47 protein-coding genes (2 of these 47 running past the window's edge) are annotated in these 57,529 nt (G+C 73.7%); 15 read left to right on the top strand and 32 right to left on the bottom strand.

Translation table 11 applies throughout. The features are described 5' to 3' along the window. The 16 genes from dxs to AB4K12_RS12245 all read right to left on the bottom strand — a co-directional run. On the bottom strand, positions 1–1,198 hold the 5' portion of the coding sequence (gene dxs / locus AB4K12_RS12320; protein WP_368434233.1) for a 1-deoxy-D-xylulose-5-phosphate synthase. The gene continues 731 nt to the left of window position 1, outside the view; only the first 1,198 of its 1,929 coding nucleotides appear in the window; it begins with the start codon at positions 1,196–1,198; its stop codon lies beyond the left edge, outside the window. A gap of 57 nt (positions 1,199–1,255) precedes the next feature. Beyond that, a complete protein-coding gene (gene ispG / locus AB4K12_RS12315) occupies positions 1,256–2,422 on the bottom strand; it encodes a flavodoxin-dependent (E)-4-hydroxy-3-methylbut-2-enyl-diphosphate synthase (RefSeq protein WP_368434232.1) in 1,167 nt (388 codons plus the stop codon). A gap of 5 nt (positions 2,423–2,427) precedes the next feature. After that, entirely contained in the window at positions 2,428–3,450 is a 1,023-nt protein-coding gene (hpnH, locus tag AB4K12_RS12310; protein ID WP_179198842.1) for an adenosyl-hopene transferase HpnH, read from the bottom strand. A gap of 5 nt (positions 3,451–3,455) precedes the next feature. Beyond that, a complete protein-coding gene (locus AB4K12_RS12305) occupies positions 3,456–4,106 on the bottom strand; it encodes a 1-hydroxy-2-methyl-2-butenyl 4-diphosphate reductase (RefSeq protein WP_368434231.1) in 651 nt (216 codons plus the stop codon). Continuing rightward, positions 4,106–6,124 (bottom strand): squalene--hopene cyclase, encoded by a 2,019-nt coding sequence (gene shc, locus AB4K12_RS12300; RefSeq protein WP_368434230.1) that lies wholly within the window; start codon positions 6,122–6,124, stop codon positions 4,106–4,108. The genes AB4K12_RS12305 and shc overlap by 1 nt, the downstream gene beginning before the upstream one ends. Positions 6,125–6,272: 148 nt before the next feature. Next, positions 6,273–7,337 carry a polyprenyl synthetase family protein gene (locus AB4K12_RS12295; protein WP_242705312.1) on the bottom strand — a complete coding sequence of 355 codons (1,065 nt, stop codon included), beginning with the start codon at positions 7,335–7,337 and terminating at the stop codon, positions 6,273–6,275. 71 nt (positions 7,338–7,408) lie between these two features. Further along, a complete protein-coding gene (hpnE, locus tag AB4K12_RS12290; protein ID WP_368434229.1) occupies positions 7,409–8,869 on the bottom strand; it encodes a hydroxysqualene dehydroxylase HpnE in 1,461 nt (486 codons plus the stop codon). A gap of 82 nt (positions 8,870–8,951) precedes the next feature. Then, a complete protein-coding gene (gene hpnD / locus AB4K12_RS12285; RefSeq protein WP_086568480.1) occupies positions 8,952–9,902 on the bottom strand; it encodes a presqualene diphosphate synthase HpnD in 951 nt (316 codons plus the stop codon). Beyond that, a complete protein-coding gene (gene hpnC, locus AB4K12_RS12280) occupies positions 9,899–10,798 on the bottom strand; it encodes a squalene synthase HpnC (protein ID WP_179198840.1) in 900 nt (299 codons plus the stop codon). The genes hpnD and hpnC overlap by 4 nt, the downstream gene beginning before the upstream one ends. 417 nt (positions 10,799–11,215) lie before the next feature. Beyond that, positions 11,216–12,007 (bottom strand): ABC transporter ATP-binding protein, encoded by a 792-nt coding sequence (locus tag AB4K12_RS12275; RefSeq protein WP_086568478.1) that lies wholly within the window; start codon positions 12,005–12,007, stop codon positions 11,216–11,218. Next, positions 12,000–12,935: an ABC transporter permease gene (locus AB4K12_RS12270; RefSeq protein WP_368434228.1), complete on the bottom strand. Its 936-nt coding sequence runs from the start codon at positions 12,933–12,935 to the stop codon at positions 12,000–12,002. The genes AB4K12_RS12275 and AB4K12_RS12270 overlap by 8 nt, the downstream gene beginning before the upstream one ends. 79 nt (positions 12,936–13,014) lie before the next feature. Continuing rightward, positions 13,015–13,908, bottom strand: coding sequence for a glycosyltransferase family 2 protein (locus AB4K12_RS12265; RefSeq protein ID WP_368434227.1), 894 nt, complete (start codon positions 13,906–13,908; stop codon positions 13,015–13,017). Then, positions 13,905–14,684 (bottom strand): CDP-alcohol phosphatidyltransferase family protein, encoded by a 780-nt coding sequence (locus AB4K12_RS12260; RefSeq protein WP_368434226.1) that lies wholly within the window; start codon positions 14,682–14,684, stop codon positions 13,905–13,907. The genes AB4K12_RS12265 and AB4K12_RS12260 overlap by 4 nt, the downstream gene beginning before the upstream one ends. Next, positions 14,662–15,723 (bottom strand): iron-containing alcohol dehydrogenase family protein, encoded by a 1,062-nt coding sequence (locus tag AB4K12_RS12255; protein WP_362252412.1) that lies wholly within the window; start codon positions 15,721–15,723, stop codon positions 14,662–14,664. The genes AB4K12_RS12260 and AB4K12_RS12255 overlap by 23 nt, the downstream gene beginning before the upstream one ends. Next, on the bottom strand, positions 15,711–16,463 hold the full coding sequence (locus AB4K12_RS12250; protein ID WP_086568470.1) for a sugar phosphate nucleotidyltransferase: 753 nt from the start codon (positions 16,461–16,463) through the stop codon (positions 15,711–15,713). Before AB4K12_RS12250 ends, AB4K12_RS12255 begins: the two co-directional genes overlap by 13 nt. Then, positions 16,460–18,235: a DUF5941 domain-containing protein gene (locus tag AB4K12_RS12245; protein ID WP_368434454.1), complete on the bottom strand. Its 1,776-nt coding sequence runs from the start codon at positions 18,233–18,235 to the stop codon at positions 16,460–16,462. The genes AB4K12_RS12250 and AB4K12_RS12245 overlap by 4 nt, the downstream gene beginning before the upstream one ends. A gap of 278 nt (positions 18,236–18,513) precedes the next feature. Here AB4K12_RS12245 and galE point away from each other — a divergent pair, with 278 nt between their 5' ends. The 3 genes from galE (at position 18,514) to idi (ending at position 21,322) form a co-directional block, all read left to right on the top strand. Next, positions 18,514–19,500 (top strand): UDP-glucose 4-epimerase GalE, encoded by a 987-nt coding sequence (gene galE / locus AB4K12_RS12240; RefSeq protein ID WP_368434225.1) that lies wholly within the window; start codon positions 18,514–18,516, stop codon positions 19,498–19,500. Between the two features lie 154 nt (positions 19,501–19,654). Further along, on the top strand, positions 19,655–20,602 hold the full coding sequence (locus AB4K12_RS12235) for a cation diffusion facilitator family transporter (protein ID WP_368434224.1): 948 nt from the start codon (positions 19,655–19,657) through the stop codon (positions 20,600–20,602). A 111-nt stretch (positions 20,603–20,713) separates the two neighbouring features. Continuing rightward, complete coding sequence (gene idi, locus AB4K12_RS12230; RefSeq protein ID WP_368434223.1) at positions 20,714–21,322, top strand: isopentenyl-diphosphate Delta-isomerase; 609 nt, start codon at positions 20,714–20,716, stop codon at positions 21,320–21,322. Here idi and AB4K12_RS12225 read toward each other — a convergent pair. Then, positions 21,297–21,809 carry an ATP-binding protein gene (locus tag AB4K12_RS12225; RefSeq protein ID WP_368434222.1) on the bottom strand — a complete coding sequence of 171 codons (513 nt, stop codon included), beginning with the start codon at positions 21,807–21,809 and terminating at the stop codon, positions 21,297–21,299. The genes idi and AB4K12_RS12225 overlap by 26 nt on opposite strands. A 235-nt stretch (positions 21,810–22,044) precedes the next feature. Between AB4K12_RS12225 and AB4K12_RS12220 the strand changes: the two genes are divergently transcribed. The 3 genes from AB4K12_RS12220 (at position 22,045) to AB4K12_RS12210 (ending at position 26,161) form a co-directional block, all read left to right on the top strand. Beyond that, on the top strand, positions 22,045–22,797 hold the full coding sequence (locus tag AB4K12_RS12220; RefSeq protein WP_368434221.1) for an enoyl-CoA hydratase/isomerase family protein: 753 nt from the start codon (positions 22,045–22,047) through the stop codon (positions 22,795–22,797). Between the two features lie 61 nt (positions 22,798–22,858). After that, positions 22,859–23,716 carry a hypothetical protein gene (locus tag AB4K12_RS12215; RefSeq protein ID WP_368434220.1) on the top strand — a complete coding sequence of 286 codons (858 nt, stop codon included), beginning with the start codon at positions 22,859–22,861 and terminating at the stop codon, positions 23,714–23,716. Between the two features lie 93 nt (positions 23,717–23,809). Next, positions 23,810–26,161, top strand: a complete 2,352-nt coding sequence (locus AB4K12_RS12210) for a Tex family protein (RefSeq protein WP_368434219.1) — start codon at positions 23,810–23,812, stop codon at positions 26,159–26,161. Between the two features lie 58 nt (positions 26,162–26,219). Here AB4K12_RS12210 and AB4K12_RS12205 read toward each other — a convergent pair whose 3' ends face one another. Together AB4K12_RS12205 and AB4K12_RS12200 are read right to left on the bottom strand one after the other, a co-directional pair. Continuing rightward, positions 26,220–27,857 carry an ABC-F family ATP-binding cassette domain-containing protein gene (locus tag AB4K12_RS12205; RefSeq protein WP_368434218.1) on the bottom strand — a complete coding sequence of 546 codons (1,638 nt, stop codon included), beginning with the start codon at positions 27,855–27,857 and terminating at the stop codon, positions 26,220–26,222. A 13-nt stretch (positions 27,858–27,870) separates the two neighbouring features. Beyond that, positions 27,871–28,950, bottom strand: coding sequence for an oxidoreductase (locus tag AB4K12_RS12200; protein WP_368434217.1), 1,080 nt, complete (start codon positions 28,948–28,950; stop codon positions 27,871–27,873). A 70-nt stretch (positions 28,951–29,020) separates the two neighbouring features. Between AB4K12_RS12200 and AB4K12_RS12195 the strand changes: the two genes are divergently transcribed. Beyond that, positions 29,021–29,971 carry an FAD-dependent oxidoreductase gene (locus AB4K12_RS12195; RefSeq protein ID WP_368434216.1) on the top strand — a complete coding sequence of 317 codons (951 nt, stop codon included), beginning with the start codon at positions 29,021–29,023 and terminating at the stop codon, positions 29,969–29,971. A 66-nt stretch (positions 29,972–30,037) separates the two neighbouring features. Here AB4K12_RS12195 and AB4K12_RS12190 read toward each other — a convergent pair whose 3' ends face one another. Next, positions 30,038–31,966 (bottom strand): Xaa-Pro dipeptidyl-peptidase, encoded by a 1,929-nt coding sequence (locus AB4K12_RS12190; RefSeq protein WP_368434215.1) that lies wholly within the window; start codon positions 31,964–31,966, stop codon positions 30,038–30,040. Between the two features lie 233 nt (positions 31,967–32,199). Here AB4K12_RS12190 and AB4K12_RS12185 point away from each other — a divergent pair, with 233 nt between their 5' ends. Both AB4K12_RS12185 and AB4K12_RS12180 read left to right on the top strand, forming a co-directional pair. Then, entirely contained in the window at positions 32,200–33,711 is a 1,512-nt protein-coding gene (locus AB4K12_RS12185; RefSeq protein WP_368434214.1) for a M1 family metallopeptidase, read from the top strand. A 153-nt stretch (positions 33,712–33,864) separates the two neighbouring features. Next, positions 33,865–34,602, top strand: a complete 738-nt coding sequence (locus tag AB4K12_RS12180) for a MerR family transcriptional regulator (RefSeq protein WP_368434213.1) — start codon at positions 33,865–33,867, stop codon at positions 34,600–34,602. A 40-nt stretch (positions 34,603–34,642) separates the two neighbouring features. Here AB4K12_RS12180 and AB4K12_RS12175 read toward each other — a convergent pair whose 3' ends face one another. From AB4K12_RS12175 to AB4K12_RS12145, 7 genes are all read right to left on the bottom strand, one after another. Continuing rightward, the gene (locus AB4K12_RS12175) at positions 34,643–36,823 is read right to left on the bottom strand and encodes a 3-hydroxyacyl-CoA dehydrogenase NAD-binding domain-containing protein (protein WP_368434212.1); all 2,181 of its coding nucleotides are present in this window, start codon (positions 36,821–36,823) and stop codon (positions 34,643–34,645) included. A gap of 39 nt (positions 36,824–36,862) precedes the next feature. Next, positions 36,863–38,077: an acetyl-CoA C-acetyltransferase gene (locus AB4K12_RS12170; RefSeq protein ID WP_368434211.1), complete on the bottom strand. Its 1,215-nt coding sequence runs from the start codon at positions 38,075–38,077 to the stop codon at positions 36,863–36,865. A gap of 62 nt (positions 38,078–38,139) precedes the next feature. Beyond that, positions 38,140–39,282: an acyl-CoA dehydrogenase family protein gene (locus AB4K12_RS12165; RefSeq protein WP_368434210.1), complete on the bottom strand. Its 1,143-nt coding sequence runs from the start codon at positions 39,280–39,282 to the stop codon at positions 38,140–38,142. Then, complete coding sequence (locus tag AB4K12_RS12160; protein ID WP_368434209.1) at positions 39,279–40,448, bottom strand: CaiB/BaiF CoA transferase family protein; 1,170 nt, start codon at positions 40,446–40,448, stop codon at positions 39,279–39,281. The genes AB4K12_RS12165 and AB4K12_RS12160 overlap by 4 nt, the downstream gene beginning before the upstream one ends. A gap of 104 nt (positions 40,449–40,552) precedes the next feature. Then, positions 40,553–40,969, bottom strand: coding sequence for an MmcQ/YjbR family DNA-binding protein (locus AB4K12_RS12155; protein WP_368434208.1), 417 nt, complete (start codon positions 40,967–40,969; stop codon positions 40,553–40,555). A gap of 74 nt (positions 40,970–41,043) precedes the next feature. Beyond that, on the bottom strand, positions 41,044–41,967 hold the full coding sequence (locus tag AB4K12_RS12150) for a dihydrodipicolinate synthase family protein (RefSeq protein ID WP_368434207.1): 924 nt from the start codon (positions 41,965–41,967) through the stop codon (positions 41,044–41,046). 31 nt (positions 41,968–41,998) lie between these two features. Continuing rightward, entirely contained in the window at positions 41,999–42,700 is a 702-nt protein-coding gene (locus AB4K12_RS12145; protein WP_368434206.1) for an endonuclease V, read from the bottom strand. Positions 42,701–42,783: 83 nt separating this feature from the next. Between AB4K12_RS12145 and AB4K12_RS12140 the strand changes: the two genes are divergently transcribed. Next, a complete protein-coding gene (locus tag AB4K12_RS12140) occupies positions 42,784–43,083 on the top strand; it encodes a YciI family protein (RefSeq protein ID WP_368434205.1) in 300 nt (99 codons plus the stop codon). A gap of 28 nt (positions 43,084–43,111) precedes the next feature. Here the strand turns inward: AB4K12_RS12140 and AB4K12_RS12135 are convergent, their stop codons facing one another. Then, entirely contained in the window at positions 43,112–44,188 is a 1,077-nt protein-coding gene (locus tag AB4K12_RS12135) for a WD40/YVTN/BNR-like repeat-containing protein (RefSeq protein WP_368434453.1), read from the bottom strand. A 301-nt stretch (positions 44,189–44,489) separates the two neighbouring features. Between AB4K12_RS12135 and AB4K12_RS12130 the strand changes: the two genes are divergently transcribed. Next, complete coding sequence (locus tag AB4K12_RS12130; RefSeq protein WP_368434204.1) at positions 44,490–44,903, top strand: SsgA family sporulation/cell division regulator; 414 nt, start codon at positions 44,490–44,492, stop codon at positions 44,901–44,903. Positions 44,904–44,965: 62 nt separating this feature from the next. Here the strand turns inward: AB4K12_RS12130 and AB4K12_RS12125 are convergent, their stop codons facing one another. Both AB4K12_RS12125 and AB4K12_RS12120 read right to left on the bottom strand, forming a co-directional pair. After that, positions 44,966–45,466 carry an inorganic diphosphatase gene (locus tag AB4K12_RS12125; RefSeq protein WP_086572065.1) on the bottom strand — a complete coding sequence of 167 codons (501 nt, stop codon included), beginning with the start codon at positions 45,464–45,466 and terminating at the stop codon, positions 44,966–44,968. Positions 45,467–45,782: 316 nt separating this feature from the next. Next, positions 45,783–46,850, bottom strand: a complete 1,068-nt coding sequence (locus AB4K12_RS12120) for a DMT family transporter (RefSeq protein WP_368434203.1) — start codon at positions 46,848–46,850, stop codon at positions 45,783–45,785. 484 nt (positions 46,851–47,334) lie between these two features. Between AB4K12_RS12120 and AB4K12_RS12115 the strand changes: the two genes are divergently transcribed. Genes AB4K12_RS12115 through AB4K12_RS12100 form a run of 4 tightly spaced genes read left to right on the top strand, consistent with a single transcriptional unit; the run spans position 47,335 to position 54,888 of the window. Further along, on the top strand, positions 47,335–48,798 hold the full coding sequence (locus AB4K12_RS12115; RefSeq protein ID WP_368434452.1) for a flavin monoamine oxidase family protein: 1,464 nt from the start codon (positions 47,335–47,337) through the stop codon (positions 48,796–48,798). After that, positions 48,798–52,091 carry a ferritin-like domain-containing protein gene (locus AB4K12_RS12110; protein WP_368434202.1) on the top strand — a complete coding sequence of 1,098 codons (3,294 nt, stop codon included), beginning with the start codon at positions 48,798–48,800 and terminating at the stop codon, positions 52,089–52,091. The genes AB4K12_RS12115 and AB4K12_RS12110 overlap by 1 nt, the downstream gene beginning before the upstream one ends. After that, positions 52,088–53,692: an FAD-dependent monooxygenase gene (locus AB4K12_RS12105; RefSeq protein ID WP_368434201.1), complete on the top strand. Its 1,605-nt coding sequence runs from the start codon at positions 52,088–52,090 to the stop codon at positions 53,690–53,692. Before AB4K12_RS12110 ends, AB4K12_RS12105 begins: the two co-directional genes overlap by 4 nt. Further along, positions 53,689–54,888 (top strand): cytochrome P450, encoded by a 1,200-nt coding sequence (locus tag AB4K12_RS12100; RefSeq protein WP_368434200.1) that lies wholly within the window; start codon positions 53,689–53,691, stop codon positions 54,886–54,888. The genes AB4K12_RS12105 and AB4K12_RS12100 overlap by 4 nt, the downstream gene beginning before the upstream one ends. Before the next feature lie 6 nt (positions 54,889–54,894). Here AB4K12_RS12100 and AB4K12_RS12095 read toward each other — a convergent pair whose 3' ends face one another. After that, a complete protein-coding gene (locus tag AB4K12_RS12095; RefSeq protein WP_368434199.1) occupies positions 54,895–56,469 on the bottom strand; it encodes an FAD-dependent oxidoreductase in 1,575 nt (524 codons plus the stop codon). Positions 56,470–56,551: 82 nt separating this feature from the next. Beyond that, a protein-coding gene (locus AB4K12_RS12090) for an FAD-dependent oxidoreductase (protein ID WP_368434198.1) crosses the window boundary here: on the bottom strand, positions 56,552–57,529 show its 3' portion. The gene runs 549 nt beyond the window's last position; only the last 978 of its 1,527 coding nucleotides appear in the window; its start codon lies beyond the right edge, outside the window — the gene reads right to left on this strand; the stop codon is at positions 56,552–56,554.

The raw sequence follows: 57,529 nt of genomic DNA, 5'->3' as shown, positions 1-57,529 counted from the left end.
GGTCGAAGGCGCGGTTGAGGAAGGTGGCGTAGACGGCGAAGACGGGGTGCAGGCCGCCGGTGGCCAGCCCGGCGGCCGACACCGCGCCGTGCTGCTCGGCGATGCCGACGTCCCACACCCGGTCGGGGTAGGCCTCGGCGAACTTCGTCAGCCCCACCGGGTGCAGCATCGCCGCCGTGATGGCGACGACGTCGGGCCGCTCGGCACCGATCCTGAGCATCTCGTCGCCGAAGACGGACGTCCACGACGTGCCCGGGGAGGGGGACAGCGGTTCGCAGGTCAGCGGGTTCATCACGCCGACCGTGTGGAAACGGTCCGCTTCGTCCTCCAGCGCCGGCTGGTAGCCGCGCCCCTTCTGGGTGCGGCAATGCACGAGGACCGGGCCGTGGAAGCGCTTGGCCCGGCGCAGCGCCGACTCGACGGCGGCGATGTCGTGCCCGTCTATCGGGCCGAGGTACTTCAGGCCCAGGTCCTCGAACATGCCCTGGGGGGCGAAGGTGTCCTTGAAGCCCTTCTTCGCGCCGTGCAGCGACTCGTAGAGCGGCCTGCCGAGGACCGGGACGCTCAGGACCGCGTCCTTGCCCCACGACAGGGCGCGTTCGTAGCCGTCGGTGGTGCGCAGCGTGGCCAGGTGGTCGGCGAGGCCGCCGATGGTGGGCGCGTAGCTGCGCGCGTTGTCGTTGACGACGATGATCAGCTGCCGGTCCTTGGCGGCGGCGATGTTGTTGAGGGCCTCCCAGGCCATGCCGCCGGTGAGCGCGCCGTCGCCGATGACGGCGACGACATGGCGGTTCCAGCGGCCGAGGACCTGGTTGGCCTTGGCGAGGCCGTCGGCCCAGCCCAGGACGGTGGAGGCGTGGCTGTTCTCGATGACGTCGTGCTCGGACTCCTCGCGGGAGGGGTAGCCCGACAGGCCGCCCTTGCCGCGCAGCTTGGAGAAGTCCTGGCGCCCGGTCAGCAGCTTGTGGACGTAGCTCTGGTGGCCGGTGTCCCACAGGACGCGGTCGGCGGGTGAGTCGAAGGCGCGGTGCAGGGCGATGGTCAGCTCCACCACGCCGAGGTTCGGCCCGAGGTGGCCGCCGGTCCTGGCCACGGCGTGGACCAGGAAGTGGCGGATCTCCTCGGCGAGGTCGGTCAGGTCCTCCCCGTCCAGTGCCTTCACGTCGTGCGGACCGCGGATGTTCTCCAGCAACGACACGCCGGCCCCCTCCTCTTCTGTCGGCCTGGTGCGCCAGGCTCGTTCGGACCCCGCCGGTCAGACGACGGTGACGGCGGGGCTCCCCGACAGGGCGCCGTCCTTCTCCATCTGCTCGGCGAGCTTCAACGCTTCGTCGATGAGGGTCTCGACGATCTTCGACTCGGGGACGGTCTTGATGACCTCGCCCTTGACGAAGATCTGGCCCTTGCCGTTGCCGGAGGCGACGCCCAGGTCGGCCTCGCGCGCCTCACCGGGGCCGTTGACGACACAGCCCATGACGGCCACGCGCAGCGGCACCTCCATCCCCTCCAGGCCGGCGGTCACCTGGTCCGCGAGTTTGTAGACGTCCACCTGCGCCCGGCCGCAGGAGGGACACGAGACGATCTCCAGGCGGCGCCGGCGGAGGTTGAGGGACTCCAGGATCTGGATGCCGACCTTGATCTCCTCGGCCGGCGGGGCCGACAGGGAGACGCGGATGGTGTCGCCGATGCCCTCGGAGAGCAGCGCGCCGAAGGCGACGGCGGACTTGATGGTGCCCTGGAAGGCCGGGCCCGCCTCGGTGACGCCCAGGTGCAGCGGGTAGTCGCACTGGGCGGCCAGCTGGCGGTAGGCGTTGACCATCACGACCGGGTCGTTGTGCTTGACCGAGATCTTGATGTCGCGGAAGCCGTGCTCCTCGAAGAGCGAGGCCTCCCACAGCGCCGACTCCACCAGCGCCTCGGGCGTCGCCTTGCCGTACTTCTCCAGCAGGCGGCGGTCCAGCGAGCCGGCGTTCACACCGATACGGATCGGGGTGCCGGCCGCCGAGGCGGCGCGCGCGATCTCCCTGACCTTGTCGTCGAACTGCCGGATGTTGCCCGGGTTCACACGCACCGCCGCGCAGCCGGCGTCGATGGCCGCGAAGACGTACTTCGGCTGGAAGTGGATGTCCGCGATCACCGGGATCCGGGACTTCTTCGCGATGACCGGCAGCGCGTCGGCGTCGTCCTGCGACGGACAGGCGACGCGCACGATCTGACAGCCGGCGGCCGTGAGCTCGGCGATCTGCTGCAGCGTCGCGCCGACGTCCGCCGTGACCGTCGTGGTCATCGACTGCACGGACACCGGGGCGTCGCCGCCGACGGGGACCGGCCCGACCTGGATGCGCCGCGAGGGGCGGCGCACCGCGAGCGGCCGGGCCGGGGTCGTGGGCAGCCCGAGGGAGACGGGCTCCGTCGTGGCCACGACGGTCAGCCCCGGTTCCCGGAGACGGTCTCCCGGGCCGCTCGCAGCGATTCCTTGAGCGAGCCCATCGTGGCCAGCACCGCCGTGGGTTCGTAGCCGCAGTGCGCCATGCAGTTGGCGCACCGGGGGTCCTTGCCCCGCCCGTACTTCTCCCACTCGGTCTCCTCGATGAGCTGCCGGTACGTGGGGACGTAGCCGTCGCTCATCAGGTAGCAGGGGCGCTGCCAGCCGAAGAGGGAGTAGTTGGGGATGGCCCACGCGGTGCACGGGAAGTCGGCCTTGCCCTCGAGGAAGTCGAGGAAGAGCGGGCTGTGGTTGAGCCGCCAGCGCCGCCGGTTGCCGCCGGCGAAGGCCTTCTTGAACAGCTCGCGGGTCTGCTCGACGCCCAGGAAGTGCTCCTGGTCCGGTGCCTTCTCGTAGGCGTAGGCGGGCGAGATCATCATCTCGTCCACCTGCAGGTCGTCGTTGAGGTAGTTCAGCACCTCGATGACGGTCTGCGCGGTGTCGGTGTTGAAGAACGTCGAGTTGGTGGTGACCCGGAAGCCGCGGCGCTTGGCCTCCTTGATCGCCTCCACCGCCTCGTCGAAGACGCCCTCCTTGGCGACCGACTCGTCGTGCCGCTCGCGCAGCCCGTCGATGTGCACCGCGAACGCGAAATAGGGAGAAGGAGTGAACTTCTCCATCTTCTTCCGCATCAGCAGGGCGTTGGTGCAAAGGAAGACGTATTTCTTCCGGGCCACCAGCTGCCGCACGATTTCATCGATCTGCGGGTGCATCAAAGGCTCGCCGCCGGCGATGGAAACCATGGGCGCACCGGATTCCAGCACCGCGCCGACCGCCTGGGCGACGGGCATGCGCTGTTTCAGCACGCCGGCCGGATGCTGGATCTTCCCGCAGCCCTCGCATTTGAGGTTGCAGGCGAAGAGCGGCTCGAGCTCCACGATCAGCGGGAACTTCTCCCGCTTGCGCAGCTTCTGTTCAAAGAGATAGGTCCCGACCCGGATGGTCTGGCGGAGCGGCATGGCCATCTGGCTCACCTCCTGGGGAGCAGCAAAGAACGGTGCCATTCGAAAAAGGCCGGCAGGACGGTGCGGAGTACGCGGAAGGCCGATATTCCACCCCGCAGGGTCCCGATTCGTACCAGTTCATGTTCTGGAGCGTCCACGACCACTCTTACGGCCGCAACCGGGCGTGAACCCGCCCGAACGGCGCTTCGGAGCGTGGCGGCGGACTCCATGTCCGTGGCGAGCGCGCCCGCGGCGTGCAGCGCCTGCCGTTCCGCGCCGCGCACGACGTGGTCCGAGCCCACCAGCGGCCCGGTGTGGATGACGCGCCGGGGCGCGAGGCGGGCGAGCTCCTTGGCGAGCAGCTCGGCGCCGGCGCACTCCGTGCGGCCCTCGCCGTCGCGCGTCTCGTCGGCGACGACCAGGTCGCCGGGGTGCATCCCGGGGGCCAGGCCGGCGCAGAAGCCCGTGGCGATCACGGCTGCGTCGCGCAGGGCCTCGTCCTCGCCCAGGGCCCGGGTGACGGCGCGCTCGGCGGCCTGCGGTCCCATGCCGGTGCGCAGGACGGTCACGGGTCCGGCCGCGCCGCCCTGGCCGCCGCGCAGGGCGAGGCGCTCGATGCCGAGCGCACAGGCGATCAGCAGCGGGGCGGGGGCCGGCGTGACCGTACCGGGCTTCATCAGCCCTCCAGCCGTTCGGCGGCGAAGGGCTCGCCGTGCAGGTACCGGCCGAGCGCGGTGAGCGGGAAGACCTGGCGGTAGAGGTGGTAGTTGATGGAGAAGTCCCACGGGAAGCCGGTGCCGGTGAAGTACGGCTCGTCCCAGGAGCCGTCCTCGGCCTGCGTGTCGGTCAGATGGGCCACGCCCCGGACCGCGGCCTCGCTGTCGCGCTCCCCGGCGGCGAGCAGGGCCAGCAGGGCCCACGCCGTCTGCGAGGGGGTGGACGCGCCGCGCCCGATCCACTCGGGGTCGCGGTACGAGCGCAGGTCCTCGCCCCAGCCGCCGTCCGGGTTCTGCACCTCGCGCAGCCACGCGACGGCCCGGCGCACGGCCGGGTGCGAGGCGGGGATCCCGGCGGCCACCAGGGCGGGGAGCACGGATCCGGTGCCGTAGACGTAGTTGACGCCCCAGCGGCCGAACCAGGCGCCGGACTCCTCCTGCTCGCCCAGCAGCCACTCGATGCCGCGCCGGGTGCGCGGGTCGTGCCGCTTGCCGAGGACGGCCAGCATCTCGACGACGTGCGCGGTGACGTCGGCGGACGGCGGGTCGACGACCTCGCCGAAGTCGCAGAACGGCAGCCGGTTGGGGAAGGGGCTGGTGTTGTCGGCGTCGAAGGCACCCCAGGCGCCGTTCCTCGACTGCATGCCCACCGTCCAGCGGGCGGCGCGGGCGAGGGCCGTCTCCACCCGGGCGGGGTCGGGGTGCGCGACGCGCTTGAGGGCGAGGGCGACCTCGGCGGTGTCGTCGATGTCGGGGTAGTTGTCGTTGTCGAACTCGAAGGCCCAGCCGCCCGGGGGCAGTTCCGGCCGGCGCACGGCCCAGTCGCCGGAGCGCAGGATCTGCTCGTCGAGCATCCAGTCGGCGGCCCTGACCAGCGCCGGGTGGTCGGCGGGCACGCCCGCGTCGGCGAGCGCGATGGTGGCCAGGCAGGTGTCCCAGACCGGGGACTGGCAGGCCTCGATCATCCGGACGGGGGCGCCGTCCGCGTCCTCGTGCCAGACGGCGAAACGGTCCAGCGACTCGAGCCCGGCGCGCAGCACCGGGTGGTGGAGGTCGTAGCCGAGGAGGTTCAGGGCGATGACGGAGTAGACGGCGGGGGGCTGGATGCCGCCCCAGCAGCCGTCGTTCTCCTGGCGCTCGATGATCCAGCGGGCCGCGGAGTTCAGCGCCGCGCGGCGCAGCGGGCCCACCGGGAAGCGGTGGTAGAGGTGCAGCGCCTTGTCCATGCGCTGGAAGAGGCCGTCCCAGGTGGTGGCCGGGGCGAGCGGGCGCGGCGGGTTCGGCCGACGGGGGTCGGTGTGGAGCTCGTCGAGGCCGAAGGGGGCGGGCCGTACGGGCCGCAGGGCCGAGACGATCGTCAATGGCACGATGGTCTGCCGGGCCCACTGGCCGAAGTCGTAGATGTTGAGGGGGAATCGCTTCGGCAGGTACATGATCTCCGGCGGCAGCTCGGGGAGATCCTCCCACCGCCACCAGCCGAAGAGGGCCAGCCAGATGCGGGTGAAGACGCGGGTGGCGGCGATGCCGCCCTGTTCGCGGACCCAGGCGGAGGCGGCGGCCATGTGCGGCGCGTCGGGGGCGTCCCCGGCGAGCCGCAGCGCGACGTAGGCCTCGACGGTGGCGGAGAGTTCGGGGGGCCCGTTGTGGAAGGTGGCCCAGGTGCCGTCGGGGAGCTGCCGCGAGCGGATGAAGCGGGCGGCCGCCGCGGTGGTCTTCTCGTCGCGGACGCCGAGGAACTGACGGAGCAGCAGGTCTTCGGCGTCCATGGTGACGTTGGTCTCCAGGTCGCCCTTCCACCAGCCCCGCGGGTCCTGGCGGGTGAGGAGGTGCTCGACGGCGCGGGCGGTGGCCCGCTCCACGGCTTCGCGCCCCTTGGGCGGCTCGGCGTCCGTCGCCGCGCCGGGAGGCGCGGTGGTGCTCTGGCCGGCCTCGGCCACCCGGGGCGGTAGCGCCCCGGTGCCGTCGGTCGTCGCTGTCATGGCTTCCCCTAATGCAGTGAGTTTCTTCTCTGCCGTACTGCTTGTTACTGCCGTACTTGGGGGGTTCCGTCGGCCGGCGCCGAGCAGGGCACCGGCCGGCGACCGCGAGGGTGGCTAGTTCGGGTGAATGGCGATCCTCTTTCGTTCCTCAGCTCTTGCGCACGACGACGAAGTCGGCGAGCGCGGTCAGCTGCGCCCGGACCTCGGCCGGCATGTCGATCGCGCTCAGGGCCTGGATGGCCGTGGCGTGCTGGCGACGGGCCTCCTCGGAGGTCCACTCGCGGCCGCCCGCCTCCTCGATCAGCGCCGCGCGGCTGGCGAACTCTTCCTCGGTGAAGTGGGCGAGCTGGGCGTCGCTCAGCTTGGCGTCGTCGGCGAGGATCCGGGCCAGCCGCTCGGAGGCCGGGCCGCCCGCCGCGAGGGCGGCGACGACCGGGAGGGACTTCTTGCGCTGGCGCAGGTCGCTCCAGGTCTGCTTGCCGGTGGTCTCCGGGTCGCCCCAGATGCCCAGCAGGTCGTCGACGGCCTGGAAGGCGAGGCCGAGGTGGTAGCCGTAGGCCTCCAGGGTGTCGGCCGTACGGTCGTCGGCGCCGCCGAGGACCGCGCCGATGGAGACCGCGCAGGCCAGCAGGGCGCCGGTCTTGTTGCCCTCCATCTCCAGGCATTCCTCGACGGTGACCCGCTCGCGGTGCTCGTAGGAGATGTCCTGGGCCTGGCCGTCGATGAGCTTGCGGGTGGCGGTGGTCAGCCGCCGGGTGGCCCGGCCCGCCTCGACGGTGCCGAGCTCGAGGAGCACCTCGTTGGCGAGCGCGAAGAGCGCGTCGCCCACGAGGATGGCCTGGGCCGGGCTGTAGGCCTTCCAGACGGTGTCGCGGTGGCGGCGCTGCTCGTCGCCGTCCATCAGGTCGTCGTGCAGCAGCGAGAAGTTGTGCACGAGCTCGACGGCGACGGCGCCGGGGACGCCCACCTCGGGAGCGGCGCCCGCCGCCTCGGCGGACAGCAGGGCGAGGGCGGGCCGGATGGCCTTGCCGCTGTCGCCGTGCGCCGGCCGGCCTTCGACGTCGATCCAGCCGAAGTGGTAGGCGGCGACGGTGTCCATGGGTGCCGCGAGCCGGTTGACGGCGGCACGCAGCACCGGCGTGGCAAGCGTCCGTCCGCGCTCCAGCAGGGCGCGAACGCCCGCGGTGTCGACAGCTGGGATCGCCGATGTCACGGTCTCTCCTCTGGTGATCGTGCTCACGCGCGTCCCGCCTGCGGGAACGCGCGCCTTGATGGCTCGCTGGTTCATACCGCCGCCTCTCTGAGGGGGCTTCGGTGAGGTCGGCCGAGCTCGGAGAGTGCCGCGCCGGCGGCGTTCAGACCGCTTCGCACCGCGCTCTCCATGGTCGCGGGCCAGCCGGTGGCGGTCCACGCGCCGGCCAGGTAGAGGCCGGGCGCGTTCGTGGGGGCGTCCGGCCGCAGCCGGCCGACGCCCGGGGCGGGGGCGAACGTCGCCGTGCGCTCCCGGGTGACGAAGAAGTCGCGTACGACCGCGCCCCGGGCCGCCGGCAGCAGCCGCTCGAGCTCGGGGAGATAGCGCTCGCGCAGCTCGGCGACGGGCCGGTCGATGTCGTCCTGCGCGGCCGACTGGGAGACGGCCAGGTACTGGGCGCCGGGCTCCCGCTCGGCGAGGCCGGAGGAGTCGGTGCGGTCGAAGACCCACTGCACGGGGCTGCCGAGCGCCGTGAAGAAGGGCTGCCGCAGCACCGCGCGGTCGTAGACGACGTGCAGGTTGAGGATGGGGGCGGTGTCGATGCCGAGCAGGCGGTCGGCGTCGTCGAGGGCGCCGTCGGGCAGCAGGGCGTGGGTCTCGCGCTGGGGTACGGCCAGCACGACGACGTCGGCGTCGAGCCGCTCGGCGGCGCCGGGGCCGGCCTCGGTGCGCACCTGCCAGCCGCCGGCGCCGACGCGCTCGACGTGGGTGGCGCGGGTGCGCAGGGCGTAGCGGACGCCCGCCCGGTCCAGGGCGGCGCGGGCCCGGGTGTCGTGCAGCTCGCCGAGCGGCACGCGCGCCCAGCCGATGTCGGCGGCGCCGGGCTCGGAGAGCAGCCCGGTCTTGAAGACCATGGCGGCCAGGCCCAGCGAGGACCGGTCGGCGGTGGCGTTGAGGGTGGCCACGCCCACCAGGTCCCACAGTGCCTCGACGGCACGGTCCGACTGGCCGTGGCGGTGCAGCCAGGACGCGAAGTCCTCGCCGTCCAGCGCGGGGTCCATCGGGTCGAGCTTGCCGAGGGCCAGCGCGGCCCGGCCGACCTTGGCCCGCTCGGCGAGCGAGAGGTGGGGGTAGGTGGCCAGGCTCGCCGCCAGGTGCAGGGGCACGGGCAGGGCGGCGCGGCGCAGCCGGCCCAGGCGGGGCCGTCCCGAGGGGTGGCCGACGTCCAGGACGGGCACGTCGAGCCGGTCCTGCAGGGGCGCGAGGTGCAGCGCGTCGACCCGGTCGAGGAACCACTGGTAGGCGGTGCAGCAGCGCAGGTAGACGTGCTGGCCATTGTCGACGGTGAGGTCGCCGCGGCGGAAGGAGAAGGCCAGGCCGCCCAGGCGCGGCCGGCCTTCGACGAGCGTGACGGACAGGCCGGCGTCGGCGAGCTCGAGGGCGGCGGTGACGCCGGCGAGCCCACCCCCGATCACTACCGCGGCCGCCCCGTCGGGGCGGCCTGCCTCGTCTGTGCGGAGCCGGTCGGGCCGGGTCGTCGTCTCCGGTGTCATGCGCCCACCCCCTCGGCTGATGTCAGGGACGCGACGGCCGGCTGGAGGGTTGCGCACCGCTTTCCGGTGCCGGGACGGAGCATCAGGCGCGCCCCCTGGCGGCCTGCCGGTGGACGCTGCGCGCGTCGTAGCCGGACAGCCCGCGCACGGCCACGAAGGCCTTCTCCCGGCCTGGCAGGGAGACCCTGCCGCGCAGCACGGCGGCGGGCTCCTCGGCGATACGATCCAGCAGCCTGCGGTAGATGCCGGACATGGCGGCGACGCAGGCGCCGCTGCGCCGGTCGAGCATGGGCAGCAGCTTCATTCCCTCGGCGAACAGCGCGCGGGCGCGCCGGACCTCGAAGTGCACCAGCCCGGCGAAGTCCGCGCCGGCCGGGGGCCGGACGGAGTGGAAGCCCGCCGAGCAGCCGAACTTGGCGAGGTCGTCGGAGGGCAGGTAGCTGCGGCCGTTGGCGGCGTCCTCGCGGAGGTCGCGCAGGATGTTGGTGAGCTGCAGCGCGAGGCCCAGGGTGTCGGCGTACTCGGGAGCGCGCGCCGCGTCCCGGGCGCCGGGCACGGTGCCGAACACGCCGAGCGAGAGCCGGCCGATGGCGCCCGCCACGCAGCGGCAGTACCGGGCGAGGTCGTCCCACGTCTCGTAGGTCTCGCCGCGCACGTCCATCTGGACCCCGTCGATGAGCTCGTCGAGCCCGCCGATGGGGATGGGGAAGCGGCGTACGGCGTGCGCGAGCGCGACGGCCACCGGGTCGGTGTCGTCCTCGTCGACGTCGCCCGCCCGGATCCGCTCGAGCGTGGTCCGGGCGTCCTCCAGGCGCAGCCGCTTGGCCTCGGGGTCCAGCGGCCCGTCGCCGATGTCGTCGACGCGCCGCGAGAAGGCGTACAGCGCCGACATGGCCCGCCGCTTGGCGGTCGGCAGCAGTCTGATGCCGTAGCTGAAGTTGCCGGCCTGCTGTCCGGTGACGGCCTCGCAGTAGCTGTACGCGGCGAGTACCGGTGCGGACGCGTGTGGCGTTCCGTTCACGGTCCCGCTCACCCCTCTCTTCGCAATGTCGCCCCGGCCTCGCGCAGCACACTGAGCCTGGTGGCCTTGGGCGGTCCGGGGAGAACGTCGTATCCGGCGGCGGCGACCGCCCGGAGCGCCGCCCTCCCCCCGCCCACGAATCCCGCGAGCAACAGCTTCAGCCTGCCGTGGACGCTACCCACCAGGGGGGTGCCTTCATTCAGCAGGTGCCCGGCGCGTTCCGCCTCGTACGCGACCAGCGCGCGCACCGATGCGCCGCTGGTGGGAAGCGCCAGGTCGGCCTCGGTGACGCGGAAGCGCTCCATGTCCTCGGCGGGCAGGTAGACGCGGTCGCGGCCGAGGTCCTCGGCGACGTCCTGCAGGTGCTCGATGATCTGCAGGGCCGTGCAGACCGCGTCCGAGCGGCGGATCCGTTCGGGGCTCGCCGTGCCGGTGACGCCCAGGACGAGCCGGCCGACGGGGTTGGCGGACAGCTCGCAGTAGGCGAGCAGGTCGTCGTACGTGGCGTAGCGGCGCACCCGCTGGTCCTGGCGGTTGGCCTCGATCAGCCCGAGGAAGGGCTCGGGGGTCAGGCCGTGGCGGCGCACGGTGGGCCGCAGGCGGAGCAGCAGCGGGTGGCGGGGTCCGGTGCCGGCGGTGTCGAAGACGCGGCGCAGGTCGGCCTCGAAGGCGTCGAGCATGGCGAGGCGGTCGTCGGTCTGCTCGCGGTCCAGGCCCAGCAGCTCCGCGTCCCGGCCGCCGGGGGCCAGGTCGCCGTCGCCGATGTCGTCGACGAGGCGGGCGTAGCCGTAGACGGCCATGAGGTCCTCACGCCAGGCGCGCGGCACGAAGAAGGGCGCCACGGGGAAGTTCTCGTGCGCGGCCTTGTCGAGCACGGCGCGCGCGTGCGCGTCCGTCCCCGCGGTCATCGCGGGCTGCCCGGACCGGGGACGGCGTACGCGTCTCGCTTCTGGAGAGGCCCCGCAGCCAATACAGCCATTGCCGTCATATCTCCCGTTCTACACTGCCGACCCAGAACATCCTATTTCGGACACGCCGCAGGCCTGTCCCGCCATGGGCTCCCCCTCGAGCCTCCCTCCGCGGCGCCCCCGCCGGCGGTCCGGCGCGGTTTTCGCCACGCCCCGCCCCAAACGGCCGCAAATGCACGCTACAGCGTACGCCGTACAGGTGCCCGACGTCCGCCCGGGTACGCGCCTTGATCCATACCATGCCACGCGGGAGGCGAATCAACCCTGCGGACAAGGCAGTTGGCCGTTACGGATAGGTCAAGGCCCCCGAGGGCGCGAGCCGACGGGGGCCGGACCACGACGTGTCCGCGCTCTTCGCTAGCGCGCCGTCTCCTTCTCGTACGCCCGGACCACCTCGTCGGTCGGTCCGTCCATCAGCAGCTCCCCGCGTTCCAGCCACAGCACCCGGTCGCAGGTGTCCCGGATGGACCGGTTGTTGTGGCTGACCAGGAAGACCGTGCCGGCCTCCTTGCGCAGCTCGCGGATGCGGGCCTCGGAGCGCTTCTGGAACGAGCGGTCGCCGGTGGCCAGCGCCTCGTCGATCATCAGCACGTCGTGGTCCTTGGCCGCGGCGATGGAGAACCGCAGCCGGGCCGCCATGCCGGAGGAGTACGTGCGCATGGGCAGCGTGATGAAGTCGCCCTTCTCGTTGATGCCCGAGAAGTCGACGATCCCCTGGTAGCGCTCGCGGATCTGCTCGCGCGACATGCCCATGGCCAGACCGCCGAGCATCACGTTCTTCTCGCCCGTGAGGTCGTTCATCATGGCCGCGTTCACGCCCAGCAGCGAGGGCTGGCCGTCGGTGTAGATCTTTCCGCGCTCGGTGGGCAGCAGCCCGGCGACCGCCTTGAGCAGGGTCGACTTGCCGGAGCCGTTGGAGCCGATCAGACCGATGGCCTGGCCGCGGTACGCGGTGAAGCTCACACCCCTGACGGCGTGCACCTCGCGCACCCCCGCGCCGGGCGTCCGCTTGATGATGCGGTTCAGGGCGGCCGTGGCGCTGCCGCGGCCGGTGTTGCCGCCGTAGACGCGGTAGACGATGTGGACGTCGTCCGCGATCACGGTGGGCACGGGTGCCGACGCCTGGGCGCCGGTTTTCGGATCAGCCACGGCCGTACTGCTCCTCAGCCTTCCAGAAGTACACGAAGCCGCCGAGCCCGACCAGCACGGCCCAGCCCACCGCCAGCGCCCACACGTGCGGCGGCAGGTGGATCCGGCTGTGGTCGTCGATCAGCGACCAGCGCATGAGGTCGATGTAGACGGCGGCCGGGTTGGCGCTCAGCACGTCGACCACCCACGCCGGGGCGTGGTTGTTCTTCAGCGCGTCGGTCAGGCTGTACATCACACCGGACGCGTACATCCAGGTGCGGGTGATGAACGGCAGCAGCTGCGCCAGGTCGGGGGTCTTGCTGCCCGCGCGGGCGAGGGCCATCGCCAGTCCGGTGTTGAAGAGGAACTGCAGCGTCAGCACCGGGACGACCAGCACCCAGGACAGCGCCGGCATGTGCCCGAACCCGATGAGGAAGACGAACAGCACGCCCATCGACAGCAGCAGCTGCTGGAGCTGCTGCAGCGCGAACGAGATCGGCAGGGCCGCCCGGGGGAAGTGCAGGGCCCGCACCAGCCCCAGGTTGCCCGCGATGGAGCGCACGCCCGCCATGGCCGAGCTCTGGGTGAAGGTGAAGACGAAGACGCCCGTGATCAGGAAGGGGACGTAGGTACGGATCCCCATGCCCTTGCTCTGCTGCATCAGCAGACCGAAGATCAGGAAGTACACCGAGGCGTTCAGCAGGGGCGTGGCCACCTGCCAGACCTGACCCAGCTTGGCCTGGCTGTACTGGGCGGTCATCTTCGCCCGGGAGAAGGCGATGATGAAGTGCCGCCGGTCCCACAGCTGCCGGGCGTACTCCGGCAGGCTGGGGCGGGCCCCGCTGACCGCGAGGCCGTACTTCCTGGCCAGATCGGCGGCGGGAAGACCGTCGTCGGGTGACGGCGGGGCACTCAGGGCGACCGCACCGTCGTGCGTTGTCTCGCTCACAGTTGACACTTTCGTCCTCAAGGTGCGCTGCCGGGGCCGGGCCCCGGACCGCGCCCGATGCTCTTAAGACACGAGCTTGTCAGATCACGGGCGGGCGACCCAGTCGGGTCAGGCGCCACACGGTACGCCACTTCATCGGCCGGCGCGGACCGCAGGAAGCCGTCCAGCCCTCCTTGAAGCCGCCCAGCCAGGCGCGCAGCGCGGCCGGGGACGGCCGGCGGGCCAGGGTCAGCAGCAGCCACACCCCGAGGTAGACGGGGACCAGCGGGGCGGGCAGGTTGCGGCGGGCCAGCCACACCCGGTTGCGGGCCACCATCCGGTGGTAGACGGCGTGCCGGCTGGGGGCGGTGGTCGGGTGGTGCAGGACCATGTCCGCCCGGTAGTCGATCATCCAGCCCGCGTCGAGGGCCCGCCACGCCAGGTCGGTCTCCTCGTGCGCGTAGAAGAACTCGTCCGGCAGACCGCCGACCTCGGCGAGGACCCGGGTGCGCACCGCGTTGGCACCGCCCAGGAAGGTGGTCACCCGCGAGGAGCGCATCGGGTCCGAGGCGCGCAGCCGGGGCACGTGGCGACGCTGGGTGACGCCGGTGTCGGGGTCGGCGATGCGGAAGCTGATGATGCCGAGCCGGCGGTCGGCGGCGAAGGCCTCCCGGCACAGCTGGGCCGTGTCCTGGCGCGGCAGCAGACCGTCGTCGTCGAGGAAGAGCAGGATGTCGACGTCGCGGCCGGCCGGGCCGAACGCCTCGATGCCGACGTTGCGGCCGGCCGGGATGCCCACGTTCTCGGGCAGCTCGACGGTCCGTACGGCCAGGCCCGGGACGTTCAGCTCGGGCAGCGGGGAGCCGTTGCCGACGACGACGACCTCGATGGGGTCGCCGTTCTGCTTGGCGACCGACTCCAGCAGGGCGCGCAGCTCGTCGGGGCGGTTGCCCATGGTCAGGACGACCGCGCCGACCTTCGTGGGGGCGCTCATCGCAGCCTGCTCGAGACGAGGATGGACACCAGGTGCAGCAGCGTCTGGACGAGCGCGATGCCGGCCAGGACCGCCACGCCGAGGCGGCTGAAGAACAGGTCGCCCCGCACCGCGTCCAGGATCGCGAAGCCCAGGATCAGCAGGGACGCCTCGATGCCGAGGATGAGGCGGTGGAACTTCAGGGCGGCGGCGGCCTTGCGGGCCAGCGCCATGCCGGACGAGCGCGGCTCGGACGCCGACTCCTTGACGGGCGGCAGCCCGCCCTGGTGCCGGGCGACCCCGACGAGGTCGGTCTCGGCCTTGATCAGGATGGCGCCGAGGGCGGCGAGGGTGCCCAGGAACGCCCACAGCCAGTCGATCCGGCCGGATCCCCACAGGTCGGCGGCGCGCAGGCCGAAGCCGACCAGGACCGCGGCGTCGCACAGGTAGGCGCCGACCCGGTCCAGGTAGACGCCGCCGAGCGAGAACTGCTTCTTCCAGCGGGCGACCTCGCCGTCGACGCAGTCGAGCAGCAGGTAGAGCTGGACCATCAGCACGCCGAGCACGGCGCCCGGGATCCCGGGCACCAGCAGGGCCGGGGCCGAGAGGACGCCGAAGACGGTCATCAGATAGGTGAGCTGGTTGGGCGTGATCCGGGTGTTGACCAGGTACCGGTCGCAGCGCAGCGAGATCTCTCGCATGTACAGGCGGCCGGCCCAGTGCTCACCGCTGCGCCGGTCCTTCACCCCCGCGGGGTGGACGACCGGGCGGAGTTCAGCGACTGACGGTTTGTGCATAGTCGGCGTATGCGTCCCTGATCTGGTCGGTGGAGAGGTCGAGGTGCTCCAGGACGGTGTAGCGCCCGGGGCGGGTCTGCGGAGCGAACTCGACGACCTTGACGAACTCGTCGTCACTGAAGCCGATCTCGCCCGGCAGCACGGGCAGGCCGTGCCGGCGCAGGACCTCGACCATCAGCGCGGACTCCTCGTGGGCCCCGCGCAGGTGCATCGCGAAGGCGGCGCCGAGGCCGCACTGCTCGCCATGGCTGGCGGCTCGCTTGGGGTAGAGCAGGTCGAAGGCGTGGTTGATCTCGTGGCAGGCGCCGGACGCCGGGCGGCTGTCGCCGGCCACCGACATCGAGATGCCGGTGAGGACCAGGCCCTCGGCGAGCACCTGCAGGAAGCCGTCGTCGCCGACCCCGCCGGGGTGGCGCAGCACGGCCTCGCCGGCCTGCCGGGCGATGGCGGCGGCCAGGCCGTCGATGTCCTCGCCGCGCTCACGGTGGGCGAGCTCCCAGTCCGCGACCGCGGAGATGTTGGAGATCGCGTCACCGATGCCGGAGCGGACGAAGCGGACCGGGGCCTCACGGATGACGTCGAGGTCGATCACGACGGCGATGGGGTTGGGCACGCCGTACGAGCCGCGGCCCGCGTCGTTGTCGAGGGTGGCGACCGGCGAGCACAGACCGTCGTGCGAGAGGTTCGTGGCCACGGCCACCAGCGGCAGGCCGATGCGCGCCGCCGCGAACTTCGCACAGTCGATGATCTTGCCGCCGCCGAGGCCCACGACCGCGTCGTAGTGCCCGGACTTCATGGCGTCGGCGAGCTTGATCGCGTCGTCCAGCGTGCCGCCGCCGACCTCGTACCACGAGGCGCCGGGCAGCGCCGGGGCGAGCCGCTCGCGCAGCTTCGCCCCGGAGCCGCCGCTGATGGCGACGGCCAGCTTGCCGGAGCTGGAGATCCGCTGGTCGGCGAGGACACTCGCCAGATCGTCCAGGGCTCCGGCACGGATGTCGACGACGACCGGCGAGGGGATGAGCCTCGTCAGTACTGGCACGCGATCTCCCGGCCCTTGGCGAGGTCGTCGTGGTTGTCGATCTCGACCCACTTGACGTCGCCGATCGGCGCGATGTCGATCTTGAAGCCGCCGTTGACGAGCTCCTGGTAGCCGTCCTCGTAGTAGAGGTCGGGGTCGCGCTCGAAGGTGGTCTTCAGCGCGTCGGCGAGCTCCGCGCCGGCCTCGGCCTCGATGAGGGTGACGCCGATGTACTCGCCGGTGGCCTCGCTGGGCTCCATCAGCTTGGTGATCTTCTGAACGCCCTTCTCGGCGTCCACGACGACCTTCATCTCCTCGTCGGCGAGGCTCTTCACCGTGTCGAGGGCGAGGATGATCTTCTGACCGTCGCCGCGGGCGGCGAGCAGGGTCTTCTCGACCGAGACCGGGTGGACGGTGTCGCCGTTGGCGAGGATCACACCGCGGCCCAGGACCTCACGGGCGCACCACAGGGAGTAGGCGTTGTTCCACTCCTCGGCCTTGTCGTTGTCGATCAGGGTGAGCTTGAGGCCGTACTTGGCCTCCAGCGCCTCCTTGCGCGCGTACACGGCCTCCTTGCGGTAGCCGACGACGATCGCGACCTCGGTCAGGCCGACCTCGGCGAAGTTGCCGAGGGTCAGGTCGAGGACGGTGAGCGACTCCTCGGCCCCTTCGGGACCGACCGGCACCAGCGCCTTGGGCAGGGTGTCGGTGTAGGGGCGCAGACGCCGTCCGGCGCCGGCTGCCAGCACGAGGCCGATCATGCGGGTTCTCCTGTTTCGTCGTGTACTGCGGGCGCCCCGGAGGACACCCAGAACCGGATGCTCTCCGAGAGCACCGCGAGCGCGATGGCGACCGCGAGGGCCGTCAGCGCGATGGTGAAGCCTTGACCGTGCCACAGGGCGGCGGCGATCGTGACCGCCAGGACCCGTCCCTCGTGTCCGCCGATCGCCCGCACCAGCCAGTGCGGGGGCGCACCGGTGCCACCGCGGATGCGGTACACCGTGTCGTAGTGATGGTAGGCGACCGCGGCCACCAGGCCGAAAGCCGCGGGAAGCGCCCCGTCGACCCCGGATTTCGCCGCGAGCACGAGGATCATGCCGTACTCGGCGGCCCGCAGGACGGGCGGTACGAGCCAGTCGAGGGGGCCCTTGAGGGGCTGCGCCACGGCGACGCCCGCGAAGACGGCGTAGACCACGGCCTGCAGGACGGCCCGCCAGGTGCCGGCGTTGCCGGCGAAGAGCGGACCGACGAGCAGGGAGGCCGTGGCCAGCAGCGCCCAGAAGGGCGCGCTGTAGGCCGTGGCGGGCACCGTGCGGCCGACGCTGCCGGCCACGAGCTCGGCGAGCGGGCCGGAGTCGGCGAGGTCCGCCAGCGCCTGGGCGGCGCGGTCGGTGCGCCTGGCCTTGCGGGTCAGCGAGCGCAGCACGCGGCCCGCGGTGGTGTAGCAGGCGGCGAACGCGCAGCCGATCAGCAGCACCGTGAAGACGACGCGGGGCGTGGTGAGGGCGGTGAGGACCGCGATCAGCGCCCAGCGCTCGCCGATGGGCAGCACGATCATGCGGCGCGCCCAGACCGTCCAGCCGACGCTGTCGAGCTTGTCGGAGAGGGCGGCGGTGGGGCTGGTGTTGGCGGTGGCGTCGTGGTTCGCCTCGTTGAAGGAGAAGTCGACGACGTGCCGGCAGGTCTGCAGGATCATCGCGCCCAGCGCCAGCGCCCAGACGTCGTCGCCGCCGCGGGCGGCGCCGAGCGCCAGGCCCGCGTAGTAGGCGTACTCCTTGGCGCGGTCGAACGTGGCGTCGAGCCAGGCGCCGAGCGTGGAGTACTGCAGGGAGTAGCGGGCGAGCTGGCCGTCGGTGCAGTCCAGCACGAAGGAGGCGATCAGCAGCACGCCGGCCGCGACGTATCCGCCCCGGCTGCCGGTGGCCGCGCAGCCGGCCGCGATCAGCGCGGTGAGCAGCGAGGCCGTGGTGACCTGGTTGGGGGTGAGGCCCCGGCGGGCGCACCACCGCGCGATGTAGCGGGAGTACGGGCTGATGAAGAAGGTGGTGAAGAACCCGTCGCGGGACTTCACGGCGGCGCGCAGCCGGACGGCCTCGTCGTCGACGGCCTCGACCTCGCCCAGCGTCTTGGCCCGGGCCTCCTCGCCCTCGGGCACGGCGGCGACGAGGACGCCAAGCTCGGGACGGTGGACGGCGACGCCGCCGGCCTCCATCCGGGCGGCGAGGTCACCGGGGCCGGTGGCACCGGAGGCGGCGGAGGCGAGCTCGGCGCGCGCCTCGGGCAGGGCGCCGAGCGCCCCCTCGACGGCGCAGGCCGGGAAGCGGGGGTCGGTCAGGGCCAGCCGCAGGGCGTGCACGTGGCCCACGAAGCGGGGGTCGACCACGGCGACCCGCTCTCCGGCCGGGACGGCGGCCAGCTCACCGGCGATGCCGGCACCGGACGCGGCCGTACGGACGTCGAAGCCCAGCGACCGCAGGTCGTCCTCGAGGGAGGAGCCGGCGGGCGGCGGACCGGTGAGGATGGCGGTCGACAGACGAACTCACTCCTTGCGGCTGGCGTGGCCGCCTCGGGGCCGCGGTTCACGGCGGGCAGCGGGCGTGGCGCGCCAGGGCCCCGGCGAGGGGGCGGCGTGCGGCACGTCGGCAGAGGCTATCGGATCAACGGAAGCCGCCGTTCACCGCACGTGCACCCGGGTGTCCCGCCACTGACAGGACGCGCGGGAGGCGCGCCCGGTTCCCGGACCGCGTCCGTCCGGGCGGGCCCGGACGGAGGAAACGTTTCCGGTCGCCGGGCTGGAATAGGGTGCCGTGCATGACGTGGCTGATCACAGGCGGAGCGGGCTACATCGGGGCGCACGTGGCGCGGGCGATGACGGAGGCCGGGGAGCGGGTGGCCGTCCTGGACGACCTGTCCTCGGGCGTCTCCGCCAGGCTGCCGCGGGAGGTCCCGCTGGTGCGGGGCTCGGTGCTGGACCGCGCGGTGCTCGACCGCGCGTTCGCCGAGCTGGGCGTGACGGGTGTGGTGCACCTGGCGGCGAAGAAGCAGGTCGGGGAGTCGGTGGAGAAGCCGCTGCTCTACTACCGGGAGAACCTCCACGGGCTGACCGTGCTGCTGGAGGCGGTGGTCGACGCGGGCGTCGGCAGCTTCGTCTTCTCCTCCTCGGCGGCCGTCTACGGCATGCCCGACGTCGATCTCGTCACCGAGGAGACGCCCTGCCTGCCGATCAACCCGTACGGCGAGACCAAGCTGGCCGGCGAGTGGCTCGTACGGGCGACCGGGGCCGCGCACGGCATCTCCACGGCGTGCCTGCGCTACTTCAACGTCGCGGGCGCAGCCCGGCCGGAGCTCGCCGACACCGGCGTCTTCAACATCATCCCGATGATGTTCGACCGGATCACCCGCGGCGAGCGGCCGCGGATCTTCGGCACCGACTACGACACCCCCGACGGCACCTGCGTCCGTGACTACATCCACATCGAGGACCTGGCCACCGCGCACCTGGCCGCCGCCCGCCGGCTGGCCGAGCGGCCCGGCGCGGGCGACCTGACGCTGAACGTCGGCACCGGGCTCGGGGTCTCCGTCCGTGAGATGGCGGACCTGATCGGCGCGGTCACCGGCCGTACAGACCTGACGGCCGAGACCGGGCCACGCCGTCCGGGTGATCCGGCGCGTGTCGTCGCCTCCGGCGAGCGCATCGCCAAGGAGCTCGGCTGGCGGGCCCGGCACGACGTGCGGAGCATGGTCACTTCGGCGTGGGAGGGATGGTGCCTGCACCACCCCGAGGCGCACCGCGGCTGACCTCCCGGAACCCGCGGTCACGACATCGCCCCAGGTCAGGGCAATGACAACGGTGTTCAGTGCCGCGTTGCCCCATACCCCCCACCCGTTGTTCACTGGGCCTCGGCCGGCACCCGCCGGCCGTTTCTGGGCACATGTTCGGGAGGCGGCATTCATGGGAGCGGGGCACGACCACGGCCACTCGCACGGGGGACCCCCCGCCGGCATGAGCGGCACCGCGGCCGCCGCCTACAAGGGGCGGCTGCGGATCGCGCTGGGCATCACGCTGACGATCCTCGTCGCGGAGATCGTCGGCAGCGCGCTGACCGGTTCGCTGGCGCTGCTCGCGGACGCCGGGCACATGGCGACGGACGCGGTCGGCGTCTCGATGGCGCTGGTGGCGATCCACTTCGCCAACCGGCCCCCCAGCGAGCGGCGCACCTACGGCTACGCCCGCGCCGAGATCCTGGCGGCGCTGCTGAACTGCCTGCTCCTGCTGGGCGTCGGCGGCTTCATCCTGGTCGAGGCGATCGACCGGCTGATCACCCCGGCCCCGGTGCCGGGCGGCACCACCGTGATCTTCGGCCTCGTCGGCCTGGTCGCCAACCTGGTCTCGCTGGCCGTGCTGATGCGCGGCCAGAAGGAGAGCCTCAATGTGCGAGGGGCGTTCCTCGAGGTCCTCTCGGACGCGCTGGGCTCCCTCGCGGTGGTCGTCTCCGCCCTTGTGATCATGGTCACAGGGTGGACCCAGGCGGACCCGGTGGCCTCGCTGCTGATCGCCGTGATGATCGTGCCGCGCACGGTGAAGCTGCTGCGCGAGGCGCTGGACGTCCTGCTGGAGGCCGCGCCGAAGGACGTGGACATGGCCGAGGTGCGGGCGCACATCATGGCGCTGCCGGGCGTGGAGGACCTGCACGACCTGCATGTGTGGACCATCACATCGGGCATGCCGGTGCTCTCGGCGCATGTGGTGGTCGACCCGGCGCGGCTGGACTCCGCCGGGCAGGAGAAGATGCTGCACGAGCTGCAGGGCTGTCTGGGCGAGCACTTCGCCGTGGAGCACTGCACCTTCCAGCTCGAGCCGAGCGGGCATGCCGCGCACGAGGCGAGGCTCTGCCACTGAGCTCCGGCCGCCCGGTGCGGGCCGGGCGGCCCGGCCAGGAGTCATCTGTCGCTGTTGTGGGCATTCCGTACGGCAGACTTGAGGGTCGAAGACCGACAACGAGGATGGTCAATGCCGATCACATCAGCCACGGGCCGCTCCGCCGGCTCCGCCCCGGTCCCCGCCGACGCCACCGCTGAGCCGATCATGCTGGAGCTGGTCGACGAGAACGGCAGAACCATCGGGACCGCCGAGAAGGTCTCCGCCCATCTCGCACCCGGCCGGCTGCACCGCGCCTTCTCGGTCTTCCTCTTCGACGACGCCGGCCGGCTGCTGCTGCAGCAGCGGGCCCTGGGGAAGTACCACTCCCCCGGCGTCTGGTCGAACACCTGCTGCGGCCACCCCTACCCCGGCGAGCCGCCGTTCGTGGCGGCCGCCCGGCGCACGGGAGAGGAGCTGGGCCTGGCCCCCTCGCTGATGCGCGAGGCGGGCACCGTGCGCTACAACCACCCCGACCCGGCCTCGGGCCTGGTCGAGCAGGAGTACAACCACCTCTTCGTGGGGACGGTGCGGGCCGAGCCCAGCCCGGACCCGGAGGAGATCGCGGAGACGGCGTTCGTGACCCCCGAGGAGCTGGCCGGGCTGCTGGAGAAGCACCCGTTCTCGGCGTGGTTCACCACGGTGCTGGACGCCGCGCGGCCGGCGATCCGGGAGCTCACCGGGGACGCGGCGGGCTGGTAGCCGAGGGGCGCAGCGGCAGGGCGGCCCAGACCACCTTGCCGCCGCTCGCCGTGTGCTCGACGTCGCAGCGGCCGCCGGCCTCGTCGACGGTGGCCTGGACGAGCAGCAGGCCGCGGCCGCCCGTACGCGGCTCGTCGTCGGGGAACGCCTCGAGCGGGCCGGGCCGGTACGGATGGCTGTCCTCGACGGCCACGCGCACCCACTCGGGGCCGACGGAGACCTCCAGCCCCACCTCCGGGGAGAGCAGCGCCGCGTGCCGGACGGCGTTGGTGACCAGTTCGGAGACGATGAGCAGCAGCCCCTGCAGCAGGTCCTCGCGCAGGGGGACGTGCCGGCGGCGCATCAGGTCGCGGACGGCGTGCCGGGCACGCGGGACGGTGGAATCGAGCGCGGGGGCGGTGTACCGCCAGGTCCCGTCGTACTCGGCGGGCTTGCGGGGCGGGGGCGCGTGCCCCGGCTCGGGCGGGACGCTCCCGAGTGTCTCCATGTCCGATACCAACCCCTCGCCGTGGCTCGACCGCACGGACCGAGTGTTGGGAACCGCGGGCTCCGCACCGGCGAGCTGACAGGAAGTCGATGCCTATCGACGGCTTTTGATCGCGTGCGTATGCCGCGGTCACTCTCACGACTGTTCCTGGTGTCCCCTTTCGCCCTTCACTGAGCGATCCTGGCGCGGGTACGGCCCGGAGAGACACGGGTGCGGCCCGGATAGCATCCGGCGCATGGAGCCCGCACTGCGTCTGGACGTCGACGGCGCCACCGCCACCGTCCGCATCGCCCACCCCGCCAAGCGCAACGCCATGACCACGGACATGTGGCGGCGGCTGCCCGAGCTGCTGCGGCACTGCGCGGCGGACCCGGCCGTACGGGTGCTGGTGCTGACCGGCGAGGGCGACACCTTCTGCGCGGGGGCCGACATCTCCGCGCTGACCGCCGACGGCGGCCGGGAGTCGAGGGACCTGGCGGTCGCGGCCGAGGAGGCCCTGGCCGCCTTCCCCAAGCCCACCATCGCGGCGGTGCGCGGCCACTGCGTGGGCGGCGGCTGCCAGCTCGCGGCCGCCTGCGACCTGCGGTTCGCGGCGGAGGGGGCGTCGTTCGGCATCACCCCGGCGCGGCTGGGCATCGTCTACGCCGCCTCCTCCACCCGCCGCCTGGTGGACCTCGTCGGCCCGGCGACGGCCAAGTATCTGCTGTTCTCCGCCGAACTGATCGACGCCGAACGGGCGCTGCGCACCGGCCTGGTGGACGAGGTGTGGCCGGCGCGGGAGCTGGACGGGCGGGTGGCGGCGTTCGCCCGGACCTTGGCCTCGCGCTCGCAGCTCACCCAGGCGGCGGCCAAGGAGTTCGCGGCCGGCCCGGTGGACGCGGACCGCCTCGCGTACTGGGCCGGGCAGGCGCACGGCAGCGGCGACGGCCCCGAGGGGGTCGCCGCGTTCCTGGAGCGCAGGACGCCGCGCTTCGAGTGGACGGTGTGACCTCCCACGACGTCCGCCCGGGGACTTCCCGCACGTACTGACCGGTCGGTAGCCTTCGGGCATGGAGACTCTGCCCGAAGGCGCCGTCCGGCGCTGTGCCCACCGCGTCAACTCCGTTCATTCCACGGTCTACTTCTCCCCCGACGTCCGCCGGGAGCTGGGCGCCCTCGGCGTGGAACACCACCGGGCGGTCTACTTCGCCTCGCGCTCGGCCGCGTTCGGCAAGGTCGGCCCGGGCGTCGTCACCGCCACGTTCCACAGCTTCAAGCACGACCTGGTGGCCGAGCACCTGCCGCGCGTGTGGGACGTCGTGACGCCCGACCAGGTCCTCGCCGCCCGCCTGCGGGCCGCCGACACCACGCTGCGCCGCGTGCTCGGCGACGAGCTCGTCGTCTCCCCGGAGATGGCCGAGGCCGCCGCCCTGGCGCTGCGCGCCGCCGAGGCCTGCGAACGCGCCGCCCGCCCGCTGTACTCCGCCCACGCCGACCTGCCCGTGCCCGACGCCCCGCACCTCGCCCTGTGGCACGCCACCACCCTGCTGCGCGAGCACCGGGGCGACGGGCACCTGATGGCCCTCACCCGCGCCGGGCTCGACCCGGTCGAGGCGCTCGTCAGCCACACCGCCGCCGGGCGGGGCATGTCCCTGGAGTGGCTGGTGCGCACCCGCGGCTGGAGCATGGCCGAGCTGACGGCGGGCCAGGACAGGCTGCGGGCCCGCGGACTGCTCGACGCGGACGCACGGCTGACGGAGGCCGGCGCCACCCTGCGCGAGGAGCTGGAGACGGAGACGGACCGGCTCGACACGGCCCCCTACGCGCACCTGGGCGCCGCGGCCACGACCCGGCTGACGGAGCTGGTGAGGGCCTTCACCGCCACCGCCGTGGCCGCCGGCGCCTTCCCCGCCGACCTGCACGGCTGACCGGCGGCACGGCCGGTCGCGATCCCGCGCCGCCCTGGGCACCTGCCACAATGCAGGTTCGCGGCCCATCGCGGCCCGGGAGACAAGCGGAGCGTGATCGTGACGACGTCGACGTCGATCGAAGGCAGGATCGCCGAGGAACTCGGCGTACGGGAACGGCAGGTACGGGCGGCCGTCGAACTGCTCGACGGCGGGTCGACCGTGCCCTTCGTCGCCCGCTACCGCAAGGAGGCCACCGGCGCCCTCGACGACGCGCAGCTGCGCACCCTCGAGGAGCGGCTGCGGTACCTGCGGGAGCTCGAGGACCGGCGGACGGCGGTCCTGGAATCCGTACGCTCGCAGGGCAAGCTGGACCAGGCGCTGGAGGCGCGGATCCGCGAGGCCGACTCCAAGGCCCGGCTCGAGGACATCTACCTGCCCTTCAAGCCCAAGCGGCGCACCAAGGCGCAGATCGCCCGGGAGGCCGGGCTCGAGCCGCTGGCCGACGGGCTGCTCGCCGACCCCGGCGTCGAGCCGCTCGCGGCGGCGGCCGCCTTCGTCGACGCGGACAAGGGCGTCTCCGACGCCGCCGCGGCGCTGGAGGGCGCCCGGGCCGTGCTGACCGAGCGGTTCGGCGAGGACGCCGACCTCATCGGCGAGCTGCGCGAGCGCATGTGGACGCGCGGCCGGCTGGCGGCCAGGGTCCGTTCCGGCAAGGAGGAGGCCGGCGCGAAGTTCGCCGACTACTTCGACTTCGCCGAGCCCTTCACCGCGCTGCCCTCGCACCGTGTCCTGGCCATGCTGCGCGGCGAGAAGGAGGAGGTCCTCGACCTCGTCCTGGAGCCGGAGCCCGCCGACGAAACCGTGGCGGGGCCGAGCTCGTACGAGCAGATGATCGCCCGCCGCTTCGGGATCGCGGACCGGAACCGGCCGGCCGACAAGTGGCTGGGCGACACGGTCCGCTGGGCCTGGCGCACCCGCGTCCTGGTCCACCTCGGCATCGACCTGCGGCTGCGGCTGCGCCAGGCCGCCGAGGACGAGGCGGTCCGCGTCTTCGCCGCCAACCTGCGCGACCTGCTGCTGGCCGCCCCGGCCGGCACCCGCGCCACCATGGGCCTCGACCCCGGTTTCCGTACGGGCGTGAAGGTGGCCGTCGTGGACGCCACCGGCAAGGTGTGCGCCACCGAGACGATCTACCCCCACGTCCCGCAGAACAAGTGGGACGCCTCCCTGGCCACGCTGGCGCGGCTGGCCCGCGAGCACGGCGTGGAGCTGGTGGCCATCGGCAACGGCACGGCCTCCCGCGAGACGGACCGGCTGGCGACCGACCTGATCTCCCGTCACCCCGAGCTGAAGCTCACCAAGGTGATGGTCTCCGAGGCGGGCGCCTCGGTGTACTCCGCCTCCGCCTTCGCCTCCCAGGAGCTCCCGGAGCTCGACGTCTCGCTGCGCGGCGCGGTGTCCATCGCCCGTCGCCTGCAGGACCCGCTCGCCGAGCTGGTCAAGATCGACCCCAAGTCGATCGGCGTCGGCCAGTACCAGCACGACCTGTCCGAGGTGAAGCTCTCCCGCTCGCTCGACGCCGTCGTGGAGGACTGTGTCAACGGCGTCGGCGTCGACGTCAACACCGCCTCCGCCCCGCTGCTCTCCCGCGTCTCCGGCATCGGCTCGGGCCTCGCCGAGAACATCGTCGCCCACCGCGACGCCAACGGCCCCTTCCGCTCCCGCAGGGGCCTGAAGGACGTGGCCCGGCTCGGCCCCAAGGCCTACGAGCAGTGCGCCGGCTTCCTGCGCATCCGCGGCGACGACCCGCTGGACGCCTCCAGCGTGCACCCCGAGGCGTACCCCGTGGTGCGGAAGATGGTGAAGGCCACGGGCGGCGACGTCGCCTCCCTCATCGGCAACACCGCCACCCTGCGCTCGCTGCGGCCCGACGACTTCGTCGACGACACCTTCGGCCTGCCCACCGTCACCGACATCCTGCGCGAGCTGGAGAAGCCGGGCCGCGACCCGCGTCCGGCGTTCAAGACGGCGACCTTCAAGGACGGCGTCGAGAAGATCGGCGACCTGCGCCCGGGCATGCTCCTGGAGGGCGTCGTCACCAACGTCGCCGCCTTCGGGGCGTTCGTGGACGTCGGCGTCCACCAGGACGGCCTGGTACACGTCTCGGCGATGTCGAAGACGTTCGTCAAGGACCCGCGTGACGTGGTCAAGCCGGGCGACATCGTGCGGGTGAAGGTGCTCGACGTGGACATCCCGCGCAAGCGGATCTCGCTGACGCTGCGGCTCGAGGACGAGGCGGCGCCGGCCGCCGAGGACGGCCGGGGTGCGGCTCCGGCCGCGCCGCGCGAGCGCGCCCCGCGCCGGGGCGGTGCCCCGCGCCCCCGCCGCGAGGCGGGCGGCCGGCCGGCCCCCGCCGCCGACGGGGCGATGGCGGACGCGCTGCGGCGGGCCGGTCTGCTCTGACCCGGTCCCACTGAGGAACGCCAGCCGGCCCGCGTGCGCGGGCCGGCCGGCGTTCTTCTCAGCGCTCGGTCAGGCGGCCGTCGGCCACCTCGAGGCGGCGCGTGGTGTGGACCGCTTCCAACATGCGGCGGTCGTGGGTCACCAGCAGCAGCGTCCCGTCGTACGACGCCAGCGCCGACTCCAGCTGCTCGATGGCCGGCAGGTCCAGGTGGTTGGTGGGCTCGTCCAGGACGAGCAGGTTCACGCCCCGGGCCTGCAGCAGGGCCAGCGCCGCCCGGGTCCGCTCGCCCGGCGAGAGCGTGACGGCGGGGCGCAGCACGTGCGCCGCCTTGAGCCCGAACTTGGCCAGCAGGGTGCGCACGTCCGCCGGGGCCAGCTCCGGGACGGCCGCGCCGAAGGCGTCGAGCAGGGCCTCGCCGCCGAAGAACAGCGCCCGGGCCTGGTCCACCTCGCCCACGACGACGCCCGGCCCCAGCACCGCGCTGCCCTCGTCCAGCGGCAGCCGGCCGAGCAGGGCGGCGAGGAGGGTGGACTTGCCGGAGCCGTTGGCGCCGGTGACGGCGACCCGGTCCGCCCAGTCGATCTGCAGGTCGGCGGGGCCGAAGACGAACGGACCGCGCCGGACCACCGCCCCGCGCAGGGTCGCCACGACGGCGCCGGAGCGCGGCGCCGCGGCGATCTCCATCCGCAGCTCCCACTCCTTGCGCGGCTCCTCAACGACGTCGAGCCGCTCGATGAGGCGCTCGGTCTGGCGGGCCTTGGCGGCCTGCTTCTCCGTCGACTCGGCGCGGAGCTTCCGGCCGATCTTGTCGTTGTCGGTGGACTTGCGGCGGGCGTTGCGGACGCCCTTCTCCATCCAGTTGCGCTGGGTGCGGGCGCGGGCCTCGAGGGAGGCGCGGGTGTCGGCGTACTCGTCGTAGGCCTCGCGGGCGTGCCGGCGGGCGGTCTCGCGTTCTTCCAGGTAGGAGGCGTAGCCGCCGCCGTAGAGGGTGACCTGCTGCTGGGCGAGGTCGAGCTCGAGGACCTTGTCGACGGTGCGGGCGAGGAACTCGCGGTCGTGGCTGACGAGGACCGTCCCGGCGCGCAGGCCGGTGACGAAGTCCTCCAGCCGGGCCAGGCCGTCCAGGTCGAGGTCGTTGGTGGGCTCGTCCAGCAGGAAGACGTCGTAGCGGCTGAGCAGCAGCGAGGCCAGCCCGGCGCGGGCGGCCTGGCCGCCGGAAAGGGCGGTCATGGGCCGGTCCAGGCCGACGGTCAGGCCGAGCGAGCCGACCACCTCGTCGGCGCGCTCGTCCAGGTCGGCGCCGCCGAGGTCCAGCCAGCGCTCGAGGGCGGTGGAGTAGGCGTCGTCGGCACCCGGGGCGCCGTCGACGAGGGCCTGGGTGGCGACGTCGAGGGCGGTCTGGGCGGCGGCGACGCCGGTGCGGCGGGCGAGGAAGGCGCGGACCGTCTCGCCCTCGCGTCGCTCGGGCTCCTGCGGCAGGTGGCCGACGGTCGCGGTCGGCGGGCTGAGCCGCAGCGCGCCCTCCTCGGGCCGGTCCAGGCCGGCGAGGAGGCGGAGCAGGGTGGACTTGCCCGCGCCGTTGGCTCCGACGAGACCGATCACCTCACCGGGCGCGACGACGAGGTCGAGTCCGGAGAAGAGGGTGCGGTCGCCGTGCCCGGCGGCGAGATCCTTGGCGACGAGGGTGGCACTCATGAGGCCACCGACTCTATCGGGTGGCCTCCCGGGCACCGAACCGGTTTTCGTCGAGCGCCCGGCCGTCCGCCCCGGCGCCCACGCGCGTGACCAGAACGTCGCCGTACGTACGCGCCACGACGTACGCCACTCTGGGCCCCAGCGGCACCCGGTGGCATCCGGGCTCGAGCGGTCCGTCGAAGACCTCGAGCATCCGGGCGCCCCGCAGCCGCCCCGGCCGGTAGGCCGTCACCCGCACCCGGCAGGCGGTGGCCGTCTCCAGGCGGGCCTCCCCCGCCGCCGCGCTCAGCCCGGTCAGCCGACGCTCGCCGCCGGGCGTCCGCCGCAGCGCCTGCTCCAGCTGCGCGACCAGCAGCTCCGCGACGGGCGCCGGCGCCTCGACGAACGTCACGTCGCCGCCGGCGGCCGCGAACGCGGCGCGCACCGCGGCCCGGCCCGCCTCGTCGACCGTACGGTCGAAGGCCACCGCCCCGTACGTCCGTAGCTCGTCCGCGTGAGCTCCCGCCGCGTCGCGGGAGATCTCCGCGCCGATGCCGCCGGCCCGCAGTCCGGCCGCGGCACGGGCGAGGAGGGCGACGCGGGGGCCGACCAGCAGGACGCGCCGGGAGGGCGGCGCGGCCCCGTCGGCCGTCAGCGCGGCGAGCGCGGCGCGGTACTCGCCGGCGCGGAAGCGGAAGGGGCCGACCCCGGGGTAGCCGTCGCGCCGGGGGTCCGCGCCCTCGCCGGTCTGCCACGCGAAGTCCCGCCAGACGACGTCCGCGCCGTCGCGCTCGACGACGGCGGTGACGACCCCGCATTCCAGCAGTGCGCACTCGGAACAGGCGTAGAGGACGTAACGGCCGCTCTCCAGCGGGGGATCGTCGCACGGGGTGTCCTGGGGCAGCAGGGCGCGCGCGTGCGGGGTGAGCGGGGAGGGGTCCACGTCGGAGGCGAGCGGCGAGACCGCTCCGGCCGCGGCGAGGAGGGTGAGCAAGGGTTTGCCGTCCACCACGAAGTCCGGGGACTCCCGGCGCACTTGACCGGCGCCGGCGACCTGTTCCGCGCCGGCGCGGGGCGCCGCTTCCAGCGCGAGGGACACGTACTCCACTGCCATGCACGGTCTATTCCCCCGCGTGCGCCGCTTCGAGCCCGGTGGCCGTGTTTTCGCCTGTACCGTCACCCCCATGGCAAGCGATGTGATCGTGGTCGGCGCCGGCGTCATCGGCCTGACCAGCGCGGTCGTGCTGGCGGAACGCGGGCGCGGCGTCAAGGTGTTGACGCGCTCGCCGTCCTCGGAGACCACGTCGGCGGTGGCCGGCGGGCTGTGGTGGCCCTACCGGATACAGCCCCAGGAGGCGGCCGGGCGCTGGGCGCTGCGTTCGCTGCCGGTCATGGCGGGGCTCGCCGGGCAGCCGGAGACGGGGGTGCGGATGGTCTCCGGTACGCACGCGGACCTGACACCGGCCGAGTTGGGCCCGTGGTCGGCGCGGGTGCCGGGGCTGCGGGCGGCCCGGGAGGAGGAGTTGCCGCGCGGGTACGACCGGGGGGTGCGCACCCGGCTGCCGTTGCTCGACATGGCGGCCCATCTGACCTATCTGCAGCGGCGGCTGGCCGCGGCGGGTGGCACGGTCACGGTGCGGGCGGTGCGTTCGCTCGCCCAGGCGGGCGAGGGGGCCGCGGCGGTGGTGAACTGCACGGGCCTGGGCGCCCGCGATCTGGTGCCCGATCCGTCGGTCCATCCGGTGCGAGGCCAGCTGGTCGTGGTGGAGAACCCGGGCGTCGAGGAATGGTTCACCGCCGTCGACGACCACAAGGGCGACTCCCTGTACGTCTTCCCCCAGCCGTACGGCGTGGTGCTGGGCGGCACGGCCCGGGCGCACGTGTGGGACCGCACGCCCTCGCCGTGCACCGCGCAGGCGATCATCAGTCGCTGCTCGAGGGTGTTCCCCCGGCTGGCCCAGGCCCGGATCCTCGGCCACCGCGTGGGGTTGCGGCCGGGGCGCCCGAGGGTGCGGCTGGAGGCCGAGCGGCTGCCGTCGGGTGCCCGCCTGGTGCACAACTACGGCCATGGCGGGGCGGGCATCACGGTGTCCTGGGGGTGCGCTCTGGAGGCGGCGGACCTGGTGGAGGGCTGACGCGGGGCGGCCGGGGGCCAGGAGGCCGTGGGGGCCGGTGGGGCCGTCCCGCGTCGGACGGGCGGGTCAGCGCAGGAGTGCGGGCGCGGGCGGGCGCAGACCGTTCAGGGGCGCGCCGGGACGCTCGTACGCCGGGTCGCTGTGGCGCGTGGCGCGGGCGAAGGCCCGGGAGCCGCCGACGAACGGCAGGCTCGCCTCGCCGCCGGCGAGGTCCACGGTCACCCGGGGCGTGGTGGAGGCCGGTTCGACCAGGCGGGCGTCCGTGCCGGCGACGATCAGGGCGAGGCGGTGGCCGGCGGGGACGACGTGGTCGGTGGCGGCGAGGTCGAGGGTGATGGTGTAGGGCCGTCCGGGGGTCAGCGGGCCGCCGTGGGAGAGGCCGGCGTGGTGGCCGAGGTCGGCCCAGCCGCGGCTGAAGACGGTGTGGGCGACGCTCGCGGTGTCCGCCTCGGTGCGCCGGAAGCAGCCGCTGTCGCCGGTGGTGCCGCTGCCCCAGCAGGTGCGGTCGGCGAGGGTGCGGATGCCCTCGCCGCTCGCGGCGTAGTCGCGGATCACGGCGGGCCCGAGGTCGACGAGGACGGCCGACAGGTGGGCGGAGGCGGTGGAGGGGGTGACCGTCAGCCGGACCGTCGAGGAGCCGGACAGCCGCAGGTCGGCGGTGAGCGGCGGGGTGGTGAAGCCGGCCTTGGCCGGCGTCGTCTCGTCGACGTGGGAGGCCCAGTCGCTCTCGTCCAGCCGCGGGTCGTCGGTGAAGGACTCCACGGCGCCGGCGGGCGCCGGCCGGGTGCCCAGAGAGCCCACGCCGGGGGCCGGGCCGGGGGCCGGGCGCAGGGTGGTGGGGGCGGTGGCGCGGGGCGGCCAGACGCGGTCGGTGGTCCACTGTCCGGGCGCGCGCTCGATGTCGGCCATCGGCTCGCGCTCGACGCCGTTGTCGTAGCCCATCAGGTAGTGGTCGAACCAGCGGTGCAGGGCGGTCACCCAGCTCTCGCGGCGGAAGTCGAAGGGGTCGACGTGCCCGGCCTGGGAGAACCACACCTTGCGCTCCACGCCCTGCCCGGCGAGGGCGTCCCACCACTGGCCGAAGTGCTTGGTACGGACGTTGAGGTCCTGCATACCGTGGACGGCGAAGACGCTGGCACGGACCTTGCGGGCGTCCTTGAGGTAGTCGCGCTCGCTCCACAGCGGCGTCCAGTCGCCGTTGCGGGGCGCGCCGTCGGCGAGCGCGCGCTGCACGGCCTGGCAGCGGCCGCGTGCGGCGGGGCTCTCGACGCGGTCGGCGAGGGCGTCGGGGCCGCTGCCGAAGAGGGCCGCGCCCTGGGCGAAGTAGTAGTCGTACCAGGAGCTGATGGCGCCGATGGGGACGATGGTCCTGAGGCCCGGTACGCCGGTGGCGGCGACGCCGTTGGCGATGGTGCCGTCATAGCTCTTGCCGATCATGCCGACGGCCCCGGTGGACCAGTCGGCCCGGGCGGCCGCCCGCCCGGTCCGGGAGGCGTAGCCGCGGGCGCGGCCGTTCAGCCAGTCGACGACGGCCTTGGCGGAGGCGATGTCGGAGCGGCCGCCGATGTCCACGCAGCCGTCGGAACGGTTGGTTCCGGCGAGGTCGACCAGGACGACGGCATAGCCGCGCGGTACCAATAAGTTGTCGTAGTACAACGGGAATTGGACCGGGTTCCCCTGGGCGTCATAGGTCTTCTTCTGGCTTTCGTTGCCGCGCCCGCAGCAGGAGTAGTACGGGCTGGCGTCCATCACGACCGGTACCCGGCGGCCCTGTTCGGCGGGCTCGCGGGGGCGGATGACGTCGACGGCGACCCGGTCGGCGCGGCCGTCGCCGTCACCGTCGATCCCGGTGTCCACCCAGACGGATTCCCGGACGGCCCGGTCGTAGGAGTAGACGGGTCTGCTCTCGTCCGGCGCGCCCGGGGACGTGCCCGCCGCGGACGCGGCGAGCGGGGCCGGAAGGAGGAGGGCGACCACAGTGATCAGGGCCGCCACCAAGGGAGTTGTCCACGCTCTGCGGGGATTCCGCGTGTGTATCGGCACGGGCGGACGGTAGCGCGGGTGAGCGGCGGACAGAAGGGGTCGGGGGTGTCCGGGAGATGGCCGGGAGCGTTCTCATGACACCCACATGTCGATCACATGTCGGTACGCACCATGGACATGGCCCTTCCCTCAATGAGTACATAGGCTCCGAGTGATCTTTCGCCCCCTACGAGTTGGAGTGACTCGTGCGTCACAGACTCATCGTTCCGAGCGCGGCCGCCGCCTTCCTGATGCTGGCGGTCCCGGCCTCGGCCGCCGACGCCACGCCGGGCGCGCCGGGAGCCGGAGACGCGTACTACCCGACGTCCGGGAACGGCGGCTACGACGTCTCCCACTACGACCTGCGGCTGAAGTACGAGCCGAAGTCCGACAAGCTGGACGGCACGGCGACGCTGACCGCCACCACCACCCAGGCGCTCTCCCGCTTCAACCTCGACTTCGCCCTCAAGGTGAGCGAGGTGCTGGTCAACGGCAGGCCCACCCCGTTCGCCAAGACCGGCGCCCACGAACTGGAGATCACGCCCGCCTCCCCGCTGGAGGAGGGCAAGGAGATCACGGTCGTCGTCCGCTACAGCGACACCCCCTCGCAGGTGAAGATCGACGGCTACTCGGCCTGGCAGCGCACCCCGGACGGGGCCGTCGTGGCCAACGAGCCGGAGTCGGCCGTCTGGTGGTTCCCCAGCAACGACCACCCGCGCGACAAGGCCACGTACGACATCTCGGTCTCGGTGCCGGACGGCCTGCAGACGGTCAGCAACGGCGAGCTGAAGTCGCAGACCTCCAAGCTGGGCTGGACGCGCTACAACTGGCGCGCCACCAAGCCGCAGGCCAGCTATCTGACCACCCTGGCCGTCGGCAAGTTCGACATCACCACCGACAAGACGGCCGACGGGCTGCCGGTCCTCAACGCCTACAGCAAGGACCTGGGCGACAACCTCGCCTCGGCCAAGGCCAGCGTCGGGCGCACCACCGAGATCATCGACTGGGAGAGCAAGGTCTTCGGGCCGTACCCCTTCAACGCCATCGGCGGCTACGTTCCCAACGTCAAGACCGGCTACGCGCTGGAGACCCAGACCCGGCCGTACTACAGCCCGTCGGGCTTCGCCAACGGCGCGAACGCCTCCCTGGTCGTGCACGAGCTCGCGCACCAGTGGTTCGGCGACAGCGTCTCGGTGAAGAACTGGCGTGACATCTGGGTCAACGAGGGCTTCGCCACCTACGCGCAGTGGCTGTGGTCGGAGAAGGAGGGCGAGGGCACGGCCCAGCAGCTCGCCGACTACGTCTACAACGGCGTTCCGGCGGACAACGAGTTCTGGAAGGTCAAGCCGTCCGACCCGGGCGCCGACAAGCAGTTCCACTCCGCCGTCTACAACCGCGGGGCGGTCGCCCTGCAGGCGCTGCGCAACAAGGTCGGCGACAAGACCTTCTTCGCGCTGCTGAAGGACTGGACGGAGCAGAACCGCTTCGGCAACGGCTCGGTCGAGGACTTCGCGAAGTTCGCCGAGAAGGCCTCCGGCAAGCCGCTGCAGAAGCTGTTCGACACCTGGCTGAACACCGCCTCGAAGCCGAGCGCGGCCGCCGCCGCCAGGGACGGCATCGGCAAGGCCACGGCCGGCGCGTCGGGCAAGTCGCTCAAGGCCGCCGAGCCCAGGTCCTGGAAGAAGATCCAGGAGGCCCAGCGGGCCCACCGGCACTGACCCGGAACCGCTCCGGTCGCTCCGAAGGGCCCGTCGCCACCGGCGACGGGCCCTTCCCGCATCCGTCACGAGGCGTCCCGCGAGGTTTCACAGCGGTGGTGGCACAGCAATACTGTTGAGCCGGAAGGGCGCGACAGGAAGGCGGGCACAGCGATGGCCACCGAAGCCGAGGACGTGGCGGAAACGCACCTCACCGTCGACGAGTTGGCGGCCCGCGCCGGGGTGACCGTGCGCACGGTGCGCTTCTACGGCACCCGGGGCCTGCTGCCCCCGCCCGAGATCGGCCCGCGCCGGGTCGGCCGCTACGGGCAGGGCCACCTCTCCCGGCTGGCGCTGATCGAGGAGCTCCAGCACCAGGGGCTGACGCTGGCCGCCATCGAGCGCTACCTGCGGCGGCTCCCGGACGATCTCAGCGCCCACGATCTGGCCATCCACCGCGCCCTGGTGGCCTCCTGGACGCCGGACCGGGCGGAGGAGACCCCCCGGGCGCTGCTGGAGCGGCGGGCCGGGCGGGCGCTGACCGAGGAGGACGTCGAGCGGCTCGTCGCCATGAACGTGCTGGAGCGGACGGAGGGCGGGACGGACACCTTCCGGGTGGACCCGGCCCTGCTGGGGCTGGGCGTCCAGCTGCTGGACGTGCCCATGGCCCTGGAGACCGTACGCGCAGCCAGGGCCGTGCTGGTCGAGCACGCCCGCGCCACGGCCCGCGAGCTGACCCGGCTCTTCCACGACGAGGTCTGGGGGCCCTACAGCGCCGGCGAGAGCGACCCGGAGGAGGTCGAGGCCATGAAGTCGCTCTCGGCCCATATGCAGCCGCTGGTGGTGCAGGCGCTGGTGACGGCCTTCCAGCGGTCGCTCAAGCAGGAGCTGCGGGCCACGTACGGGGGCTGAGGGGCGCCGCCCCGGGCGCCCCCGTACGTGGCCCGGCGGGTCAGTCCGTGAAGGTCTCGCCCTTGGCCGCCTTCTCCACCAGGAGCGCGGGCGGTGCGAACCGCTCGCCGTACGCCGCCTCGAGCTCGCGCGCCCGGGCCAGGAAGCCGGGCAGGCCGCCCTCGTAGCCGTTGACGTACTGCAGCGCGCCACCCGTCCAGCCGGGGAAGCCGATGCCCAGGATCGAGCCGATGTTGGCGTCGGCCACCGAGGTCAGCACGCCCTCCTCCAGGCAGCGGACGGTGTCCAGCGCCTCGGAGAAGAGCATGCGCTCCTTCATGTCGGCGAACGGGATCCGGGCGTCGCCCTGGACGAAGTGCTCGGCCAGCCCCGGCCAGAGGCCGGCCCGCTTGCCGTCCACGTAGTCGTAGAACCCGGCGCCGCCGCTGCGGCCGGTGCGGCCGAACTCCTCGACCATCCGGTCGATGACGGCGTCGGCCGGGTGCGGGGTCCAGGTGCCGCCGGCCTCCTCGACCGCGCGCCGGCTCTCCTCGCGGATCTTCCGGGGCAGGGTGAGGGTCAGCTCGTCCATCAGGGAGAGCACCTTCGCCGGGTAGCCCGCCTGGGCGGCGGCCTGCTCGACGGAGGCGGCGGGGACGCCCTCGCCGATCATGGCGACGCCCTCGTTGATGAACCGCCCGATGACGCGCGAGGTGAAGAAGCCGCGCGAGTCGTTGACCACGATGGGCGTCTTGCGGATCTGCCGCACCAGGTCGAACGCCCGGGCGAGGGCCTCGTCGCCGGTCCGCTCGCCCTTGATGATCTCCACCAGCGGCATCTTGTCGACGGGCGAGAAGAAGTGCAGGCCGACGAAGTCGGTCTGCCGCTCGACGCCCTCGGCCAGCAGGGTGATGGGCAGGGTGGAGGTGTTGGAGCACAGCAGCGCGTCCGGCGCCACGACGTGCTGGATCTCCTGAAAGACCTTGTGCTTGAGCGCGGGGTCCTCGAAGACGGCCTCGATGACGGCGTCGCAGCCCGCGAGGTCCGCGACGTCGGCGGTGGGCGTGATCCGGGCCAGCAGCTCGTCGCGCTTGCGCTCGGTCGTACGGCCCTTGGCCAGCGCCTTGGCGAGCAGGCCCTCGGAGTAGGCCTTGCCCTTGCGGGCGTTCTCGGCCGAGACGTCCTTGAGGACGACCTCGATGCCGGCCCGGGCGCAGGCGTAGGCGATGCCCGCGCCCATCATGCCGGCGCCCAGGACGGCGACCTTGCGCACCGGGCGCGGCTCGGTGCCCTGGGGGCGGTTGGCGCCGGAGTTGACGGCCTGCATGTCGAAGAAGAACGCCTGGATCATGTTCTTGGCGGTCTGCCCGGTGACCAGCTCGGTGAAGTACCGGGCCTCGATGACCTGCGCGGTCTCGAAGTCGACCTGGGAGCCCTCGACGGCGGCGGCCATGATGGCGCGCGGCGCCGGGTAGGGCGCGCCGCCGGTCTGCTTCCTGAGGGTGGCGGGGAAGGCCGGCAGGTTCGCCGCGAAGCGGGGGCTGGCCGGGGTGCCGCCGGGGATGCGGTAGCCCTTGACGTCCCAGGGCTGCACGGCCTCGGGGTGGGCGTCGATGAAGGCGCGGGCCTTGGCCAGCATCTCGTCGGCGTCCGAGGCCACCTCGTGCACCAGCCCGGCCTCGAGGGCGCGCCGGGGGTCGTACTGCGTGCCCTGCAGCAGCAGCTTCAGCAGCGCGTCGGTGATGCCGAGAAGGCGTACGGCGCGGGTGACGCCGCCGCCCCCGGGCAGCAGGCCGAGCGTGACCTCGGGCAGGCCGATCTTCGAGCCGGGGGCGTCCAGGGCCACGCGGTGGTGGCAGGCGAGGGCGATCTCGTACCCCCCGCCGAGGGCCGCGCCGTTGACGGCGGCGACGACCGGCACGCCGAGGGTCTCGATGCGGCGCAGGTCGCGCTTGACGGCCAGGCTCGACTCGAACACGCGCCGGGCGTCGGCGGGCGTCGCGGCGATCAGGTCGCGCAGGTCGCCTCCGGCGAAGAAGGTCTTCTTGGCGGAGGTGATGATGACGCCCCGCACGGACGCCGGATCCGCGCCGCGCTCGGCCTCCAGGCGGTCGGCGACCGCGGCGAGGGAGGACGCGAAGGCGTCGTTCATGGTGTTGGCGGACTGCCGGGGGTCGTCGAGGACGAGGGTGACGACGCCGTCGCCGTTCTGCTCCCAGCGGATGGTGGTGGGCTCGCTCATTTTCTCGAAGTCTCCAGAGGTAGGGGGAGCGGCTGGCGGCTAGACGCGCTCGACGACCGTGGCGATACCCATGCCGCCGCCCACGCACAGCGTGACCAGCCCGTACCGCTTGTCCTGGCGTTCCAGCTCGTCGACGACGGTGCCGAGCAGCATGGCGCCGGTGGCGCCCAGCGGGTGGCCCATGGCGATGGCGCCGCCGTTGACGTTGATGCGTTCCAGACCGATGCCCATGTCCTTGGCGAAGCGCAGCACCACGGCCGCGAAGGCCTCGTTGATCTCGATCAGGTCGATGTCGTCGATGGTGAGCCCGGCCTTGGCCAGGGCCTTCCGGGTGGCGGGGGCCGGGCCGGTGAGCATGATGGTGGGCTCGGAGCCGGAGACGGCGGCGGAGACGATCCGGGCCCGGGGCCGCATGCCGTAGCGCTCGCCGACCTCGCGGCTGCCGATCGCGACGAGGGCGGCGCCGTCGACGATGCCGGAGGAGTTGCCGGCGTGGTGGACGTGGTCGATCCTCTCGACCCAGTGGTACTGCTGCAGGGCCACGGCGTCGAAGCCGCCCTGCTCGCCGATGCCCGCGAAGGAGGGCTTGAGCGCGGCGAGCGACTCCGCGGTGGTCCCCGGCCGCAGGTGCTCGTCCCGGTCGAGGACGACGAGGCCGTTGCGGTCGCGCACGGGCACGACGGAGCGGTCGAAGCGGCCGTCCTTCCAGGCCGCCGCGGCCAGCTCCTGGGAGCGGGCGGCGAAGGTGTCGACGCCGAAGCGGGAGAACCCCTCCACCGTGGCGATCAGGTCGGCGCCGATGCCCTGGGGCGCGAAGTTGACGTCGAGGTTGGTCATCGGGTCGGCGAACCAGGCGCCCCCGTCGGAGGCCATGGGCACCCGGGACATCGACTCGACGCCGCCCGCGAGGACCAGGTCCTCCCAGCCGGAGCGGACCTTGGCGGCGGCGAGGTTGACGGCCTCGAGGCCGGAGGCACAGAAGCGGTTCTCCTGGAGGCCGGCCACGGTGTCGGGCAGTCCGGCGGCGATCGCGGCGATGCGGGCGATGTCGGAGCCCTGGTCGCCGACGGGGCTGACGACGCCGAGCACGATGTCGTCGATCGCGGCGGGGTCCAGGTCCGGGAAGCGCCGCCGCAGCTCGTGGATGAGGCCGACGACGAGGTCGATGGGCTTGGTGCCGTGCAGCGCGCCATTGGCCTTGCCGCGCCCGCGAGGGGTGCGGATCGCCTCGTATACGTACGCTTCGGTGCTCAAGGTCGTAAGCCTTTCGGGGGGCCGGAGGGGGCGGGGGTTCCCGCCGGGGGCGGGGGGTCGGGTCAGGAGAGCAGGGAACGGCCGATGATCTCCTTCATGATCTCGGTCGTGCCGCCGTAGATCGTCTGGATCCGGCCGTCGGTGAAGGCCTTCGCGACCGGGAATTCGGTCATATAGCCGTAGCCGCCGTGCAGCTGCAGGCAGCGGTCGGCGACCCGCTTCTGCAGCTCGGTGGCCCACCACTTGGCCATCGAGGCGTGCACCGCGTCGAGCTCGCCGCGGTCGTGGTCGGTGATACAGCGGTCGAGGAAGGCGCGGGTGACGGCGCATTCGGTGGCCATCTCGGCGATCTCGAAGCGGATGTGCTGGAGCTTGGCCAACGGCCGGCCGAAGGCCTCGCGCTCCTTGACGTACCGCGTGGTGGCCTCCAGCAGGTGCTCGGCCGCCGCGATCGCGCTCACGGCGATGCTCAGCCGCTCCTGGGGAAGGTTGCCCATCAGGTGGAGGAACGCGCCGTCGAGCTCACCGAGGAGGTTCTCCTTGGGCACCCTGACGTCGCGGAAGAAGAGCTCGGCGGTGTCCTGCGCCTTCTGGCCGATCTTGTCGAGGTTACGGCCGCGTTCGAAGCCCGGCATGCCCCGCTCGACCACGAGCAGGCTCAGCCCCTTGGCCCCGCCCTCCGGCGTCGTCTTCGCCACGACGACGACCAGGTCGGCGAGGATGCCGTTGGAGATGAAGGTCTTCGAGCCGTTGAGCAGCCAGTGGTCGCCGCGGTCCTCGGCGGTCGTGCGGATGCCCTGCAGGTCCGAGCCCGCGCCCGGCTCGGTCATGGCGATGGCGCTGACGATCCCGCCCGAGCAGAAGCCGGGCAGCCAGCGGCGCTTCTGCTCGTCGGTGGAGAGCTTCGCCAGGTAGGGGCCGACCATGTCGTTGTGCAGCGGAACGGCGAGGCCGGCCGCTCCGGCCCGGGTGAACTCCTCGGCGAGCACGGCGCTGTAGCGGAAGTCGGGGTTGCCCCCGCCGCCGTACTCCTCGGGCACGGCCAGGCCCAGCAGCCCCTGCCGGCCGGCGGCCAGCCAGGCCTCGCGGGAGACGATGCCGTCCTGCTCCCAGCGCGCGTAGTGCGGGGCGACCTCGCGGGCGAGGAAGGCGCGCACGGTCTCCCGGAAGGCCTCGTGGTCGGCGGTGAAGATCTGACGCTTCATCTGTTCGGGCTGCCTTTCTGCGGCTCGGTCTCCTCGAGGGCGTGTTCCCCCAGACCGGGCACGTCCCAGTCGCGGGCCACCTCGGCGGTGTGGGCCCCCGGCCGGGCCGGCGGCCGGCGCAGGGAGCCGGGGGTCGCGGAGAAGCGCGGGGCGGGGGCGGGCTGGGTGATGCCGGCGTGCTCGGCGAACGTGCCGCGGGCGGCCAGGTGCGGGTGGCGGGGGGCCTCGCGCAGGGACAGGACGGGGGCCACGCACGCGTCGGTGCCCTCGAAGACCTCGGTCCACTCGGCGCGGGTGCGCTGCCGGAAGCGCGCGGCGACGGCCGCCCGCAGCTCCTCCCAGCGGCCGGCGTCGGCGCGCGCGGCGGCCTGGGCGTCGTCGAGGCCCAGCAGCCGGGCGAACTCGGCGTAGAAGCGGGGTTCCAGCGCGCCGACGGCCATGTGGCCGCCGTCGGCGGTCTCGTACGTGCCGTAGAAGGGCACGCCGCCGTCGAGGAGGTTGGCGCCTCGCCGGTCCTGCCAGCCGCCGGCCGCCAGCATGGCGTGGATCATCGTGGTGAGGTGGGCGGTGCCGTCGACGATGGCGGCGTCGACGACCTGTCCGGTGCCGGTGGCACGCGCGTGCTGGAGGGCGGCGAGGACGCCGACGACGAGGTAGAGGGAGCCGCCGGCGTAGTCGCCCAGGAGGTTGGCGGCCGGGTAGGGGGGCCCGTCGGCGGGGCCGGTCATGCCGAGGGCGCCGGTGACGGCGATGTAGCCGATGTCGTGCCCGGCGGCGTGGGCGAGGGGGCCCTGCTGGCCCCAGCCGGTCATCCGCCCGTAGACCAGGGCGGGGTTGCGGGCGAGCGCGGCGTCGGGGCCGATGCCGAGGCGTTCGGCGACGCCGGGGCGGTAGCCCTCGAGGAGGATGTCGGCCCGCCCGGCCAGGTCGAGCACGGCCGGGGGGCCGTCCGGGCTCTTGAGGTCGACGAGCACCGAGCGCTTGTTGCGGTTGGTGATGTCGTACGCCGGGTCGACGCCCAGGCCCGGGCCGCCGGGCCGGTCGACGCGGACGACGTCGGCGCCGAGGTCGGCGAGCAGCATGGCGGCGAAGGGCCCCGGCCCGATGCCGGCGAGCTCGAGCACGCGCACTCCGGTGAGCGGACCGCTCGCCGTCGTCTCCGTCATGCGGCCGCCCCCACATCCGATGCCTTATGACACAACTGCTGTAACAGTCGTGATGTCAGTGATGTTAAGAACGTGTTCCACCGTCCACAAGCCCCCTCCGCGCCTCATCGCGCGTCGAGTTGGGCGATGAGCCGCTTGGGGGCGATGACGCGGTAGCTCTCCTCGACCCAGTCGCAGAGCAGGCCGGCGGGCGCCCCGGCGAGCGGGACGCTCACCCAGCCGTGCCGGCCCAGCCCGTACGCCGTGGGCGCGGCGCCGGGGACGGCCAGGGCATGGCCGTGGGCCTCCTCGTCCTTGAGCTTGACGGAGATGCCGGGCGACTCCGTGTTCCCCTCGGGTCCGAGGAAGACGAAGATCTTCTTGTTGACCTTGACGACCGCGTCGTCGCCCCAGGGGAACTCCTCGACGGCGCCGGGGAGGGAGAGGGCGAAGTCACGGACCTTCGTGCGCTGTGCGGCGGACACGGGGATGCCTCCAAAAGGCCGGGCGGGCGTGCTCTGGTGACGTCGATGGTGCCCCATGCCACTGACAACGCGGCCCGTGCGGCGCGCGCCGCCGCCGGCCGGCTGACCCGCGCCCGGCGTGCCGACGCCGCCTACAGCAGCCCGGCCTCCGCCAGCAACAGCCGCACCCTCGTCACCGCGTGGTCCGGCAGGACCCGCAGCGGCGCGGCGGTGGCCGCGCACTCGATGACCCCGAGCGCCCGCAGCGCCGCCTTGAAGCCGCCCAGCGCCGCCGCGCTGCCGCTCATCTCCGCCGTGCCCCCGGCGTCGACCAGCGCGAACAGCGCCGCGAGCCGGTCCTGTTCGGCGGCCGCCTCCGCCCAGCGCCCGGCCCGGGCGTGTTCGTACAGGCGTACGTAGCCCGCCGGGTCCACGTTGCCCAGCCCCGGCACGACGCCGTCCGCGCCCGCCAGCAGCGCGGCGTCGACCGTCAGCTCGGAGCCGGTCAGGACCGCGAAGTCGTGGGCGCGCCCCCGCTCGCTCAGGGCGACCAGCAGCCGCCGCAGGGCGCCCAGGTCCCCGCTGCTGTCCTTGAGTCCGGCGAGCGTGCCGTCCTCGGCGAGTTCGAGCAGCGTCGGGGCCGTGAGCTTGCTGTGCACGGCGGAGGGGATGTCGTAGGCCAGCAGCGGCAGCCCGGCACCGGCCCGGACACGCCGGAAGTGGTCCGCGACCTCGGCCGGATGGGTGCCGGTGTAGAACGGCGCGGTGGCGACGAGCGCGTCGGCGCCCAGCGCGGCGGCCGCGCGGGCGTGGTCCAGGACGCGGGCGGTGGTCATGTCGATGACCCCGGCCAGGACGGGCACCCGGCCGGCGACGGCCTCGACCGCCGCCGCCAGCGCTGCCGCGCGCTGAGCGTCGGTCAGATGAGCGCTCTCGCCGCTGGTTCCCAGGACGAAGACGGCATGGGCGCCGGCCGCCAGGACGTGCTCGACCAGGGAGCCGAGGGAACGCGTGTCGACCTCGCCGTCGGCGGTGAGCGGCGTGCAGAGCGGGGGGACGACCCCGGAGACGACCACGCGCCGACTCTGGCCGACGGGCGGGGGCGCGTCAAGGGCGCCCGTGGCCGGCCAGCGCGCGCCGGCAGAGCGCGTCGGCGGCCCGGGTGGTCTCCGGCAGCCGGAAGCGCGGGGCCAGCCGCAGGACGTGCTCGCACGCCCGGTCGAGGCCGATGCGGTGGCCGACGGAGACGAAGACCGGCTTGACGCCGGGCTGGGTGCGCAGCGCCCGCCCCACCTCCTCCTCGCCGTCCAGCAGCGGCGAGGCGTCGCCGCGCAGGGGGCCGGGCGCCTCGAAGCGGAAGGTGAAGGGGTTCTTCGCGACGCCGACGACCGGCAGGCCCGTCAGCACGCCGAGGTGGCTGGCCAGGCCGAAGCGGCGGGGGTGGGCGAGGCCGTAGCCGTCGCAGACGACGAGGCCGGGCGTGACGTCCAGCCGGGCGAGGGCGTCGAGGACGGTGGGGACCTCACGGAACGCCAGCAGGCCCGGCACATAGGGGAAGGAGACCCGGCCGACCGCCGTCGCCTCGGCGACGACGTCCAGCGTCGTGGCGTCGAGCGCGACGGCGGCCGCCACGACGACGTCGCGCTCGTCGTCGTACGCGACGTCCACGCCGACCGCCACCAGGGGCGCGCCGGGCGGCGGCCCCGGCTCGTCCAGCACCACCCGCCCCCGCAACTCCTCCTGCACGGCGGTCGCTTCCGCCTCGGTGGTGGGCCAGTCGGGGGGCAGGGCGTACGGTGCGTCAGTCATGGTGCCCCCACGCTAAGGGACACGCGCGCCACGCCAGTCGGCGGGCACCCTTCCCCGCCGGGCCGCGGCGTAGCCTGTCGATCATGTTTGTACTGGAACTGACCTACATCGCTCCGATCGACCGCATCGACGCCGCCATGGCCGAGCACGTCGCCTGGCTGGACGCCCACTACGCGTCCGGCGTCTTCATCGCCTCCGGTCGCAAGGTGCCCCGCGACGGCGGGATCATCCTGGCCCTCGGCGACGACCGGTCGAAGATCGAGGAGATCACCCAGAGCGATCCCTTCACCGTGGCGGGCGTGTGCGACTACACGATCACGGAGTTCATCCCGACGAAGACCTCGGAGACGATGGCGTCCTACCGCCAGGAGCTGCCGTCCTGAGGCGAGGCGGGCCCCGCCGCCACGCGCCCTACCGCCCCGTGCCGAGGCGCGCGGCGCGCCCCTTCTCCCCGGCCGCCCAGCAGGCTCCGTCGGGCGCGCAGGCGACCGTGTCGTACGACCCGGTGTCGAAGCCGTGCCACTGACGGCCGCCGTCCGTGCTGACCTCGCTGCCGGTCGGGCCGACGGCCACCGCCGTCGCGCGGCCGCGCGGCAGCCAGGCGACGCCGGAGCGGTAGGCGGCCGGGGGGCGGGGTGCCGTCGTCCAGTGGCGGCCGCCGTCGCCGCTGAGGGCCGCGGCCACCGGCGACGGCTGCCCGGTGCGGTAGTCGCCGCCGACGGCCAGTCCGTGCGCGCGGTCGCGGAAGGCGAGGGCGAACACGCCGCGGGCCGGGTCGCCGGCCGGTACGGGCGTCGTGGTGGCCGTCCAGGTGCGGCCCCGGTCGGCGGAGTGCAGCACGCGGGAGGTGGCCGCGCCGCCGGTGGCGATCCACGCGTCGCGGCCGCCGGAGCTCACCACGCACTGGCCGCTCGCGGCGAAGGCCGCCTCGCCGGGCAGGGCGGCGGGCATCCCCTCGTCGGGCGCCGGGCGCCAGCTGCGCCCGCCGTCGCCGGTGGCCAGGACGCGGAACCTGCCGTCGACGGGGTCGCCCAGCGCGATGCCGTGCCGGCGGTCGAAGAACGTCACGCAGTCGTAGAAGGCCTTCGGGTCGGTGTTGCGGAAGGCCTCGGTCCAGCTCGCCCCGCCGTCGTCGGTGCGCAGGATCCGCGAGGCCTCGCCCTCGCCGATGGCCAGGACCACCGCGTGCCGCGCGTCGAACGCCTCGACGTCGCGGAACTCCAGGCCGCCCGCGCCCGGCGGCGAGACGTCGCGCCAGCCGCGGCCGCCGTCCCGGGTGAGCAGGACCGTCCCCTTGGTGCCCGCCAGCCACGCCGTGGAGCGGCCGACGGCCGCCAGCCCCCGGAAGCGGGCGTCGGTGCCGGTGTCCTTGGCCTCCCAGGACAGGCGGGGCGGGTGCGGGGCGGCCTGCGCCGAGGGCGCCGTCCCCACCAGGGCGAGGGCGGCCCCACAGGCCCCCGCCAGTACTGCGCGCAACGTCTTCCCCATCCGCTTCATGAGGGGGGAAGCTAGCGGAGCGGCGGCGACGCGTCCACGACAAGAAACGGACGGGGTTGCCGGGGCGACAGTGAGCCCGGGCGACGCAAAACAACGCTTGATGACGCCAGCCTTGCCGTAATTCCTTCAAGTTCATTGACGTAGAAGGCAAATGTCTTCTTTTAAAAGGGCAGTGATACAGCTCACGCTCGAATCATGTGCACTACGGCGATCGTTCACTCGTCTCACCACATGAGGACGTCGTAACGGCACGGAAGAGCACCACCGGAAAACGACCGCAAGGGAGCTGGCGTTGTCCACTGTCATCGAACAGGCTGTCCAGGCACGGATCATCGCGTCGGCCCCGCCGTCCCGGACGGTTCCCGCGCGCCTGCTGTACCGGCGCTCCGACCCCTTCGCCGTGCGCGTGGCCTTCCCCCCGGCGGCCTCCCTCGACGGGGAGGACGTCGAATGGGCCTTCGCCCGCGAGCTGCTGGCACGGGGCCTGCTGCGCTCGGCGGGCGGCGGCGACGTACGGGTGTGGCCGTGCGGCCCGCACCGCACGGTGCTGGAGTTCCACGCGCCGGAGGGCGTGGCCATGGTGCAGATCGACACCCCCGAACTGCGGGCGTTCCTCGCCCGCACCTACACGCTGGTGCCGGTGGGCGGCGAGGGCGGCCACCTCGACGTGGACAGCGACCTGGCGGCCCTGCTGCGCCAGGCCTGAGGGGACGCCCCGTCCGGGCCGCGGCCGGCGCGGCCCGGACGGCCCGGGGCGGACCCGGCCCCTCACCAGCGCGCGCCCTCCCCCGCCCGCTCGGCCCGTACGCGCGAGGCGACGATCTCGGTCTCCGCGGCGTCCCGGCCCGCCCAGCGGGCGGCCTCCACCGACTTGCCCGGCTCGAGCTCCTTGTAGACCTCGAAGAAGTGCTGGATCTCCAGCCGGTCGAACTCCGGCAGATGCCGCAGATCCCTCAGGTGCTCGTGCCGCGGATCCCCGGACGGCACGCACAACACCTTGTCGTCCGCCCCCCGTTCGTCACGCATCCGGAAGAGCCCGATCGCCCGGCACCGGATGACGATGCCGGGAAAGGTCGGATCGCCCGCCAGCACGAGCGCGTCCAGCGGCTCCCCGTCGGCGCCGAGGGTTTTGTCGATGTAGCCGTAGTCGGCCGGGTAGCGGGTCGAGGTGAACAGCATCCGGTCCAGCCGGATACGCCCCGACGCGTGGTCCATCTCGTACTTGTTGCGGCTGCCTTGCGGGATCTCCACGACGACGTCGAAGTCCATGGGGGCTCCTCCGGAAAGAGGCGGCGGGATCAACCATGGTGGCGCGAACCGGCCTACGAGCGCCATGGCGCCTCCGGCGGGGCCGCGGTGGGGTGCGGGTGCGCCGCCGTACGCCCTGCGGGCGGCTGGGCGGTTCCACGGGTGCCGCACGGCGGTGTTCGACGGATGCCGCCGGGCGCCCTGCGGGCGGCCGGGGCGGCGGGTTCCGCAGGGCCGGCCCGGACAGCTGCCTCGCGAGGCCGGCGGCACCAGGCACGGGCCCTAGCCCGGATCCGGCCGTTCATCCGTCCGGGGTCGGCCGCCGCCTCACGGCCCGTCAGCCCTGCCGTGTGCCGGAACGTTCCGGCATGGGACGCCGGGCGCGCGTCCGCGCGCCGGGCACCCGGGCGGTCCCGCCCACTCCGGAAGCCCGGCTCGCGGGTGCGGGGCCACGTCGGCGCCTGGCGCCGGCTCGGGGTCCGGTCGTCGCGACGGCGGGCGCGAGCCCGGCCGTCGCGGCGCCGGGCCCCGGCCCGCCCGCCACCACGGCCTCTCGCCCGCCGCCCGCAGGGCCGGGGCCCTGCAGCGTCAGGGCCACCACGCCGGACGCCGCCAACAGGCCGGCCGTCGCCGCGAGCAGGGCGCCGGTCGTTCCGAAGCGGAAGTCCTCGCCGAGGGCCAGGACGCCGACGGCCGCGGCGACCACGGGGTTGACGACGGTGACCGTGGCCAGGGGCGCGGCGAGGCCGGCGTCGCGGTAGGAGGCCTGGGAGAGGAGCATGCCCGCCGAGGCGAGGAGGGCGATGGCGCCGAGGGGCGGCAGCAGGGCGGGCACGGCCTGGTGCGCGGCCCAGTCCTCGGCGACGGCCTTGGTGAAGACCGAGGCCATGCCGAAGGCCGCGCCGGCGGCCGTGGCCAGCGCCACGCCGCGGACGACCGGGCGGCGCAGCCGGCGGGCGCCGAGCGCCACCGCGGCGGCGAAGGCGAGCACGCCGGCGGCCAGCAGCGGCCGTTCCCCGACGGCGAGGGATTCCGTGCGCGGCGGTCCGGTCAGGCTCAGCAGTCCGGCCAGTCCGACGGTGGCCAGCAGCGCGCCGCGCCACCCGGCGGGGCCGACGGGCCGGCAGGCGAAGAGCGCGGCCATCGGCAGCGCGAAGACGATCGTCAGGGCGCCCAGCGGCTGCACCAGGCTCAGCGGCCCGCAGGCCAGTGCCACGACGTGGAGCGCGGAGCCCAGTCCGGTGAGCGCGACCGCGCCCCACCAGCCCGGGCGGCGCAGCGGCGCGTACGCCGCGTCCGCGCGGCCGGTGGCGGTGGCGGCGACGCGCTCCTGGGCGATGGCCGCGCCGGCGTAGCAGACGGCGGACACCAGGCACAGCAGCACCGCCGGGACGAGCGTGCTCACGGCCGTCCCCCCTCGTCCCGGGCGCCTCCGCGGCCCGGCCCGTCTCTTCGATCCGTCCCCTGGTGATCCATGCCCCCCACGATGCCGTCCACCGGCGACCCGGGCGTCGTACTTGAGTACGGGCTTTTCCGTACTCCTCAAGGAGTACGCGGGGCGGCACCAGCGCGTCACGAGTGCCGTGAGAGGACCGCCGTGCGGTGCCGGAGCGTTCCGGCGCATTTCCGCATGGGATTCCCGGGGGATCGTCGGCCGTTTTTCTGCGTATGGCGTCTCATCCTTTGTCGACGCCTTCCGGAAAATCCCGCGCCGGAATGCCGACGGCCTGAATTACCATTGCCACGAGCCCGCGCACATGAAATATATGAGCGGGCTCGATGGGGGAATTGAGCAGGTCACGGGGGGAACACCGATGGACGCCGCTTCGCAGATTTGGCATGCTCACGCATTCGAGAAATTCGAACGACCCGGCCGCCGGGTCGTCGTCATCGGGGCCGGAATCTCCGGTCTCGTCGCGGCCTACGAACTGGAGTGCCGGGGTTACCGCGTCAGGGTCCTGGAAGGCACCACGCGCATCGGTGGGCGCATCCACACCCACCGGTTCGGCCATGGCCCCGGCGCACCGTCCGTGGAACTCGGCGCCATGCGCATTCCGGCCCATCACCACCACGCCCTCGAATACATTCGACGAATGGGGCTGGCCGGAGAACTCCGCACCTTCACCACACTCCTGTCCGACGAAAACGCCTTCCTGCGCACCGAGGACGGCTTCCTGCGCATCCGGGAGGCTTCCGGCCCGCTGCGCGAGAACTTCCGGCGCGAGCTGGAACGACACCGCCCGTGGCAGCGCCACGACGAGCGCCTCGACGACGGCATCGTCGCCTTCGGCGCCTGGCTGACGGCCATCGTCGACGCCATCGCCCCGCCCGACCTGCGGGAGGCGCTGCGCACGGACCTGCGCCGCCAGCTGCTGGACCTGGTCGCCCTCGTCGACCTCGCCCCGCATCTGCGCGGCCCGGCCCGCGACCGGGTCGACCTCCACTCGCTGTTCTCCGCCCATCCCGGCATCCGGGCGGGCTGCAGCGCCCGGCTCAACAGCTTCCTCGACGACATCCTCGCCGAGACCAGCCCCGACCTGCTGCGTCTGCACGGCGGCATGGACGCGCTGCCGCGCGCCGTGGCCGGCCGGCTGCGCGGGCCGGTGCTTCTCGGCCACCGAGTGACCGGGATCGAGGTGTGCGACGACCTCGTCCGGCTCACCGTGCGCGCCGGCAGCCGCACGGTCGAGGAGCACGCGGACCTCGTCGTGTGCACCGCGCCCTTCCCCGCCGTCCGCCGGATGCGGCTGCGGGGGCTGGACGCCGACAAGCTGGACGTGCTGCGGGAGGTGGAGTACTGCCCGGCCACCAAGGTGGCCGTCCACTGCCGCGAGGCGTTCTGGCGCGAGGGCGGCATACGGGGCGGGGCCTCGTTCACCGGAGGGCGCGTCCGCCAGACGTACTATCCGGCCGCCGACGGCGCACCCGGGCGGGGCGCGGCGCTGCTCGCCAGCTACACCATCGGCGACGAGGCCGCCCGGCTCGGCCGGATGTCCGCACGGCGGCGGCACCGCCTCGTCCTCGACGAGCTCAGCGTGGTCCACCCCGAGCTGATGACTCCCGGCATGGTGCTGGACGTCGTGAGCGTGGCGTGGGGGAACGTCGCCTGGAGCGGCGGCGGTTGCGCCTACCGCTGGGGCAAGAGCGACGAGAGGTGCGCGGAGGAACTGCGCCGCGCCTTCCGCCCGGTGGGCCGGCTGTTCTTCGCCGGCGAGCACTGCTCGACGGCCTCCGCGTGGATCGAGGGAGGGATCGAATCCGCGCTGCGGGCCGTCGAAGCCGTCGGACGCCACGAGCGGGCCCACCGCACCGCGACCGCCGCCGACCGCCACGACCCAGCGGGAGCCCTGTGATGAGCGTGTTCGATCTGCCCAGGCTGCACTTCGCCGGCACCGCCACGACGAAGCTGCCGACCGGACCGCGCGGCGGGCTGACCGATCTGGCGGCCCACCGCGCGCTGACGGACGACGGGCCGTTCCCCGTCGAGCGGCCCGCCGCCGAGTACCACGACTATCTGCGGCGGCGCGGGCCGCGCTTCGACGCGGCCGGACGGCCGTCGCCGGAGGGGGAGTTCAGCGCCGCGAAGGGCTGGAACTTCGACGGCAACGGCCACTTCTGGATCACCGCCGAGGTCGTGTCGGTGGAGGGCCCGGACGCCGCCCCCGGGGATCCGCCCGGCACCGCCGACCCGGTCGTGGGCCGGAGCGTGGACGTCTGGGGGCACTACAACCCCTACCTGCGCACCACCGTCAACCGGGCCCGCGTCTTCGACCTCGACCCGGCCTCGGGGTGGACGACGGCGCTGATGGCCGGCCGGTTCGGGTTCGGGCGGCTGGGGCGCTCGCACGACGACGGCTATATGCTCACCGGCCCCGTCAGCGGCCTCCAGCCGCCGCGCTGGGTCGACTTCGGCCGGATCCTCGACGTGGGGGATCACGTCCTGGCCCGGCAGCTGCGCTACTGCGCCGTGCACCAGTTCGTGCTCACCCCGCCCGGCGGCCCGGAGCGCGGGCTGGGGTGGCTGCCGGACAGCGACCGCTCCCCCGCCGTCGGCGCGCTGCGCCGGGCGGTGGAGCGGGGCGCGGACGGGCTGGTGGTCCAGTTCGCCCTGGACGCCATGTCCTCGCCGACGGTCCCCGACGCCCCCAGCCACTGGCGGGTGCGCGGCACGATCGCCCCGTGGCGCGCGGAGGAGATGCGCAGCTACCCCGCCGGGCGGCTGCTGGTCCCCCTCGCGGGGACGGGGCGGACGCTGCACCACATGACGGTGGAGGTGGCCCGCGGCCGGGCCGCCTTCAACATGATCTCCGCCGTGCCCGTCACCCACCGGGCGCGGCAGGCGGGCCCCGGCCCGCTGCACCGGCTCGGGCCGCCCCTGGACGCCGGCGACCTGGAGCTGCGTACGGCCGGATCCGGGCGGCTGGTCGCCCGGGTGCCGGCGGGGGCGTACCCCTCGGACGCGACCTCGGGCATCGTCACGGTGCCCGCCGAGCCCGGGTGGGAGGCCGCGGCGGACGAGGGGCTGTGCCTGACCGGCACCCCGCCCGGCGCCCGGCGGCGCACCACGCTGCTGGCCGAGCGCGAGGCCAACGTGCAGACCGACGACGCCCTGCTCGTCCTGCACCACCGCGACCGCGGCCACGGCCGCGACCACGCGGTCGGCGTGCCGCTGCGGTCGTTCGTGCGCGGCCGTCCGGCGAGCGTGGGCCGGGTGACCGCGCGGCAGTTCTTCAACCCCCGCGCCCTGCCCGCCGACCCGGGCGCGGGCGCGCCCGGGGCCCGCTGCCGGGACGCGGTCGTCCTCGGGATGCGCGACGAGGGCCCGTACGCCGAGGGCTGCGCGGTGGCGACCGACGAGCACGGGCGCGGCCTGCTGACCCTGCGCGGCGAACGGGCCGGCACGTGCCGGGTGCTGCTGTCCGCGGACCCGGCCGGCCCGCCGCCCGTCGACCCGGCCGCGGAGGGCTCGGCGTGGGCGGCGTACGACGACGAGGACGCGCTGGGCTTCTGGGCGGGCGCCGGCTCCCTGGCGGTGCGCGTACTGCCCGACGACTGGTACCTGGACGACGTGCCCAGGGCGGAGGTGGACTTCGCGCTCCTGCACCGGGAGGTCTTCGCCTTCTACGAGCACATCTCCTCCTTCATGCGCTCGGAGGTCTTCAGCCTCGCCGACCGCTGCAAGGTGGAGACGTACGCGGAGCTGGTGTGGCAGATGTGCGACCCGCGCAACAAGGAGAAGACGTACTACATGCCGCCCACGCGTGATCTCACCGATCCCAAGGCGCGGCTGCTGCTGGCGTATCTGCGCAACCATCAGGCGCGTACGCGCCCGCCGCTGACCACCCCGGCCGTCCTCGGCGGGGAGCCGGCCATCACCACCCGGGGCGAGCTGCTGACCGCGCTGCGGCAGGCGGCCGCCCTGGAGCTGGCCGTGATGCTGCAGTACCTCTACGCGGCGTTCTCCGTGCCGACGCACGGCGCGGGCAGGGAGTACGTGCGCCGGGGCGAGTGGACCGCCGGGCAGCTGGAGCTCGCCTGCGGGCAGGGCGGGGCGACGACGGACGACGGGATCCGCGGGGTCCTGCTGAACGTGGCGCGCGAGGAGATGATCCACTTCCTGCTGGTCAACAACATCATCACGGCGACGGGCGAGCCCTTCCACATCCCGCTCGTCGACTTCGCCACGATCGGCGCCGAGCTGCCGGTGCCGCTGGACTTCGCCCTCGAGGGGCTGAGCGTCGGCAGCGTGCAGCGCTACATCGCCATCGAGCAGCCCGCCGGGCTCGTCCCCGGGGTCCGCTCCGAGGGCGGTCCGCGCGGCCCGGCCGTGCGGCCGCTCGGCTTCACCTGGGGCTCGGTGAGCGAGCTGTACGCGGGGATCAGGGAAGGGCTGCGCCGCGTCCCCGGCCTGTTCCTGGTGGAGAAGGGGCGCGGCGGCGGCGAGCACCATCTGTTCCTGCGCGAATCGGTCGACGCCGTGCACCCGGACTACCAGCTGGAGGTCGACGACCTCTCCAGCGCCCTGTTCGCGGTGGACGTCATCGCCGAGCAGGGCGAGGGCGGCGTGCTGGGCGGGGCCGCGCCCTCGGACTCCTCGCACTTCCGGAGCTTCCTGCGGATCGGCGAGGCGCTCACCACCGAGCGCGTCCCGGGCCCGTACGGGCATCTGGTGCCGTGGAGCCCGGCCTACCCGGTGCTGCGCAACCCCACCCTGGGGGCGGGCGGCGGGGCGAAGGACGCGATCACCGACCCGGAGGCGCGCGCGGTGGGACGGCTGTTCAACCGCTCGTACCACCTGACGCTGCAGCTGATGGCGCAGCACTTCGGCGAGAGCCCGGACGGCAGCCTGCGCCGGTCGAAGCTGATGAACGCCTCGATCGACGTGATGACGGGCATGATGCGCCCGCTGGCCGAGCTGCTGGTGACGATGGAGTCGGGGCGGCGCGGCCGCACGGCGGGCCCCACCTTCGAGCTCGACGCCCCGCCCGCCTGCGTGCCCCGCCCCGACGTGGCCCGCCGCTCGCTGGCGCTGCGCTTCGACCACCTGTCGGCGGCGGCCCGCAAATGCGAGCCGGTGCCGGCGCAGGTCGCCGGCATGGCGGCCTTCTACGCCGACTTCTTCCGCCGCAGTGAGGAGCGGGCATGACGAACACGGGCAGGACGCACTACGACACCGACGTCCTCGTCGTGGGGGCCGGACCGGTCGGGATGGCGCTGGCCCTGGACCTGGCCCACCGGGGCGTGGACTTCATGGTGGTGGAGGCCTCCGACGGCGGCGTGGCGCACCCCAAGGTGGGCACGGTCGGCCCGCGGTCGATGGAGCTGTTCCGGCGCTGGGGCGTGGCGGACGCGATCCGCGCGGCGGGCTGGCCGGAGGACCACCCGCTGGACGTCGTCTGGGTGACCGCGCTGGGCGGCCACGAGATCCACCGTCTGGACTTCGGCACGTCACAGGGCCGGGCCGAGCCGCCCTGGACGCCCGAGCCCGAGCAGGTGTGCCCGCAGCACTGGCTCTCGCCGCTGCTGGCCCGCGCGGTGGGCCTCCACCCGGACGGTCCGCTGCGGCGCCGCTGCCGCGTGGAGAGCGTCGTCCAGGACGCGGACGCGGTCACCGCCACCGTGCGCGACCTGGACGACGGCGGCAGGCGCCTGACCGTCCGGGCGCGCTATCTCGCCGCCTGCGACGGCGCTTCCTCGCCCGTGCGCAAGGCGGCGGGCATCGCGGCGCCGGCCCGCCACCCCACCCAGGTCTTCCGCAACATCCTCTTCCGGGCACCGAGGCTGCGCGAGCGGCTGGCCGGGCGGAGTGCCCTGGTGTACTTCCTGGTGCAGCCCGGCGGGCTGCGCTTCCCGCTGCGGTCGATGGACGGCCGGGAGCTGTACCGGCTCACGGCCGGGGCGGGGCTGACCCTCGAGGGGGACGCGCTGTCGGTGGTCCGCTCGGCCATCGCCTTCGACACCCCGCTGGAGATCCTCTCCGAGAACGTCTGGTACCTCACCCACCGCGTCGCCGAGCGCTACCGCGCCGGCCGTGTGCTGCTCGTGGGCGACGCCGCCCACACGCTCTCGCCGTCCGGGGGGTTCGGCATGAACACCGGCATAGCCGACGCCGCCGACCTGGGCTGGAAGCTCGCCGCCGAACTGGCGGGCTGGGCGGGGCCCGGGCTGCTCGACGCGTACGAGACCGAGCGCCGCCCGGTCGCGGCGCGCAGCCTCGAGGAGGCCAACGCCAACCTGACGCGGACGGTGCGCCGCGAGGTCCCCGCGGAGGTCCTGCTGGACACCCCGCGGGGCGCCGAGGCCCGCGCGGCGGTGGCGCGGGGGCTCAGGTGCGGTGGGGTGCGGCGCGAATTCGAGGCGCCCGACGTGCACTTCGGCCACCGCTACGACTCGCCGCTGGTCGTGGGCGGCGGCGAGCGGGGCGGGGAGTGGCGGCGGACGCCGCTGCCGGGCGGGCGGGCGCCGCACGCGCGGCTGGGCCCGGGCCGCTCCACGCTCGACCTCTTCGGGCGGTCCTTCCGGCTGCTGTGCGCGGCGCCGGCGGACGAGCCACGGCTGAAGGGGTTCGAGGACGCCTTCGCGCGGCGGCGCGTGCCGCTGGGTGTCACCTGCTGGGACGAGGAGGCGCCGGAGCCGTACCGGGGCCTGCACGTCCTGGTCCGCCCGGACGGCCACGTCGCCTGGCGGGGCGCCGCCCTTCCGGCGGAGCCCGGGGCGCTGGCGGACACGGTGCGGGGTGCGCGATGAGCGACGCGCCCCTGCCCCCGTTCCGCGCCGCGGACGTCCACGTTCCCGACCCGTACCCCCTCTACCGGCGCTACCGCGAGCAGGACCCGGTGCACCGGGCGGAGGACGGCTGGCTGCTCTTCCGCCACGACGACGTGGCCCGGGTGCTGACCGGCCGGGGTTACGGGCGGGGCGCGCCGCCGTCCCGGCTGCCGCGCGAGTGCCCCCATCTGCGGCGGACGACCGCCAACTGGATGGTCTTCATGGACCCTCCGGAGCACACGCGGGTGCGCGCGATGGTGGCCAAGAGCTTCACACCCCGCATCGTGGAGGGGCTGCGCCCCCGCGTCCGGCAGCTCGCGGCCTCCCTCGTCGAGGAGCTGCGCGCGGCCGGCACCGCCGACCTGGTGGACCGCTTCGCCGCGCCCTTCCCCATCCTCGTCATCAGCGAACTGCTGGGCGTGCGCGCGGCGGACCGGCCGTGGTTCCGCGCCCAGGCGGTGGACCTGCAGCAGGCCACCAGCGCGCGGGTGGCGCGCCGGGCCGACGGCTTCGCGGTGGCCGACGCGGCGGCGCGGGAGCTCGACGCGTACTTCCGTGCCGAGCTGGCCCGCCGCCGGGCCGCGCAGCACCGCTACGAGGCCGACCTGATCGGAGCGATGCTGCGCGCCCAGGAGCAGCTGGCCCTGGGCGACGACGTCCTCGTCGGCACCTGTGTCCACCTGCTGACGGCGGGTCATGAGACGACCACCAACCTGGTGGCCAAGGGCCTGCTCGCGCTGTTCGCCCACCCCGAGCAGCTCGCCCTGCTGCGGACGCGGCCGGAGCTGATGCCGGGCGCGGTGGAGGAGCTGGTCCGCTACGACTCGCCGGTGCAGATGATCAGCCGGCAGGCCCTCGCGGACGACGAGATCGGGGGGCGGACGATCGCCGCGGGCAGCAAGGTGACCCTCGTGCTGGGTTCGGCCAACCGGGACCCGGCGGGTTTCCCGTCCCCCGACCGGCTCGACATCCGCCGGGACGCCCGCCGGCACTGCGGCTTCGGCATGGGCCGGCACTACTGCGTCGGCGCCCCGCTGGCCCGCGTCGAGGCGGAGACGGGCCTGCTGGAGCTGCTGGGCGGGCTGCCCCGGCTCGCCCTGGCGGACGAGCCGGTGACCTACGCCGACGACCTGGTCTTCCACGGGCCGTCACGGATGGTGGTGCGCACCGGCTGAGCGCTGTCAGCTCCGCGGGAGGAACCACCGCCGCAGGTAGTCCTCCAGCGCCTGCCGGTCGCCGAGCCGCGCGCGCAGCCCGATGTGCCCGTCGGGCCGTACGAGCAGCATCGTGTCCCGGGGCAGCGCGCCGTCACCGAGCTGCCCGGGCCGCAGGACGCAGACCTCGGCCGGGATCGCGTACCGGCCGGTCAACCGGCTCAGGGGGGCGAACTGCTGGTCGTTGCCGATCGCGTCGCCGGCGCCGACGATCAGCAGCGTCCACCGGTCGTACGCCAGCAGGTCGTGCGTCCCGCCCCGCTTGCCGCCCTCGCCGACCGGGAGGTCGGGCAGCCGGTCGCCGGCGCGCAGGGAGCCCCGGCCGCCCTTGTCGGTGGACAGCTCACTGGTGCGGTGGTGCCGGGGGAGCTCGCTGAGCAGCGCCCGTCCGCGCCGGCTGAACCGCTCGCTGCCCATCAGCACCGGCCCCAGGAGCCGCATGGCGGCCAGCGTGAGCGGGGACGGCGGCAGCTCCAGCAGATTGCGCCGCATCTGCCGCATGATCTCCTGGGCGGTGTGCCGCTGTTCGGCGGAGTAGGTGTCGAGGAGCGCGTCGACGGCCCAGCCGTGGTGGACGGCGGCCAGCTTCCAGGCGAGGTTGTGCGCGCCCCGGAGGCCGGTGTTGAGCCCGCGGCCGCCCACCGGCGCCCACATGTGGGCGCTGTCGCCGGCGAGCAGGGCCGGGCCCTGGCGCAGCGAGGCGGCGATGCGGTCGTGGAAGCGGGCCCGGTTCAGCCATCGCGGGTCGGTGGGCACCAGGCGGGTGTCCGGGTCGTGCGCGGCCCGGGCGACCAGGTCGCGCATCTCGGCGGCGTCCGGGGGGTCCACGCGCGCGGGGTCGGGGTCCTGGCAGAAGCTGAAGAAGCGGTAGCCGCCGCCGGGGCGGGGCGAGGCGATGAGGCACACGCGGCGCTCGATGAAGAAGTAGGTGACGTCCGGGGTGACGGGGTACTTCCACTCGGGCACGGCGTTGATCTGCAGGGCCTGCAGGTCGGCGCGGCGCTCGCCCTCGAAGGCGATGCCCAGCGTCTTGCGGACGAGGCTGTGCGCGCCCTCGCAGCCCACGACCCAGCGGCAGCCGATCGTGCGCGAGCGGCCGTCGGGGCCGCGTACGTCCACCTCGGCGCCGCCGGTGCCCGGCCGGACGGCCACCGCCTCGGTCTCCCAGCGCACCTCGGTGCCCAGTTCGGCCAGTCGCTCGGCCAGCAGGCTCTCCATGGCGGTCTGTTCGATGCCCAGCGGCCGGGGGAAGGGCGTGTGCTCCATGGCGTTCTCGTGGCCGCCGATACGGCGCCCCTGGACGTACATCTCGGCCCGGCGCAGGGGCAGTCCGCTGTCCGTGAACCGGTCGGCGCAGCCGAGGTCGCGCAGGATCTCCAGTGCCCGCTGCCAGATGACGCTGGCCCGCACCTCCCGCTGGGTGCCGGGTTTCCTGTCGACGACGGTCACGGCCAGCCCGTGCTGCCGCAGCGCGACGGCGAGGGCGAGGCCGGTGGGGCCGCCGCCGATGATCAGGACATCCGGGCCGGTGTCGTCGCTCATGTCGTCCCCCCGTTTCCGCTTCATCCCCCTTTATGGTCCGGGATGAAGCGGTGGGGGTTCAATAGGGGCTTATTCTCCGATATTAGCTATTTAGTACGAACCACCGGCGCATGTACGCCTCCAGCTCCTCGAGGCGGTCGGTGCTGAGCGCGATGTGGCGGTCGGGGCGTACGAGCACCAGCGCCGCCGAGGGCAGCCGCCGCTCCATTCCGGGGTCCAGCCGCGGTCGGACGACCGCCACGGGCGTGGCGTGACGCTCCGTCACGGCCCGTAGCCGGTCCTCGTCCAGCGGCGCCCCTGGGGCGGCCAGCAGCGTCCAGCGCCCGTACGACAGCAGCTCGTGCAGCCGACGTCGGCGGCCCGCCACCATCACCGGCGGATCGGCCAGCCGGTCCCCCGCGCCGCCCTCGGACAGGGCGCTCTCGCGGTGGTGCATGGCCAGGTCGCTGAGCATCGTGCGGATCCGCTCGGCGAACCGCTCACTGCCCATCAGGCGCGGCCCCGCCAGCCGCATTCCCCGGAGCGTCAGGGCGGTCGGCGGGAGCTCCAGCACGTTGTGCCGCATCTCCCGCATCACCTTGTGGGCGGTGAGCCGCTGTTCGGTGTCGTAGGTGTCGAGCAGCTCCTGCGGCGCCCGGCCGCGCAGCACCGCCGCGAGCTTCCAGGCGAGGTTGTGCGCGCCGCGCAGGCCGGTGTTGAGCCCGTGCCCGCCGATGGGCGCCCACAGATGGGCGCTGTCCCCGGCGAGCAGCGCGCGGCCGGAGCGCAGCGAGCCGGCGACGCGGTCCTGGAAGCGCGCCCGGTTGGCCCACGGCGGATCCGTGGGCACCAGCCGTACGCCCGGGTCGTGCGCGGCCCGGGCGACCAGCTCCCGCATCTCCTCCAGCCCGGGCGGCCCGTCGAGGGCCGGGTCCGGGTCGGTGGTGAAGCAGAAGAAGCGGTACCCGCCGCCGGGCCGGGGCGAGACCCCGAGCGAGGCCCCGCGCTCCAGGAAGAAGTAGCTGCGGTCGCGGTGGTACGGATGCTTCCAGTCGGCCTCGGCGTTGAGCTGCACGCACTG

The organism is Streptomyces sp. C36 (assembly GCF_040932295.1).
Lineage (GTDB): Bacteria > Actinomycetota > Actinomycetes > Streptomycetales > Streptomycetaceae > Streptomyces > Streptomyces triculaminicus.
Note: the sequence above shows the minus strand (reverse complement) of the source record. Positions and strands in the feature narration are given on the sequence as shown.

Coding starts and splice junctions, on each gene's coding strand:
- hpnH (WP_179198842.1), bottom strand. CDS start 3,450: ATGGCCATGCCGCTCCGCCAGACCATCCGGGTCGGGACCTATCTCTTT.
- AB4K12_RS12305 (WP_368434231.1), bottom strand. CDS start 4,106: ATGAAGCCCGGTACGGTCACGCCGGCCCCCGCCCCGCTGCTGATCGCC.
- shc (WP_368434230.1), bottom strand. CDS start 6,124: ATGACAGCGACGACCGACGGCACCGGGGCGCTACCGCCCCGGGTGGCC.
- hpnE (WP_368434229.1), bottom strand. CDS start 8,869: ATGACACCGGAGACGACGACCCGGCCCGACCGGCTCCGCACAGACGAG.
- hpnC (WP_179198840.1), bottom strand. CDS start 10,798: ATGACCGCGGGGACGGACGCGCACGCGCGCGCCGTGCTCGACAAGGCC.
- AB4K12_RS12265 (WP_368434227.1), bottom strand. CDS start 13,908: ATGAGCGCCCCCACGAAGGTCGGCGCGGTCGTCCTGACCATGGGCAAC.
- AB4K12_RS12260 (WP_368434226.1), bottom strand. CDS start 14,684: ATGCACAAACCGTCAGTCGCTGAACTCCGCCCGGTCGTCCACCCCGCG.
- AB4K12_RS12250 (WP_086568470.1), bottom strand. CDS start 16,463: ATGATCGGCCTCGTGCTGGCAGCCGGCGCCGGACGGCGTCTGCGCCCC.
- galE (WP_368434225.1), top strand. CDS start 18,514: ATGACGTGGCTGATCACAGGCGGAGCGGGCTACATCGGGGCGCACGTG.
- AB4K12_RS12235 (WP_368434224.1), top strand. CDS start 19,655: ATGGGAGCGGGGCACGACCACGGCCACTCGCACGGGGGACCCCCCGCC.
- idi (WP_368434223.1), top strand. CDS start 20,714: ATGCCGATCACATCAGCCACGGGCCGCTCCGCCGGCTCCGCCCCGGTC.
- AB4K12_RS12225 (WP_368434222.1), bottom strand. CDS start 21,809: ATGGAGACACTCGGGAGCGTCCCGCCCGAGCCGGGGCACGCGCCCCCG.
- AB4K12_RS12220 (WP_368434221.1), top strand. CDS start 22,045: ATGGAGCCCGCACTGCGTCTGGACGTCGACGGCGCCACCGCCACCGTC.
- AB4K12_RS12215 (WP_368434220.1), top strand. CDS start 22,859: ATGGAGACTCTGCCCGAAGGCGCCGTCCGGCGCTGTGCCCACCGCGTC.
- AB4K12_RS12205 (WP_368434218.1), bottom strand. CDS start 27,857: ATGAGTGCCACCCTCGTCGCCAAGGATCTCGCCGCCGGGCACGGCGAC.
- AB4K12_RS12200 (WP_368434217.1), bottom strand. CDS start 28,950: ATGGCAGTGGAGTACGTGTCCCTCGCGCTGGAAGCGGCGCCCCGCGCC.
- AB4K12_RS12195 (WP_368434216.1), top strand. CDS start 29,021: ATGGCAAGCGATGTGATCGTGGTCGGCGCCGGCGTCATCGGCCTGACC.
- AB4K12_RS12180 (WP_368434213.1), top strand. CDS start 33,865: ATGGCCACCGAAGCCGAGGACGTGGCGGAAACGCACCTCACCGTCGAC.
- AB4K12_RS12175 (WP_368434212.1), bottom strand. CDS start 36,823: ATGAGCGAGCCCACCACCATCCGCTGGGAGCAGAACGGCGACGGCGTC.
- AB4K12_RS12165 (WP_368434210.1), bottom strand. CDS start 39,282: ATGAAGCGTCAGATCTTCACCGCCGACCACGAGGCCTTCCGGGAGACC.
- AB4K12_RS12160 (WP_368434209.1), bottom strand. CDS start 40,448: ATGACGGAGACGACGGCGAGCGGTCCGCTCACCGGAGTGCGCGTGCTC.
- AB4K12_RS12155 (WP_368434208.1), bottom strand. CDS start 40,969: ATGGGGCACCATCGACGTCACCAGAGCACGCCCGCCCGGCCTTTTGGA.
- AB4K12_RS12145 (WP_368434206.1), bottom strand. CDS start 42,700: ATGACTGACGCACCGTACGCCCTGCCCCCCGACTGGCCCACCACCGAG.
- AB4K12_RS12140 (WP_368434205.1), top strand. CDS start 42,784: ATGTTTGTACTGGAACTGACCTACATCGCTCCGATCGACCGCATCGAC.
- AB4K12_RS12135 (WP_368434453.1), bottom strand. CDS start 44,188: ATGGGGAAGACGTTGCGCGCAGTACTGGCGGGGGCCTGTGGGGCCGCC.
- AB4K12_RS12125 (WP_086572065.1), bottom strand. CDS start 45,466: ATGGACTTCGACGTCGTCGTGGAGATCCCGCAAGGCAGCCGCAACAAG.
- AB4K12_RS12110 (WP_368434202.1), top strand. CDS start 48,798: ATGAGCGTGTTCGATCTGCCCAGGCTGCACTTCGCCGGCACCGCCACG.
- AB4K12_RS12105 (WP_368434201.1), top strand. CDS start 52,088: ATGACGAACACGGGCAGGACGCACTACGACACCGACGTCCTCGTCGTG.
- AB4K12_RS12100 (WP_368434200.1), top strand. CDS start 53,689: ATGAGCGACGCGCCCCTGCCCCCGTTCCGCGCCGCGGACGTCCACGTT.
- AB4K12_RS12095 (WP_368434199.1), bottom strand. CDS start 56,469: ATGAGCGACGACACCGGCCCGGATGTCCTGATCATCGGCGGCGGCCCC.